This window comes from Microbulbifer sp. ABM4_008, assembly GCF_056311705.1.
The window spans coordinates 4,020,904-4,078,574 of sequence record NZ_CM149970.1 but is presented as its reverse complement, the minus strand read 5'-3'; the positions used below and the strand labels follow the sequence as shown (position 1 = coordinate 4,078,574).

General features: G+C 48.6%; 54 protein-coding genes and 1 tRNA gene (2 of these 55 only partly in view). 37 read left to right on the top strand and 18 right to left on the bottom strand.

From position 1 onward, the window contains the following. The 3 genes from ACYX4J_RS17715 to ACYX4J_RS17705 form a co-directional block, all read right to left on the bottom strand. Positions 1 to 406, bottom strand: partial view of a TonB-dependent receptor gene (locus tag ACYX4J_RS17715; protein WP_476177217.1) — the start only. Its footprint begins 2,510 nt before the window's first position; the window shows 406 of its 2,916 coding nt (coding positions 1–406); it begins with the start codon at positions 404 to 406; its stop codon lies off the left edge, out of view. Between the two features lie 107 nt (positions 407 to 513). Beyond that, positions 514 to 1,554 (bottom strand): FecR family protein, encoded by a 1,041-nt coding sequence (locus ACYX4J_RS17710; RefSeq protein WP_475708745.1) that lies wholly within the window; start codon positions 1,552 to 1,554, stop codon positions 514 to 516. A 342-nt stretch (positions 1,555 to 1,896) separates the two neighbouring features. Beyond that, positions 1,897 to 2,424, bottom strand: coding sequence for an RNA polymerase sigma factor (locus ACYX4J_RS17705; protein ID WP_476177216.1), 528 nt, complete (start codon positions 2,422 to 2,424; stop codon positions 1,897 to 1,899). 235 nt (positions 2,425 to 2,659) lie between these two features. On the opposite strand from ACYX4J_RS17705, the gene dnaX reads away from it, so the two are divergent. From dnaX to ACYX4J_RS17655, 10 genes are all read left to right on the top strand, one after another. Further along, a complete protein-coding gene (gene dnaX / locus ACYX4J_RS17700) occupies positions 2,660 to 4,636 on the top strand; it encodes a DNA polymerase III subunit gamma/tau (protein WP_476177215.1) in 1,977 nt (658 codons plus the stop codon). A gap of 55 nt (positions 4,637 to 4,691) precedes the next feature. Continuing rightward, complete coding sequence (locus ACYX4J_RS17695) at positions 4,692 to 5,036, top strand: YbaB/EbfC family nucleoid-associated protein (RefSeq protein ID WP_444895118.1); 345 nt, start codon at positions 4,692 to 4,694, stop codon at positions 5,034 to 5,036. Positions 5,037 to 5,066: 30 nt separating this feature from the next. Then, positions 5,067 to 5,672 carry a recombination mediator RecR gene (gene recR, locus ACYX4J_RS17690; protein ID WP_282934172.1) on the top strand — a complete coding sequence of 202 codons (606 nt, stop codon included), beginning with the start codon at positions 5,067 to 5,069 and terminating at the stop codon, positions 5,670 to 5,672. A gap of 9 nt (positions 5,673 to 5,681) precedes the next feature. After that, a complete protein-coding gene (gene rnd / locus ACYX4J_RS17685) occupies positions 5,682 to 6,812 on the top strand; it encodes a ribonuclease D (RefSeq protein ID WP_476177214.1) in 1,131 nt (376 codons plus the stop codon). Then, positions 6,809 to 7,096, top strand: a complete 288-nt coding sequence (locus ACYX4J_RS17680; RefSeq protein WP_444892840.1) for a YcgL domain-containing protein — start codon at positions 6,809 to 6,811, stop codon at positions 7,094 to 7,096. Before rnd ends, ACYX4J_RS17680 begins: the two co-directional genes overlap by 4 nt. Positions 7,097 to 7,106: 10 nt before the next feature. Then, positions 7,107 to 7,556: a YcgN family cysteine cluster protein gene (locus ACYX4J_RS17675; protein ID WP_444926742.1), complete on the top strand. Its 450-nt coding sequence runs from the start codon at positions 7,107 to 7,109 to the stop codon at positions 7,554 to 7,556. A 463-nt stretch (positions 7,557 to 8,019) separates the two neighbouring features. Further along, positions 8,020 to 8,400 (top strand): hypothetical protein, encoded by a 381-nt coding sequence (locus ACYX4J_RS17670; RefSeq protein ID WP_282934168.1) that lies wholly within the window; start codon positions 8,020 to 8,022, stop codon positions 8,398 to 8,400. Positions 8,401 to 8,815: 415 nt separating this feature from the next. Next, positions 8,816 to 9,496, top strand: a complete 681-nt coding sequence (locus tag ACYX4J_RS17665) for a YEATS-associated helix-containing protein (RefSeq protein ID WP_108731891.1) — start codon at positions 8,816 to 8,818, stop codon at positions 9,494 to 9,496. Positions 9,497 to 9,668: 172 nt separating this feature from the next. Further along, complete coding sequence (locus ACYX4J_RS17660) at positions 9,669 to 10,514, top strand: AAA family ATPase (protein ID WP_444895115.1); 846 nt, start codon at positions 9,669 to 9,671, stop codon at positions 10,512 to 10,514. Between the two features lie 100 nt (positions 10,515 to 10,614). After that, positions 10,615 to 11,796, top strand: a complete 1,182-nt coding sequence (locus tag ACYX4J_RS17655; RefSeq protein ID WP_108731893.1) for a vWA domain-containing protein — start codon at positions 10,615 to 10,617, stop codon at positions 11,794 to 11,796. A 28-nt stretch (positions 11,797 to 11,824) separates the two neighbouring features. On the opposite strand, the gene ACYX4J_RS17650 is transcribed toward ACYX4J_RS17655, so the two are convergent. Both ACYX4J_RS17650 and ACYX4J_RS17645 read right to left on the bottom strand, forming a co-directional pair. Beyond that, positions 11,825 to 13,060 (bottom strand): amidase family protein, encoded by a 1,236-nt coding sequence (locus ACYX4J_RS17650; protein ID WP_476178667.1) that lies wholly within the window; start codon positions 13,058 to 13,060, stop codon positions 11,825 to 11,827. A 12-nt stretch (positions 13,061 to 13,072) separates the two neighbouring features. Next, a complete protein-coding gene (locus ACYX4J_RS17645; RefSeq protein WP_476177213.1) occupies positions 13,073 to 14,566 on the bottom strand; it encodes a peptide MFS transporter in 1,494 nt (497 codons plus the stop codon). Positions 14,567 to 14,732: 166 nt separating this feature from the next. Between ACYX4J_RS17645 and hrpA the strand changes: the two genes are divergently transcribed. From hrpA to ACYX4J_RS17610, 7 genes are all read left to right on the top strand, one after another. Beyond that, positions 14,733 to 18,647, top strand: coding sequence for an ATP-dependent RNA helicase HrpA (gene hrpA / locus ACYX4J_RS17640; RefSeq protein WP_476177212.1), 3,915 nt, complete (start codon positions 14,733 to 14,735; stop codon positions 18,645 to 18,647). A 239-nt stretch (positions 18,648 to 18,886) separates the two neighbouring features. Next, positions 18,887 to 19,186 (top strand): HvfA family oxazolone/thioamide-modified RiPP metallophore, encoded by a 300-nt coding sequence (locus ACYX4J_RS17635; protein WP_108731896.1) that lies wholly within the window; start codon positions 18,887 to 18,889, stop codon positions 19,184 to 19,186. An 88-nt stretch (positions 19,187 to 19,274) separates the two neighbouring features. Then, complete coding sequence (locus ACYX4J_RS17630) at positions 19,275 to 20,120, top strand: HvfB family MNIO-type RiPP peptide maturase (RefSeq protein WP_444916226.1); 846 nt, start codon at positions 19,275 to 19,277, stop codon at positions 20,118 to 20,120. Then, positions 20,101 to 20,871: an HvfC family RiPP maturation protein gene (locus ACYX4J_RS17625; protein WP_476177211.1), complete on the top strand. Its 771-nt coding sequence runs from the start codon at positions 20,101 to 20,103 to the stop codon at positions 20,869 to 20,871. Before ACYX4J_RS17630 ends, ACYX4J_RS17625 begins: the two co-directional genes overlap by 20 nt. A gap of 127 nt (positions 20,872 to 20,998) precedes the next feature. Next, on the top strand, positions 20,999 to 21,901 hold the full coding sequence (locus tag ACYX4J_RS17620; protein WP_476177210.1) for an MlaA family lipoprotein: 903 nt from the start codon (positions 20,999 to 21,001) through the stop codon (positions 21,899 to 21,901). A 38-nt stretch (positions 21,902 to 21,939) separates the two neighbouring features. Continuing rightward, positions 21,940 to 23,118: a PP2C family protein-serine/threonine phosphatase gene (locus ACYX4J_RS17615; protein ID WP_445363291.1), complete on the top strand. Its 1,179-nt coding sequence runs from the start codon at positions 21,940 to 21,942 to the stop codon at positions 23,116 to 23,118. A 220-nt stretch (positions 23,119 to 23,338) separates the two neighbouring features. Further along, complete coding sequence (locus ACYX4J_RS17610) at positions 23,339 to 23,857, top strand: STAS domain-containing protein (RefSeq protein ID WP_282934161.1); 519 nt, start codon at positions 23,339 to 23,341, stop codon at positions 23,855 to 23,857. 44 nt (positions 23,858 to 23,901) lie between these two features. Here ACYX4J_RS17610 and ACYX4J_RS17605 read toward each other — a convergent pair whose 3' ends face one another. The 4 genes from ACYX4J_RS17605 to ACYX4J_RS17590 all read right to left on the bottom strand — a co-directional run bounded on the left by ACYX4J_RS17605 (position 23,902) and on the right by ACYX4J_RS17590 (position 27,346). Beyond that, complete coding sequence (locus ACYX4J_RS17605; RefSeq protein WP_282934160.1) at positions 23,902 to 24,360, bottom strand: tellurite resistance TerB family protein; 459 nt, start codon at positions 24,358 to 24,360, stop codon at positions 23,902 to 23,904. Continuing rightward, positions 24,341 to 25,336, bottom strand: coding sequence for a transaldolase (gene tal / locus ACYX4J_RS17600; RefSeq protein WP_476177209.1), 996 nt, complete (start codon positions 25,334 to 25,336; stop codon positions 24,341 to 24,343). Before tal ends, ACYX4J_RS17605 begins: the two co-directional genes overlap by 20 nt. A 44-nt stretch (positions 25,337 to 25,380) precedes the next feature. Next, positions 25,381 to 26,358 carry a tRNA dihydrouridine(20/20a) synthase DusA gene (gene dusA / locus ACYX4J_RS17595; protein WP_476177208.1) on the bottom strand — a complete coding sequence of 326 codons (978 nt, stop codon included), beginning with the start codon at positions 26,356 to 26,358 and terminating at the stop codon, positions 25,381 to 25,383. Between the two features lie 838 nt (positions 26,359 to 27,196). Further along, on the bottom strand, positions 27,197 to 27,346 hold the full coding sequence (locus ACYX4J_RS17590; protein ID WP_444908432.1) for a helix-turn-helix domain-containing protein: 150 nt from the start codon (positions 27,344 to 27,346) through the stop codon (positions 27,197 to 27,199). Between the two features lie 132 nt (positions 27,347 to 27,478). On the opposite strand from ACYX4J_RS17590, the gene ACYX4J_RS17585 reads away from it, so the two are divergent. Further along, positions 27,479 to 28,171, top strand: a complete 693-nt coding sequence (locus ACYX4J_RS17585; RefSeq protein ID WP_476177207.1) for a pirin family protein — start codon at positions 27,479 to 27,481, stop codon at positions 28,169 to 28,171. A 16-nt stretch (positions 28,172 to 28,187) separates the two neighbouring features. Further along, positions 28,188 to 28,811: an isochorismatase family protein gene (locus ACYX4J_RS17580; RefSeq protein ID WP_413664490.1), complete on the top strand. Its 624-nt coding sequence runs from the start codon at positions 28,188 to 28,190 to the stop codon at positions 28,809 to 28,811. Between the two features lie 345 nt (positions 28,812 to 29,156). Here ACYX4J_RS17580 and ACYX4J_RS17575 read toward each other — a convergent pair whose 3' ends face one another. Both ACYX4J_RS17575 and ACYX4J_RS17570 read right to left on the bottom strand, forming a co-directional pair. Continuing rightward, positions 29,157 to 30,365 (bottom strand): glycerol-3-phosphate dehydrogenase/oxidase, encoded by a 1,209-nt coding sequence (locus ACYX4J_RS17575; RefSeq protein ID WP_476177206.1) that lies wholly within the window; start codon positions 30,363 to 30,365, stop codon positions 29,157 to 29,159. Further along, complete coding sequence (locus ACYX4J_RS17570) at positions 30,349 to 31,041, bottom strand: glycerophosphodiester phosphodiesterase family protein (RefSeq protein ID WP_444895102.1); 693 nt, start codon at positions 31,039 to 31,041, stop codon at positions 30,349 to 30,351. The genes ACYX4J_RS17575 and ACYX4J_RS17570 overlap by 17 nt, the downstream gene beginning before the upstream one ends. A 460-nt stretch (positions 31,042 to 31,501) precedes the next feature. Between ACYX4J_RS17570 and ACYX4J_RS17565 the strand changes: the two genes are divergently transcribed. After that, the gene (locus ACYX4J_RS17565) at positions 31,502 to 32,185 is read left to right on the top strand and encodes a fimbrial biogenesis chaperone (protein WP_476177205.1); all 684 of its coding nucleotides are present in this window, start codon (positions 31,502 to 31,504) and stop codon (positions 32,183 to 32,185) included. A 61-nt stretch (positions 32,186 to 32,246) separates the two neighbouring features. Here the strand turns inward: ACYX4J_RS17565 and ACYX4J_RS17560 are convergent, their stop codons facing one another. Genes ACYX4J_RS17560 through ACYX4J_RS17550 form a run of 3 tightly spaced genes read right to left on the bottom strand, consistent with a single transcriptional unit; the run spans position 32,247 to position 36,260 of the window. Then, positions 32,247 to 33,194 carry a hypothetical protein gene (locus ACYX4J_RS17560; RefSeq protein WP_444912169.1) on the bottom strand — a complete coding sequence of 316 codons (948 nt, stop codon included), beginning with the start codon at positions 33,192 to 33,194 and terminating at the stop codon, positions 32,247 to 32,249. Then, positions 33,181 to 35,694, bottom strand: coding sequence for a TcfC E-set like domain-containing protein (locus tag ACYX4J_RS17555; protein ID WP_476177204.1), 2,514 nt, complete (start codon positions 35,692 to 35,694; stop codon positions 33,181 to 33,183). The genes ACYX4J_RS17560 and ACYX4J_RS17555 overlap by 14 nt, the downstream gene beginning before the upstream one ends. Positions 35,695 to 35,732: 38 nt before the next feature. Then, positions 35,733 to 36,260, bottom strand: a complete 528-nt coding sequence (locus ACYX4J_RS17550; RefSeq protein ID WP_413664496.1) for a hypothetical protein — start codon at positions 36,258 to 36,260, stop codon at positions 35,733 to 35,735. A 276-nt stretch (positions 36,261 to 36,536) separates the two neighbouring features. Here ACYX4J_RS17550 and gltX point away from each other — a divergent pair, with 276 nt between their 5' ends. From gltX to ACYX4J_RS17535, 3 genes are all read left to right on the top strand, one after another. Further along, on the top strand, positions 36,537 to 38,012 hold the full coding sequence (gltX, locus tag ACYX4J_RS17545; protein WP_476177203.1) for a glutamate--tRNA ligase: 1,476 nt from the start codon (positions 36,537 to 36,539) through the stop codon (positions 38,010 to 38,012). A gap of 161 nt (positions 38,013 to 38,173) precedes the next feature. Continuing rightward, positions 38,174 to 38,249: transfer RNA gene (locus ACYX4J_RS17540), tRNA-Ala, on the top strand. 438 nt (positions 38,250 to 38,687) lie between these two features. Beyond that, entirely contained in the window at positions 38,688 to 39,929 is a 1,242-nt protein-coding gene (locus tag ACYX4J_RS17535; RefSeq protein WP_476177202.1) for a hypothetical protein, read from the top strand. Between the two features lie 101 nt (positions 39,930 to 40,030). Here ACYX4J_RS17535 and ACYX4J_RS17530 read toward each other — a convergent pair whose 3' ends face one another. The 3 genes from ACYX4J_RS17530 to ACYX4J_RS17520 are packed head-to-tail and all read right to left on the bottom strand — an operon-like array spanning position 40,031 to position 42,050. Then, positions 40,031 to 41,233, bottom strand: coding sequence for a tyrosine-type recombinase/integrase (locus ACYX4J_RS17530; protein ID WP_476177201.1), 1,203 nt, complete (start codon positions 41,231 to 41,233; stop codon positions 40,031 to 40,033). Positions 41,234 to 41,263: 30 nt separating this feature from the next. Continuing rightward, positions 41,264 to 41,509 carry a hypothetical protein gene (locus ACYX4J_RS17525; protein WP_476177200.1) on the bottom strand — a complete coding sequence of 82 codons (246 nt, stop codon included), beginning with the start codon at positions 41,507 to 41,509 and terminating at the stop codon, positions 41,264 to 41,266. Continuing rightward, positions 41,502 to 42,050 carry a hypothetical protein gene (locus ACYX4J_RS17520; RefSeq protein WP_476177199.1) on the bottom strand — a complete coding sequence of 183 codons (549 nt, stop codon included), beginning with the start codon at positions 42,048 to 42,050 and terminating at the stop codon, positions 41,502 to 41,504. Before ACYX4J_RS17520 ends, ACYX4J_RS17525 begins: the two co-directional genes overlap by 8 nt. 323 nt (positions 42,051 to 42,373) lie before the next feature. Here ACYX4J_RS17520 and ACYX4J_RS17515 point away from each other — a divergent pair, with 323 nt between their 5' ends. From ACYX4J_RS17515 to ACYX4J_RS17505, 3 genes are all read left to right on the top strand, one after another. Next, entirely contained in the window at positions 42,374 to 42,982 is a 609-nt protein-coding gene (locus ACYX4J_RS17515; RefSeq protein ID WP_413664502.1) for a hypothetical protein, read from the top strand. A 377-nt stretch (positions 42,983 to 43,359) separates the two neighbouring features. Further along, positions 43,360 to 44,498 (top strand): IS3 family transposase gene (locus ACYX4J_RS17510; RefSeq protein ID WP_476177198.1). Its coding sequence is split into 2 segments (ribosomal slippage): positions 43,360 to 43,609 and positions 43,609 to 44,498, totalling 1,140 coding nucleotides; the frame shifts between segments, so codons are not numbered across the junction. A gap of 445 nt (positions 44,499 to 44,943) precedes the next feature. Continuing rightward, positions 44,944 to 45,564: a Type 1 glutamine amidotransferase-like domain-containing protein gene (locus ACYX4J_RS17505; protein WP_476177197.1), complete on the top strand. Its 621-nt coding sequence runs from the start codon at positions 44,944 to 44,946 to the stop codon at positions 45,562 to 45,564. A 240-nt stretch (positions 45,565 to 45,804) separates the two neighbouring features. Here ACYX4J_RS17505 and ACYX4J_RS17500 read toward each other — a convergent pair whose 3' ends face one another. After that, on the bottom strand, positions 45,805 to 46,173 hold the full coding sequence (locus tag ACYX4J_RS17500) for a hypothetical protein (protein WP_413664504.1): 369 nt from the start codon (positions 46,171 to 46,173) through the stop codon (positions 45,805 to 45,807). Positions 46,174 to 46,838: 665 nt separating this feature from the next. Here ACYX4J_RS17500 and ACYX4J_RS17495 point away from each other — a divergent pair. From ACYX4J_RS17495 to rfbB, 11 genes are all read left to right on the top strand, one after another. Beyond that, positions 46,839 to 47,117 (top strand): hypothetical protein, encoded by a 279-nt coding sequence (locus ACYX4J_RS17495; RefSeq protein WP_476177196.1) that lies wholly within the window; start codon positions 46,839 to 46,841, stop codon positions 47,115 to 47,117. A 152-nt stretch (positions 47,118 to 47,269) separates the two neighbouring features. After that, a complete protein-coding gene (locus ACYX4J_RS17490; protein WP_476177195.1) occupies positions 47,270 to 47,692 on the top strand; it encodes a hypothetical protein in 423 nt (140 codons plus the stop codon). A 247-nt stretch (positions 47,693 to 47,939) separates the two neighbouring features. After that, the gene (locus tag ACYX4J_RS17485; protein WP_476177194.1) at positions 47,940 to 48,230 is read left to right on the top strand and encodes a YciI family protein; all 291 of its coding nucleotides are present in this window, start codon (positions 47,940 to 47,942) and stop codon (positions 48,228 to 48,230) included. 1,070 nt (positions 48,231 to 49,300) lie between these two features. Further along, on the top strand, positions 49,301 to 50,092 hold the full coding sequence (locus ACYX4J_RS17480; protein WP_444914617.1) for an ABC transporter permease: 792 nt from the start codon (positions 49,301 to 49,303) through the stop codon (positions 50,090 to 50,092). Then, positions 50,089 to 50,793, top strand: coding sequence for an ABC transporter ATP-binding protein (locus ACYX4J_RS17475; protein WP_476177193.1), 705 nt, complete (start codon positions 50,089 to 50,091; stop codon positions 50,791 to 50,793). The genes ACYX4J_RS17480 and ACYX4J_RS17475 overlap by 4 nt, the downstream gene beginning before the upstream one ends. A 2-nt stretch (positions 50,794 to 50,795) precedes the next feature. Then, the gene (locus tag ACYX4J_RS17470) at positions 50,796 to 51,980 is read left to right on the top strand and encodes a KpsE/RkpR family capsule polysaccharide export protein (RefSeq protein WP_476177192.1); all 1,185 of its coding nucleotides are present in this window, start codon (positions 50,796 to 50,798) and stop codon (positions 51,978 to 51,980) included. Positions 51,981 to 52,069: 89 nt separating this feature from the next. Beyond that, complete coding sequence (locus ACYX4J_RS17465) at positions 52,070 to 53,704, top strand: polysaccharide biosynthesis/export family protein (RefSeq protein ID WP_476177191.1); 1,635 nt, start codon at positions 52,070 to 52,072, stop codon at positions 53,702 to 53,704. Between the two features lie 276 nt (positions 53,705 to 53,980). After that, on the top strand, positions 53,981 to 54,913 hold the full coding sequence (rfbA, locus tag ACYX4J_RS17460) for a glucose-1-phosphate thymidylyltransferase RfbA (RefSeq protein ID WP_476177190.1): 933 nt from the start codon (positions 53,981 to 53,983) through the stop codon (positions 54,911 to 54,913). A gap of 143 nt (positions 54,914 to 55,056) precedes the next feature. Next, positions 55,057 to 55,605, top strand: a complete 549-nt coding sequence (gene rfbC / locus ACYX4J_RS17455) for a dTDP-4-dehydrorhamnose 3,5-epimerase (protein WP_444916225.1) — start codon at positions 55,057 to 55,059, stop codon at positions 55,603 to 55,605. Positions 55,606 to 55,694: 89 nt separating this feature from the next. Then, positions 55,695 to 56,612 carry a dTDP-4-dehydrorhamnose reductase gene (rfbD, locus tag ACYX4J_RS17450; RefSeq protein WP_476177189.1) on the top strand — a complete coding sequence of 306 codons (918 nt, stop codon included), beginning with the start codon at positions 55,695 to 55,697 and terminating at the stop codon, positions 56,610 to 56,612. A 65-nt stretch (positions 56,613 to 56,677) separates the two neighbouring features. Next, a protein-coding gene (gene rfbB / locus ACYX4J_RS17445; protein WP_476177188.1) for a dTDP-glucose 4,6-dehydratase crosses the window boundary here: on the top strand, positions 56,678 to 57,671 show its 5' portion. The gene runs 77 nt beyond the window's last position; 994 of the gene's 1,071 nt are visible here — the first part of the coding sequence; its start codon is at positions 56,678 to 56,680; the stop codon falls past the right edge of the window.

The following is a 57,671-nucleotide window of genomic DNA, read 5'->3' as shown; positions in this document are numbered from 1 at the left end:
CGGTTAAGCTTTGCCCGGTGACGGTTACCTCTTCCGTTTGTGTAGGGGTGGGAAGGGGCGTGGATGTTGGGTCTGCTGTTGATGACTCGATAATTGCGACAGAGGAGGGGCCGACTTTTTTAAAGGAAAGGGGGGCTTCTTTGAGTAGTTCGGTCAGGGCGGGTTCAAACCGGCCTTGTGGACTCTGTAGTAATTGCTTATTTACTCGATAGTTTGCAGCAAAAGAAGTTCTAACAAGTAGTGATATTTTGCATTGTTTTCCCAGTGATATAAGGGCCTGTGATAGGCTTCCTGAGGATATCTGGATCCCAGACTCTGGGCACTGGGCGAGGGCAGCACTGGGAAGGATGAGTGCTGTCGCAAGGGATATTTTTATCCAGTGCCTAAAAGTCAAAAGGATGCCCATTATTTAGGTGCCAGCCATTGTAGGCGGCAACGGTGTCGCTATTTTGGTTTTATGGGCGGACTAACCTAATTGGACAAGAAACAACCGCCCTGAGGGACGGTTATAACTTAGTTATTCGCGGGAGACAAGATAGTCAGGTTGGTGTTGCTGCGGTCTTGCTGTAAATCCAGTGCAGTTGCGATGGCTTTTAGGGTGCTGTCCGGATCAGAAACCTCAAAAGTTCCAGATACAAGTCGGTTTTCCACTTGGGGCGAAGCAGCAACGGGTACATTGAGGTAGCGGTTTAGCTCTGTGAGAGCATCCTTAAGCGGGGTCTTTTCAAAGACTAGTAAGCCTTTTGTCCAGTCCGTGGCCTCTTCCGGGGAGGTCCGACCGATTGGGCTGAGTCCGCGGTCAGATACGCTGACTTTTTGGTTCTTAACCAACTGCACTGACTCAGGTTTCAAGCCAGGAGCGCTTTCAGCCTCGGTGACTGAAACTGTACCTTCGGTTACAGATACCCGTGTGTTTTCAGGGTTTAGCTCTACATTGAACTCGGTTCCCAAAACCCGGATATTGGCGCTACCCGCAGAGACGGTGAATGGACGTGATGTTTGCCTGGCTACTTCAAAGAATGCCTCGCCGCGAACTAGCTCGGTTCGGCGCTCGTTCCGGTTATAGATTACTCTCAGCTTACTGTTGGAGTTCAGTTTTACTTCGGAGCCATCAGGTAGGCTGATGGTTTGTATTTGGCCGAGTTCTGTTGCATACATCTGAGCCTGGGTTTCGCCCCCCATACCTTGGAAACTTACCCACAGGGTTACAATCGCTCCGCAGGTTGCAAGCCCCCCGCCAATGAGCCACTGGGGTAGGGTCCAACTCTTGGGTTTGGTAGCTTTGGTGGATTCTGTTCTATTGAGGTTTCTTTTCTTTTGGGATGGAATGCTTTCAGGGAAAAGAGTTTCCAAAGGCATTTTGGATAGAGCTCCCAGGTCGCCCCACAGCTCAGTGATTTCTGCAAAGGCCCGCTGGTTTTCCTCGACGGAGCACCACTCTTTAAATTGAGAGCGATCGGCTAGAGTAATCGAATCAGAGCGCAGGCGAGCCACCCAAGCGCAAGCCTGATCCAGGCTGTCTTCGCTTACTGCTTGCTTCGGGTTGGTTCTCATGGCTGCTCAAATACCTTGTATCTTTAAACTTTAATTAGCACTGTGATGCTAAAAAGAGCATCTTACTCAAAATTCTCCGATTTGTGTGGCCTTTACCTTGTGGTGCGTAGGTCAATACAAAACAATTCCGGAAATTTCTCTTAGTTAGCAGTGAAAGATGCTGCTAATAGCAGGGATCTTAGTGCGGCTCAATTTCTTAATTGGTCCTTGCAAGCTGAGACGGCTGAACAGGTTTCCCCCTCAACTAATTTTTTGACTTGGCGAATCAGCAGTTTATGACTGCATTTTTAGTTATCGTTAATATTAACGTCGCGCTTGGAGTATGCCTGGCCGGAAGACTGCTTACCCATCAGGGTTCACCTTTTTGCGGCAGGCTCTCAAGGCTTGCAAAATATACTTTTCTACACTGCTCACCGAGATATTCATTTCCTGGGCAATCTCGCTATAGGAGAGGCCCCGGGTCCTATGCAATAGAAAGGCCTGGCGACACTTTAGGGGTAGCTTGTCCATGGTTTCGTATATCGACTGTAACTGCTGGCGGGCTGCCAGCAATCTTTCTGGTGACTGATGGTCCGCATGGTCGTCGGTGTAGGGCTCACCTTCCATGGGGATCTGCTGGCTTACGTACTCTACATGCAGCTTGCCCCGGCGCAGCTGGTCCACAGCAAGGTTGTTGGCAATCTGGTAGAGGTAGGCCCGTGGATTCTCAAGTTCCTTTTCATCGCTGAGTTTTTGCAAGCGTAGATAGGCGTGTTGGGCGATATCCTCGGCATCGTCAGGGCTTTTTACAATGCGAGAGACAAAGCGTACCAAGGCCTGTCCGTGCTCGGTAAACAGCCTTTCAAGAAGCGTCTTCCTGGCCTTATTCATTACTGATCGTGATCCCCGTACCCTACTCGCTGTAGTTATGGACTGATTGTTCTTAGTGCGAGCTGGCGCACAGTTATATCACAAGCATTGGTTTCGCTACGAGAGGTACGATCGAACTTGAATGGTCACACTCTCCGATTCTCTATGCCTGACGGTGGATGCCGGTATAATGGCGGCCGCGCCACAGGCGCAGACAATAAGACCTTGCAGAGGTGTGTCGAGCACCGGAGATTGAATGAGTTATCAAGTACTGGCACGGAAGTGGCGGCCGAAGCTGTTTCGCGAGATGGTGGGACAGGAGCATGTTCTCCAGGCGTTGATCAACGCCCTGGATAATGGTCGCTTGCACCACGCCTACCTCTTTGCCGGTACCCGTGGTGTGGGTAAAACCACGATCGCACGAATCCTGGCCAAGTGCCTGAATTGTGAAGAGGGAGTCAGTTCTGAACCCTGTGGCCAGTGCCACACTTGCAATGAGATTGCCGATGGCCGTTTTGTCGACCTGATCGAAGTGGATGCAGCCTCGCGTACCAAGGTCGAAGATACTCGTGAACTGCTTGAGAACGTGCAGTACGCACCGACCCGGGGTCGCTTCAAGGTTTACCTGATCGATGAAGTCCATATGTTGTCGAACAGCTCGTTTAACGCGCTGTTAAAAACCCTCGAAGAACCGCCCCCCCATGTGAAGTTTCTGCTGGCAACGACTGATCCGCAGAAGTTGCCGGTGACTGTGTTGTCCCGCTGTCTCCAGTTCAAGCTGAAGAATATGAGCCCCGAGCGGGTTGTGGGGCACTTGAAGTTTGTGTTGGAGCAGGAGCAGGTCCCGTTTGAAGAAGGGGCCCTGTGGCATCTCGGTCGCGCCGCAGATGGCAGTATGCGAGATGGGATGAGTCTTACCGACCAGGCCATCGCATTTGGTGGGGGGCAAATTACCGAGGCAGAAGTGCGCGGTATGCTGGGCAGTATCGATACCGGCTTGGTGTGGAAGCTGCTGCAAGCCTTGTCTGAAGAGGACGCACAGGCTTTATTTGCCACAGTTGCTGAGTTGTCCCAGCAGGCCCCTGATTACAGTGCTGCGCTGGCAGAACTCGCCGACAACCTGCACCGCATTGCAGTGGCCCAGGTGTTGCCTCAATCTATCGATAATTCCCTGGGTGATGGTGAGCGACTGAGAAATTTAGCTGGGCGTATCGCCCCGGAAAATGTGCAGTTGTATTACCAGATGGCCCTGCTGGCCCGGCGTGACCTGCCTTTGGCCCCGGATCAGCGCAGTGGCTTTGAAATGGCTCTACTGCGGATGCTGGCCTTCCGTCCTCAGGGAGTTGCGGATATTCCCCGTTCTCCACTGCCATCGGCTTCCGAATCCGTTTCATCAGCACCTGCTCTAGAAGCGCTACAGCCACAGGCCCCTGTAGCGCCAGAAGTACCGGAGGTCAGTCCGGCAAAAAAGCCTGAAGCGGCACAGCCGCAGGCTGTTACAAAGGTTGATGTGGCTCCCCCGCAGGCAGTGCAGGGCCTGCAGCCGTTGCAGAATCAGGCAGAGCAAAAGGAGGTAGAGCCTGCAGCCCCAGCTGAAATGATCAGTGAGCCAGCGACGGAGGCTCAGCCGGAGCAAATTACAAGCCCGCCTCCTGTCCAGGGAGTGGCAGAAGAGCGTCCCCAGCGTAAAGATGTCCTGGCCGAGCTTCGCCAGCGAGTTGCGGAAGTAGAGTCGGCGCCGGCATCACAGCAACCAGTACCACAAAATACGGTGAATACCTCGCGGGAGGCTCCGGTAGAAAGCCGCAGTCAGGAAGTGCCAAAAGGGCGTTTGGAAGCATTAACGCCTGGCAGTTGGCCGGTAATGTATGGACAGCTGGGTATTACCGGTATTTTGCACTCTATTGCCCAGCACTTGGAGATGGTGGGCAGGCAGGACAATATACTCTCGTTCACCCTGGATGAATCTTACAGCAGCCTCTACGACGAAGTTCACCAGCGGCGTCTGGGGGACTCTCTGGCTGACTTCTTCCAACAGCCTGTGGTAGCGCAGATACAAGTAGGGCAGGTACATGGGAGTACCCCCGCCCGATTAGTCGCAGCTACCCGCCAAGCGCGGCTAGAAGCTGCCCAGGATGCACTGGTCGCTGACCCACTGGTTCAAGAATTACAGGCAGAATTGAGTGCGGAACTGGTGCCGGGCTCCGTAGAATCACTAGTAGTAGAAGATTAATGACAATTAGGGCCCGGTTTATTCCGGGGCCACATGCACAAGATAGAGGTTACCTATGAAAGGTTTGGGCGATTTGATGCAGCAGGCCCAGAAAATGCAGGCCGATATGCAGGAAAAAATGCAGAAGATGCAGCAGGACCTGACTGAGCTTCGCATCTGCGGTGAGTCTGGGGCGGGTATGGTCAAGGTGACGATGAATGGTCGCCACGATGTGGTATCTGTGGAAATTGATCCCTCCCTGATGACCGAAGAGAAGGAAATGCTGGAAGACCTGCTGGCCGCTGCGGTCAACGACGCTGTGCGCCGTGTAGAGGAAAAAACACAGGAACTGCAAAAGCAGGGGATGGGAGACCTGACTTCAGGTATCAATTTGCCTGAAGGCTTTAAGTTCCCCTTTTAAGAAGTGGCCATCCACTGGTTTTGAGTTTGTATGTTTAGTCCCCTGATTGAAGAGCTGATCCGCGCGCTCCGCTGTCTGCCCAGTGTGGGCCCCAAGTCCGCGCAGCGCATGGCGATGTACCTGTTGGAAAAAGACCGGGAAGCTGCCTCACTGCTGGCCCAGAGTTTGGCGCGAGCGGTGGAACAAGTGGGGCGCTGTGGGCAGTGTCGCACCCTGACAGAGGAGCCCGTTTGCTCATTGTGTAGCAATAGCCGGCGCGAGCAGGACTCACTGTGCGTGGTTGAGACGCCCGCTGATGTTCTGGCTATTGAGCAGGCCGGTAATTACCACGGTCGCTACTTTGTCCTGCATGGGCATCTCTCGCCCATTGATGGCATTGGCCCGGGGGACCTGGGGATCGACTTGCTGGAGCAGAGACTCGCTACTGAGCAGTTGCGCGAACTTATTGTCGCCACTAACCCTACGGTAGAAGGTGAAGCTACCGCGCAGTACATCGCGGAGAGAGCTCGTGCCCAGGGGGTGACGGTGAGCCGGATTGCCCACGGTGTGCCCATCGGCGGAGAATTGGAATATATCGATGGCGGCACTCTCGCCCACGCCTTTAATAGTCGAACCGCATTTTTTTCCGGCAGTTGAGTGATATCGATGACAGAAATAGATACCACTCCACGCTGGGTCGACAGTTACGAGCAGCTGGTAGAGTTGTGTGCAGAATGGCGCAAGCTGAGTGCGGTAGCCCTGGATACCGAATTTATGCGCAGCCGTACTTTTTATCCCCAACCGGCCCTGGTCCAGGTAGGTGATGGAAAACACTGTTACCTGATCGACAATTTGGCGATTGAGGAGTTACAGCCGCTTCGCGACCTTTTGCTAGATACCGCTGTCACTAAAATCATGCACAGTTGTAGTGAGGACCTGGAAACCCTTGAGCGCTTGCTAGGCGTGATTCCCGAGCCCATTTTTGATACCCAAATTGCCGCTGCAATCTGTGGTATGGGAGCAGGCTTAGGTTATGCGGCGACAGTTAACCAGCTACTGCATATAGAGTTGCCCAAGAGTGAAACCCGCTCGGACTGGCTGCAGAGACCTCTCAGTGATGCACAGAAAACCTATGCCGCCCTCGATGTCGCTTGGTTGCCGGTACTCTACGGCGTACTGGTAAAGGACCTCAATGCGAAGGGGCGCCTGGAGTGGTTGCAGGAAGACTGTGCATCATTGGTGGTCACGGCTCGAAACCCGAGCCCACCTGAGATTTACTACCAAAAAGTGAAAGGTGCCTGGCGCCTGCGCAGTAAACAACTGGCAGTGCTACAGGATGTGTGTGCCTGGCGCGAAAAGCAGGCCAGGGCGCTGAATATGCCGCGCAATCACTTGTTGAAAGAGAATATCTGTCTCGGCTTGGCCCAACAGTTGCCGCGGCATAGAGGTGCCTTGAGCCAACTGGGTATGGAAGGGCGAGCTCTGCGTGAGCACGGCGACGCCCTGTTAAAAATCGTTGCCCAAGCCTGCGGGAGAAGCGATCCACCTGCGCGAATGCAGCAGCCCCTCAACCGGCAGCAGGGAGAAATCCTCAAGCAACTGCGGCTTGAGATGGTGTCTATTGCCGAGCGGGCCGGGTTGCCTGCCGAAATATTAATTCGCAAAAAAGAGCTGGAAGCCTTGGTCCAGGCCCGTCGACCCGAGTTAGAGGGGCGGCTCAGAGGGTGGCGGGCCGATGTGATTGGCCATCCTTTGCTCGAAGCTCTGAAACAATTGCGTAAAGAGGAATTGAAGTGAAAGTTTTATGCGATATTTATCGCAGTCCAAATAAAGACGAAATGTATCTGTACGTGGATAAGCGCGAGGGCACTGCGAGGGTTCCCAAAAATCTACTGGAGCTTTTCGGCAAGCCGCAGCACGTCACTACGATGTTGGTGACGCCGGACAAAAAGCTGGCCCGTGCAGAGGCGGACAAGTTGCTCAAAGAGGTGCGTACTCGCGGCTATTACTTACAGATGCCGCCAATAGCCGATTCCGAAATGAGTGAAATCGCGTTGAAGAACAGCAAGTTGCAACGCTGAGTCGAGCTAAATGGCACAGGAGCCTTTTTGGCGGCGGAAAACGCTGGAGCAAATGAGTCGATCCGAGTGGGAGCAGCTTTGTGACGGTTGTGGTCGCTGCTGTCTGCACAGCTTGGAGGATGAGGATACGGGTGAGGTCTACCTCACTAATGTGGCCTGCCGCCTGTTGGATACCCATTCCTGCCAGTGCAGCAAGTATAGCCAGCGCAAAGCCCATGTTCCCGGATGCATTCAGTTGCGTATAGAGGATATTGCCGAATTCGATTGGTTGCCGCTCACCTGCGCATACCGCAGCCTTGCGGAAGGGCGCCCTCTTGCGGACTGGCACCCATTGGTATCGGGAGACCCGGAATCCGTACATCGGGCGGGGATATCGGTGCGTGGGCGCGTTGTCAGTGAAGAGTCGGTTCATGCAGACGATATGGAGGATCATATTGTCTCTTGGGTTGAACAAGGTTGATCGCAAACGGGAACTGCGACCTGTGAACGCCTTTGGATATTGCGCATAATTAAGGAGCCTCTGAATAACTCCGTAATGCCTCTGCGGGTCTTGAAGGCTGCAGATGTTAGGCGCAGCTCGCCGCGAATGGCCGTAGCCCTTTGCAAGAGCTGCAACACAGCAGATGCGGCCTTCAAGGCCCGCCCTTCGGGGCATTCGGAGCGATTCACACTCCGCGTTGCGACTTCTTGAAAGGTCTAGACATTCCTGCGAAGCCGCGCCTTGATTGTGAACCGCTCTGCATGCCAGAGGCATCACAGAGTTACTCAGAGGCTCCTCAAATCATTCTTCGGATCGATTTATGGCAGGCAGTGCTTGTCTGCGAAGCGGCGTAAATATGCCGGTTCCGAGCGAGTGACGGTGTAAAGGACCCTGGCATATTTGCCCGATATTGGATCGGTGTGCCAGAAAGTAGAGTGAGAGAATGACAGAAGATTTCCAATTTGCCTGGATGGTATACGCTGCTTCAACACTGGTTATGCTGTTGGCAGGCTGGTGGTTTATGCGCAATTGGCGCTGGAGTTGGGTGCGCCAGACTCTACTGTTAGTGGCTGCGGCGGTGTTGCTGGCGCCGGCAAAGACCTCTGTAGCGGAGTCAGTTGCTGTGCCGGTGTTGCCGCTATTTGTTTATCAAACGCTGTTTGAAGAAAATGGAGCGGCGCCAGAGGTCACTACCAATTTGATATTCGCTTCGGGTGGAGCCCTGGCGATCATGGTTGTTTGGGGGATTGTCAGCTTGCTGATGAGGTTTCGCCGGGACAGGCGTCGTCGCTTTGATGAAGATCCCTACTTTAACGAACAATAACCCAAGATATGGCTGTCATGCCTGAGGGCAGGGTAGCCATTCACCCAGTATTTTTTGTTGCACTTTAATTCACTTGCGCAGCCATCGTCCCTCCTCGACGCCTATATCCAGGCCTTCACTCGGTTGCTCGTATCAAAGGCGCTAAAACCCTTTAGACCGACAACCCCAGTCAATGACAGCTGCTATATCTATTAAGCTGGTTCCCGCTGTGGCGCAATGCAAAACAATGTAAAAGCAGTGTCACTTTTCTGCCAGGTATCCAGTAACAACAAGAGGCGGCTGTATCCAGCATGTGGGAAATACCTCGCACCTAATAGGGGAAGAGGGCAAGGGCAGTCGTGAATAGAGTGAAATATTCAGTTCAATACCCACTTGCCCGGATTGGCAGTGAGAGCCGAATGGCTGAGGAATACTGATGCTCGATCACCTGCTTATATTGACTGCAGTAATGCTGGTTTCGGGCATTTTGGGTGGGCTGGTCAATTACTATCAAATGCTGTTCACCGAAGAAGATCCAGCGGGGCTCGCACGTTGCCTGATTATGGGGCTGTGTGGCGCCTTGATGGTGCCGATATTCCTTAAATTCACCCAGAGTGACTTGTTGATAGAAATCCAGGGTGACCCCTCGCGTTTATTGATTTTTACCGGTTACTGCCTGCTCGCTGCAATTGCATCACGTATGTTCGTGTTTAACGCCGCGCGGCGCCAGTTGCGCGACGCCAGTATTGCCCGTGCCCGAGTAGAGAATATGGAGCAGGAACTGCGCACCATGCAGTTGGAAATGATGCCCCTATTGGAGCATGAAATTGAGGGCGATCCCGAGCAGGGGCCGACCATCGATTTCAATCAGATCCGTAAATTGGATGACAATGCCCTACAGGTACTGCATTTGTTAAATACGGGGGAGTGTGTATTTCGGTCTCTTTCCGGCATGGTGCAGGACAGCGGTATGGAAACCAATTCTATAGCCCGCGCCTTGAATAGCTTGCTGGTGCTGGAGATGGTCGGGAAAATTCACAGTCACCTGGGCATCCGCTGGTATATCACCGGCAAAGGTCGCCAGGTTGTACACCGCCGCAGTACCCAGATGGCCTAGGCTGCTTCGGTAAGCCTACGCGTACTTTCAAGGCTCGCCCTGCGGGACTGGCAAATTTCCCCAGCGCAAGCTGGTCATCCAAATTGAGCGTTACCGCCTCGCCCCCAACCTGTTGTTCAATTATCATTCGCTAAAAGAGATAGTTAGCCTCGACGACAGGATTGGAGCAGTTATGAAGTTTACCGGTACCGAAAGCTATGTAGCGACCGACGACTTGCAGATGGCGGTGAATGCGGCCGTTACCCTGCAGCGCCCACTATTGATCAAGGGTGAGCCCGGCACCGGCAAAACACTGCTCGCCGAGCAGGTAGCAGAGAGCCTCGGACTAAAGCTGATCCAGTGGCATATTAAATCCACCACCAAAGCCCAGCAGGGCCTGTACGAGTACGACGCGGTATCCCGCCTGCGGGACTCCCAACTGGGGGTGGATAAGGTTCACGATATTGGCAACTACATTAAGCGCGGTAAGCTTTGGGAGGCCTTTGCGGCAGAAGAGCGCGTGGTGCTGCTGATCGATGAAATCGATAAAGCGGATATCGAATTCCCCAACGACCTGCTGGTTGAGCTTGATCGTATGGAGTTCTTTGTCTATGAGACTGGCGAAACCATCAAGGCCAAGCAGCGCCCCATCGTAATTATCACTTCCAATAACGAAAAAGAACTGCCGGACGCCTTTTTACGCCGCTGCTTTTTCCATTACATCAGCTTCCCCGATCGTGACACCATGCGCAAAATTGTCGATGTGCACTATCCAGGGATCAAAGGGCAGTTGGTGGCCGAGGCAATGGATATTTTCTTCCAGCTGCGCGAGGTTCCAGGCCTAAAGAAAAAGCCTTCTACCTCCGAGCTGATCGATTGGCTCAAGCTGTTGATGGCTGATGATATTCCCGGGGAGATTTTGAAAAACAGCGATAGCAGCAATGCCATTCCGCCGCTCTACGGTGCCCTGCTGAAAAACGAGCAGGATGTCCATATGCTGGAGCGCCTGGCGTTTATGGCCCGTCGCGATAATCGCTAAACTGTGTTGGTTAATGTCACCGAGGGCTTAGGTTGTCCTCGGTGATTTCGGCCCGGTTTAACCGGGTGTTATTTTTTCCCTGTGCTGACTGCGAATTATTATGCTGATTGGCTTTTTCCAGAATTTACGCCGCTATAAATTACCGGTAACCATCACCGAACTGCTGGCCCTGCTTGAGGCATTACAGCAGCGCCTGGTATTTGCCGACCTTGAGGAATTTTACTTCCTTGCCCGCGTTTGCCTCGTCAAGGACGAGAAGCACTTCGATAAATTTGATCGCGCTTTCGACGCCTATTTTAAGGACCTTGAGACCCTCGACGACATTGTCGAGCAAATGATTCCCGAGGACTGGCTGCGTGCAGAATTTATGAAGCAGCTGACCGAAGAGGAAAAGGCCCAGGTGCAAAGCCTCGGTGGCTTGGAAAAACTACTGGAGGAATTTAAAAAGCGTCTAGAGGAGCAGAAGAAGCGTCACAGTGGTGGTAATCGCTGGATTGGCACTGGCGGCACTAGCCCGTTTGGCAATAGCGGTTATCATCCCGGCGGTATCCGTGTGGGCGGTAAGGGGCGCAATCGCTCGGCGTCAAAGGTATGGGAGAAGCGCCAGTTTAAAAATCTGGATGACAGTATCAGTCTGGGTACCCGCAATATCCAGGTGGCTCTGCGCAAGCTGCGCAAATTTGCCCGCACCGGTGCCGCAGAGGAACTGGATCTGGATAACACCATTTCCTCTACTGCACGCAACGCCGGGTTACTGGATATTCAAATGGTGCCGGAGCGACATAATGCGATTAAGGTGCTGATCTTCTTCGATGTAGGGGGCTCTATGGACCCCTATGTGCGCGTCTGTGAAGAACTGTTCTCCGCCTGTCGTTCCGAGTTCAAGCATCTCGAATATTTTTATTTCCACAATTTTGTTTACGAACATGTGTGGAAAGACAACCAGCGGCGCTATAGCGAAAATACCTCGCTGCTGGAAATACTGCGCACCTATGGCAAGGACTACAAAGTAATTTTTGTCGGCGATGCTTCTATGGCGCCCTACGAAATTACCAGTCGTTTCGGCAGTGTCGAACATATGAATGAAGAGCCCGGTGCGGCCTGGATGGAGCGTGTTACCGATACCTACAGTAACCTGATCTGGTTGAATCCTGTAGGAGAGGAGTACTGGCAATATACTCCCAGTATCGGTATGACCCAGAGACTGGTGGACGGGCATATGTATCCGATGACCCTGGAGGGATTGGATCGAGCCATCGCTTATTTGGTTAAAGGGCGTTAAAAGGCTGATCGCTTTTTCAGGTAGCACCTTAGGTGCTACCTGCTATTCCTTCGAGGGGTTTGGTTAGTTGCTCAACTAGAGAGAGAAGCGAAAAATCACTTCGTGGAGTCATTATCAATGAGAAACCACTGGGTTTCTCTATCTCCTTTCCCCCAGTATTAATCCCATTTTCTACGATAGAAAACAACGGCAGATGACACTGGGGGGCGCCCCAAAGCCCTGCAATAGCGGTTAAACCCAATAGTCGCTGGCGATCTTTTTGTACTTTGCAGAATTCACTATCGGTCCCTTTCTTAATTGCGGTTGTGGGGGTGGTTGGTACTAGTAAAACGCTACTGTTGTCCGGTAGTAATGTCTCCATCAACTTGCACCACTGTTGTCGTTTTTCGTTGGCCCAGGATATCTCATCGTCGGTAATTGATAGGGCCATAGTAATTCTTGTGGCTATGTCCTCTGAAAATACCGGCCGGTATTTTCGCAACCAGTCTCCGTGAGTATTGGCGATGGCGCGGCCCTGCAAAATTCGGAATACATTAGCCAGTTCGCCCAGTAATTCTATGTCAGGCAGGTGTTTAATCTCGCAGATAGGAAATTGATTATTTAATGTGGGAATAAATTCCTGGATTGCTGATTGAATGGGCGTATCTGCCAGTTGACTTATTTCGGGGCAAGTAACCAGGCGGGTTACTTGATTTGTGGATAAGTGCTGTGACGGGATTAGAATTTTGCCGACGTCTACAAGTAATGAAGGAGTTTGACTAAACCAACCGACAGTATCAAAGCAGGGTGCTAAACCGATAACGCCGTCGGTTGGAATAAGTGAGTGACTGGTTCGAATGCCGAATAAACCACAATAGCTTGCAGGTACCCTCACCGATCCGCCGGTGTCGGTGCCTAAGCCAATATCGGCTGTTCCTGAGGCCACGGCGGCGGCCGATCCCATAGAGGAACCCCCACAAAAATAGCCGGGCAGTTTAGGGTTGTCGGCAGAACCGTAATGTAAATTACTCCCCTGCATGCTGTAGGCGAGTTCATCAAGGTGAGTAAACCCAATAAAGGTTGAGCCGGCCTCCAGTAATTGCTGCAAGCTAAGTGCGGTTTTATTGGCAGGAGGGTGAGTATTGAACCACTCGGGGCTGCCTGCCGTATTTTTCTCCCCTTTCAATTGAAAGAGATCTTTGACCGCTAAACGTACGCCTGTTAGCGGTCCGGAATCTGATAACGTTAAAGAGCGAGGTCCGTGCTCGCAAAATACGCTTTCTATGGGTTGGCTCCCTTATTTGTCATTACCGCTAAAATGCTTCGGCGGTACACCGTCGTGATCGGCGGTGATGCTCAGTTCCTCCTTGGTGGTTTCGCCCACCTTTACATGAACCTCTTCTGCACCGTGCATCCAGTCCACCAGTTTCTCGCGAATAAAGTACAGGATAATTCCGGCAATAATTGCGGCCAGGGCTACTCCGCCAAAGGTTGCGAGTGGACCGGATACACCGACGAGTTTACCGATCTCTGCGGCTCCTTTGTTGGCAACACCAATAAAGGCAAACCAAAGCCCCATCATCAGGGATAAATAGCGCAGCGGAGATAATTTAGTTACGACAGAGAGCCCAATTGGCGATAGGCAAAGTTCGCCAATGGTGTGGAAAATATAGGCAAATACCAACCACCAAATACTCGCCTTAATGGTCTCTGAATCGCCAATTTGCAGGGCGGCACCGCACATGGATAAGAATCCCACGCCGAGAAAAACCAGTCCCAAACTGAATTTGGCCGGTGAGCTGGGTTCCCGGTCTCCCATGCCTACCCAGATACTGGCCATAATCGGCGCAAGGATAATAATAAACAGAGGGTTTACCATCTGCAGCCAACTGGCGGGAATTTCCCACCCCAGCACATTCAGGTCGGTTCGATATTTGGCGAATAAGTTCATTGAGCCGGCAGCCTGCTCAAAGCCAGCCCAAAAAATCACGATAAACACACCCAGCACCAAAATAACTTTGATGCGGTCGCGCTCCTCTTGAGTCAGTGGGCGGCGCTTATCGACGTCCTCATCTTTCTTGTCTTTCAGTTCCAGGTGCGCAGAAGGTTCTACACCGATTTCTCCCAGGTAGCGTTTGGCTTGGGTCAACTGCAGGATTAGGCCGGCTAACATGCCAAGGCCAGCGACGATAAAGGCCAGCTGGTAATCCACCTTTTCCCCAATCCAGCCCACAAGCAGGTAACCGAGGATAGAGCCCAGGTTGATGCCCATATAAAAAATGGTAAAAGCGGTATCCCGTCGGTGGTCACCTTCCTCGTAAAGGTCCCCGACCATGGTAGAGATATTTGGTTTGAAGAAACCGTTGCCGATAATCAGCAAGGCCAACCCGATCCACAGCATATAAATTTGGCTGCCATTTGGCAGCCAACCGTGGGGGAATCCCAGGGCGAACTGCCCTAGCATCATCAAGGTGCCGCCGAACATAATACAGCGGCGCTGGCCCCAGCGATTATCTGCCATCCAGCCGCCGATAATGGGGGTTAGGTAGACCAGCATTGCATACCAGCCCAGGTAGCTGAGGGCTTTGGATTGCAATTCGGTATCGGTCAGTTGTTCCCAGCCGAAGACTGCGGCAGTCGCTGTAGAGGTCAGGTAGAAGACAAAAATACCACGCATGCCGTAGTAGCTGAGACGTTCCCACATCTCAGTACCAAACAACAGGAAGAGTCCTTTGGGGTGGCCAAACAGCTGGCCTGCGCTGGCGGGGGGCTTGGGCTTGATCTCTTGCATAGTACTGCTCGCAAGGTATGACCCTGAGGAATTGCACCAGCAGTATAGGCCGTGCCCCTCAGAAGAAGTGCTATTCGCACCAGTATAGATGAGCGCCACAATAAGGTTTGATAGCCCTGCGGTGCTCAGGGGGTATAATCCCGCGTTTGCCATTGCTGTACGAATTATGAGTCACACCGAAGCAGAAAAAGTACTGGGGGCGCTGCAGGCCCGAATCTCCGCGACCATGGGGCGTGACCGCTATGGGTTGCGCAGGACTGTCAAAAATGTGCGCCGGCGCCAGAAAGAGGGCAAGCCGGTAGATCGCATGTTGGCCCAATTGGAGCAACAGCTCCAAGCGTCTGAGACCCTGGTGGAGGAGCGCCGGCGCAAGTTGCCGGAAGTGCAGTGGCCGGAGTCTTTGCCAGTGGTAGCGCGGCGGGAGGAAATCGCCGAGCAGATCGAGAGAAATCAGGTTGTAGTGATTGCCGGTGAAACCGGTTCTGGTAAAACCACTCAGTTGCCAAAAATTTGCCTGTCACTGGGCCGGGGAATTTTCGGCCAGATCGGCCACACTCAGCCGCGCAGGATTGCCGCGCGCACTGTAGCCAATCGAATTGCTGAGGAACTGGGGCAGCCCCTGGGAGAGTCCGTCGGTTACCAGGTGCGCTTTACCGACCACAGCACCGAGCATACCCACGTCAAACTGATGACAGACGGTATCCTGCTGGCTGAAATTCAGCGCGATCCCCTGTTAAATAAATACGATACGTTGATCATCGATGAGGCCCATGAGCGCAGCCTTAATATTGATTTTCTGTTGGGCTATTTGAAAACCATACTGCCCAAGCGCCCTGACCTGAAACTGATAATTACCTCGGCCACCATCGACCTGGAAAAATTTTCCCGGCACTTTGGCGATGCGCCGATTATCGAGGTTTCCGGTCGTACCTACCCGGTGGAAGTTCACTATCGCCCCGCAGCGGATACGGATGCAGATCTCAACGAGCAGGTGGTCACTGCTGTGGAGGAGTTGCTGCACGAGGAAAAGTCCAGCAGTCGGCGCGGTGAGGATATCCTGGTATTTATGAGCGGCGAGCGGGAAATCCGCGAGTGCGCCAAGGCTTTGCGCGATGCACAGATAGCGCAATTGGAAGTGCTGCCCTTGTATGCCCGCTTGAGCCTTGCGGAGCAAGCCAAAGTTTTCCACGGCCATAAAGGCCGTCGCATTGTACTCGCTACCAATGTGGCAGAGACCTCTATTACCGTGCCCGGTATCCGTTATGTGATCGACCCGGGTACTGCACGAGTGAGCCGCTACAGCTACCGCAGTAAAATTCAGCGGCTGCCTATAGAGCCGGTTTCCCAGGCCAGCGCCAACCAGCGTGCCGGTCGCTGTGGCCGTGTCAGCGCCGGTGTTTGTGTGCGCTTGTATGAAGAGCGGGATTTTGAGCAGCGCCCGGAATTTACCGATGCGGAAATCCTGCGCACGAATCTGGCCGCAGTCATTCTGCAAATGTTGCAGTTGCGTATCGGTGATATCCGCGAGTTTCCATTTGTCGATCCGCCGGACCCACGACTGATTAATGACGGCTATAAATTGCTGCAGGAATTACAGGCGGTAGATGAGCAGGGCCGGGTCACTAAATTGGGGCGATCCCTATCAAGGTTGCCTTTGGACCCGCGCCTGAGCCGCATGTTGTTGGCGGGGGCAGAGAATGGCAGTGCGCGGGAGCTCTTGATTATTGTCGCCGCTCTGGCCGTGCAGGACCCGCGCGAGCGCCCGGCAGAAAAACGCCAGGCTGCGGATGAAAAACATCGCCAGTGGCAGCATGAACAATCGGATTTTTTATCCTTCGTTCAGCTATGGGATGCCTTTGAAGTCCAGCGTCAGGAACTGAGTCAAAATCAGTTGCGCAAGTGGTGCCAGAAAAACTTCCTTTCCTGGCTGCGTATGCGTGAGTGGAGAGATATCCACCATCAGTTGCGCGTAGCTTGTCGCGATCTCGAAGTTAAAGAAAACAAAGAGCCGGCGGAATACGAAGCGATACACCGAGCCATCGTGGTGGGATTGCTGGGCAATATTGGCGCGCGGGATGAAAACAAGGAGTTTAACGGCTGTCGCAATCGTCGTTTCCATATTTTCCCTGGCTCTGGCCAATTTAAAAAACCTCCCCGCTGGGTGGTGTCTGCCCAGTTACTGGAAACCAGCCGCCTGTTCGCCCATACCGTAGCCAAGGTCGAGCCCGAGTGGATATTGGCCGCCGCGCAGCACCTGGTTAAGCGCAATTATTTTGAACCCCATTTTGACGCTCGCTCCGGGCAGGTAATGGCCTTTGAGAAGGTCTCCCTTTACGGTTTGGTGCTGGTGGAAAAACGCCGAATTCCCTACGGCAAACTGGACCCGCAAACTTCTCGGGAAGTGTTTATTCGCCAGGCGCTGGTGGAGCAACGCTATCGCGGTAAGGGGCGATTTTATAAGCACTACCTCGACCTGTTGAAGTCCCTGGAAGAGCTGGAAGCCAAATCCCGCCGCCGGGATATTTTGGTGGATGATGAAGTGGTGTACCGCTTCTTTGATGAGCGTATCCCGGCGGATATTGTCAACCTGGCTGGATTTGAGCACTGGCGCAAGAAAGCGGAATCCAGCGATACACAGCTGCTGTTTATTCCCCGCGACTTATTGATGCAGCAGAGTGCCGATCATGTGGGAGAGGCCCAATTCCCCAATGAGTTGCAGGCGGGCGGTATTGTCTATCCGCTCAGCTATCACTTTGAGCCTGGCAGTGTGGATGATGGCGTCAGTATCCAGGTGCCGGTTGCAGCGCTGCACCAGGTGCCGGCAGCTCGCCTCTCCTGGTTGGTGCCGGGCATCTTGCGGGACAAGTGCATCGCTCTGGTAAAAGCCCTGCCCAAGCAGTGGCGCAAGTATTTTGTGCCAGTGCCGGCTGCGATAGATAAGGCTTTGCCCCGACTGCGTGCAGACAATACCCCGTTGTGGCAGTCGTTGGCTCTGGAGCTGAAACGCCAGACAGCACAGCAGTTGCCAGATGAGGTATGGGAGTCTGCGGAACAGGCCTTGGAAGATTATTACCGTTTCAATATCCAGGTGATGGATGAAGCCGGCAAATTGCTGGATCAAGATCGGGATTTGGCCCTATTGCAGGCGCGCTACCGGGATCGGGTACAGCAGGGGTTGGCAACGGCTGGCGACAGTTTTGAGCGGGAGGGTATTTCCCGCTGGGACTTCGGTGATCTTCCAGAGACTCATACCCTCAACCAGGGCGGGCTCAAGGTGCGGGCTTACCCCGCGCTGGTTGAAGGAAAAGACAGTGTCTCCCTGAAGCTACTGGATAACCCCAGTGAGGCTCGCAGGCTTACTCGCGCGGGTATTTGCCGTTTGGCTCTGTTGCACTTGCCGGAGAAGGTGAAGTATCTGCGCAAAGAGCTGTTGCGAGGCAAGGAGCTGGGGCTTTCTGCAGCGGATCTGGGGCGTCGTGAGGAGGTAGCTGACGACATCCTGATGGCAGCCGTGCGCGAAGTTTTCTGGCCTAAAGAGGAGTTGCCGCGCACCGAAGCTGAATTCCTGGCCGCTTTGGAAAATGACGGTGACTTGGTGGGGGTGGCCCAGGAGATTGGTGATCTGTTGGTCAAGGCCCTGGCTCAGCTGGTGCCACTGCGCAAACAAATCAAACAGCAAAAAAACCTGGCGGTCGCAATGGCGGTGGGGGATATCCAGCAGCAACTGGGTGGACTCTTCTACCGAGGCTGCTTGTTTGATACTCCGCTGTCATGGCTGCGCCAGTACGGCCGCTATCTGAAGGCGATCGCAATGCGCTTGGAAAAGGCCGCTCTCGACCCTAACCGTGACCGAAAACTGCAAGTTGAATACCAGAAGGCGGCGGAGCCTTACTTGGCGCAAGTGGAGAAATATTCACCCAGAGAACTCTCTGCAGAGGCAGAATTGCGTGAGTTTCGCTGGATGTTGGAGGAATTTCGTGTTTCCTTATTCGCGCAGACTCTAAAAACCCTGATGCCGGTGTCATCCAAGCGCTTAAGCAAGTCATGGGCAGAAATTGATGGGAAAGGTTTGCTTGGTTGATTTTCTCTATGGAAAAGAGATCACAAAAAAAATTTTGATCAAGTGTAAGAATTTGATGGAGAGCCCGACAGAAGTACTGAAAGCAGGCCTGGAGCCCAGAATGACCCCTTGATACCGGTTATTTTGTGGCGGGTTCTATTCAATGACTGATTTTTGTTTCGCAGCATTATACTTCTGCGGAGTGGAAAAAAGTCTCTTGTACTTTTTATTGCTAAGGACACCTAGTTAGGAGATTCACTATGAACAAGAAGCACCTTTCCCCTGTAGCCGCCGCAGTTGGCGCAGCGTTTATCGCCACTGCCGCTATGAATGTATCTGCTGCCAACAGCAATGCTAACCCCTTTGCCGCAGCAGACCTGAGCTCAGGCTACAACGTGGCGCTGGCTGATCACGATGGTGATGATAAAAAGAAAGAGGGTAAGTGCGGCGAAGGCAAGTGCGGCGAAGGTAAGAAAAAAGAAGGCAAGTGCGGCGAAGGTAAGTGCGGCGAAGGTAAGAAAAAAGAAGGTAAGTGCGGCGAAGGTAAGTGTGGCGGGTAATTTTTCGCTGTACTTAAAGAGGGTGGATACGCTTTAGCGATCCACCCTGTTTTTTATTGATCGCTGAAAAAAGTGAGACCTGAAAGTGTTGCGCGAGTTTTCCGTAGAAGGCGCTGGGTTTGGATTGCGCCGCTCAATGATGGGTGAAAACCTTGATACAGATGCCGTAGATTTTCTGGAGGTAGCACCTGAGAATTGGATTGGTGTTGGCGGTCGCTATGGGCGCTGGTTCAAGGAATATACAGAGCGTTTTCCCTTTTTACTTCACGGTTTATCTCTCTCGATTGGTGCACCAGAACCATTGGATATGGAATTGGTTGCAGCCATTAAAAAATTTATCAAGCAACACAATATTCGCGGTTACAGTGAGCACTTGAGTTATTGCTCAGATCACGGCCATCTGTACGATTTATTGCCCATTCCCTTTACGCAAGAAGCGGTGATGTATGTTGCCGAGCGAATCCGTATGGTTCAGGACGCACTGGAAGAACGGATTGCAATGGAGAATGTCTCCTACTATGCGGCGCCGGGCCAGGAGATGACTGAACTGGCTTTTTTAAATGCGGTGCTGGAAGAGGCCGATTGTGATTTGCTTCTGGACGTGAACAATATTTATGTAAACTCGATTAACCACCGCTACGATGCGCTGGACTTTCTATCTGCACTACCTACTGAAAGAATTCGCTACGTACATATTGCCGGGCACTATGATGAGGCAGAGGATTTAAAGGTGGACACCCATGGTGCACCGGTTATTGATCCTGTGTGGGAGCTACTCGATCGCGCCTACGATATTCACGGTGTGATGCCGACGCTACTTGAGCGGGATTTTAATATTCCGCCGATTCCCAAATTACTCGAAGAAGTAGGACATATTAAAACCATTCAGGCCAGTCACCAGGTGGAAGAGAATTATGTCCTCAGTCGTCGATAAGCCCGAGACATTCAAAAGTGTGCAGCGGGACTTTGCTGCCCATTTGCGCGCACCGGATCAAGTTGCGCCGCCGGCAGAAATTGAGGACCGACGTGTCGCTATTTATCGAGATTTGATTTACAACAATATTGAGTCCTTTGTTGCCAGTGGATTTCCGGTATTGCGCAGTCTTTATAGCGACGAAAACTGGCATCAAATGGTGCGTGATTTTGTCCACAAACATACATCCGTTAGCCCGTATTTTTTGCAGATCAGTGAAGAGTTTCTCTCATATTTACAGAACGAACGGGGAGAGCAACCACAAGATCCTCCGTTCCTGTTGGAGCTTGCCCACTACGAGTGGGTGGAGTTGGCTTTAGATGTCAGTGATGTGGAATTACCGGAAGGGCTGGCGATAGAGGGGGATGTTTTACAGCAAGTTTCTGTAGTTTCCCCCCTGGTCTGGAGCCTCAGCTATTGCTACCCAGTGCATCGGTTGGGGCCGGATTTTCAGCCCCAAGAGCCGCCGGAGGTACCGACGTTCCTTTTCGTTTACCGGGATCGTTCCGACAAAGTGAATTTTATGGAGATCAATGCCGTCACCGCCAGATTGCTGCAGTTGGTCTCTGCGGGCGATTACACCGGCTTACAAATATTGGAACAGATGGCTCAGGAATTACCCAATATTAGTCGTGACTCCTTATTTGATTTTGGTGCCGATTTATTAGAAAAACTACTGAATAAAGGGGTTATTGCCGGTTTAAAGGCTTAGCCTGTGATTGCCTGAAACTCCTTTATCTTTGGCAAATCCCAGCTGCTATGCTGCCGAGGGTAGCTTACGAATTACTAGGGCGTTAGAATCCTTGGTCTCACTAGTTTGATATAAGAGGAGCAGGGTTGTGCTTGGAAGCAAAACTTTATCGCCCTGGTTAATGGCAACTCTGATAGCTGTTACTCCAGTAGGGGCACTAGCGCAACAAGATCCGTTTGGTGGTGCAGCTCAAAACCCGGCTGCGGTAGATACCAGCGGAGCAGAGGATACCAGCGCCGATGACGGGGGCCTGTCTCTCGAGGATGAGTACGGCTTTGATCCTGCCGATGAATTTGGTGGTGCCGAGGGCGAAGATTTATCACTTCGCGACCCCTGGGAAGGTTTTAATCGGGCCATATTCTCCTTCAACGATGGTGCAGATCGCTATGTGTTGAAGCCCGCCGCTGTCAGCTATCGCCAAATTACCCCGATTTTCGTGCAGCACGGTGTCAGCAACTTTTTCGACAATCTGCGCGAAGTTACCAATACTTTTAATGATGTTCTGCAGGGTAAATGGGGCCAAGCGGGCAATGACGCGGGTCGTTTCCTGGTGAATTCCACGGTAGGTATTGTCGGTATTCTGGATGTTGCCCAGCACATGGGTCTCGAGCAGGGTGATGGCGAGGACTTTGGCCAGACTTTGGCTGTTTGGGGTGTGCCTTCTGGCCCCTACCTGGTTTTGCCGCTACTGGGTCCATCCACTGTACGGGATACCCCTGCCAGGGTCGTGGATTACTACACCAACCCCTTGACCTATGTAAATGACGACGCGACCAAATATGCATTGAAGGGTACAGATATCATTCAGAGCCGTGCCAGCCTGCTGCAAGCGGAGTCCCTGTTGCATGGTGATCGCTATGTACTCTTGCGGGATGCTTACCTGCAGCGCCGCGACTATTTGATTGTCGATGGTGAAATGGATGTTCAAACTGAAGAAGAGGCCGCAGAGGCAATTGATCAGGGTGAAGTGGAAGAGGCTTCCGACTACTGATTTGTTACCTAGGGCAGATAACTTTTTAGAGCCTTTATATGGCCGGCCCCAGTAGCCTGGTGCTTACCGACGATGAGCGCTCCCGCAATTTTTTGCGAGGGGCGCTTTCGCGTTTTGGCTTCCAGGTAAGTGTTGCCAACAACGGGGAAGATGGCATCGGCCAGTTCAGCCCCGGTGCTTTCCATATCGTATTGATTGATCGCTATTTGCCGGATATGAGTGGGCTGGAAGTGTTGCGGCGGATAAAGCGTATAGCCCCAGAAGTGGCTGCGGTAATTATTGCCTCAGACAGTGCTGCCGATGATGTACTCCAAGCGATGCGCCTTGGAGCCAAAGACTACCTGGTTAAACCCCTGGAAGAAGCAGCGGCTATTGATCGCATGATCTGCCGTATCAGCGGTGAAGAAAACCTGGCGAAGCAGAATCGCGAATATAAAGTGACCTTGGAGCGTCGCAACAGTGAGCTGCGGGATCATGTGGAGCTGCTGCGCAGGGACCAGGAAGCTGGCCGTTTACTGCAACAGCATTTACTTCCCCGTACCCCCTATCACTACCCCAGCGGTGTGGAAGCATCCTACCGGCTGGTTCCCTCCCTGTACCTGAGCGGTGATTTTGTTGATTACGGCTTGTTCGGTGAGCGCTTTGTAGCCTTTTACCTGGTCGATGTGTCGGGCCATGGTGTCTCTTCTGCGCTGGTTACTGCCCTGATTAAGCACAGCATTATGCATCGCTTGCGGGAGCGCCCCTTATTTGCCCAGCTGGACTCCCTCAGTGATGACTTGTTGGATGTCCTTAATTTGGTCAATGGCGAGTTGTTATCCACAAAATTGGGCAAGCACGCCAGTATGTTTGTCGGGGTTGTGGATAGTAGTGCTCAGCAGTTGCACTATGCCGTCGCCGGGCAAATACCTATGCCGGCTCTGGTTAGTGAGGCGGGTGCAGACTGGTTGCCGGGAAAAGGGCGTCCCCTGGGTATTTTTGAACGGGGTGATTGGCAAGTGATGCGTGCTGAGCTGCCGCCCGCTTGGCGCCTGGTCGCTTGTTCAGACGGTGTACTTGAATTATTACAGGGCGATCTGCTCGATAAAGAGGCCCAGCTTTTGCAGGCTATTTCAGAGAGTGGGGGAGAACTCGATAGGCTCTGTCAGTCTCTAAAAATGGATACTTTTGGTGCCCTTCCGGACGATATTACGATTCTCACTTTAGGCCGCCAGTAATGCCTAAAACTTCTATCGATAGTCTTCGACTATGAAGTCGAATTTTGTGCTTTATCGCACTTGTCAGTCTGCATAGTCAGGAGTAAGCTCCGCCCACTTTATGCACAAAATTGCACTAGGCGCCAAAAACGTCAAATGCTATTGTGTTCTCTACCAGTGAACTTTTGCCATCCGCCTGCACTTCTATCAAAAGGTGTATTCGGGTGAGCCAGGGGTTGTTATGCAGTCCGGGCAAATTATGGTTGGGGCCCACCAGGGCATCTACGTCATCAAGTTAGTAGGTGATGTTCGTCTCAACCTTTGTACCTCATTTGATAGCTTTATCGACAACATGTTTGCACGGGGTGATTTTGCCGGAGTGGCATTTGATCTCGGTGGTGCAGAAGGTGTCGATAGTACGACTCTCGGCCTGATGGCGAAGATTGCTATTCGCGCTCTGGAGCGGGGCTGTGACAAGCCGCTGGTATTCTCTGCGGGTAAAGGTATCCGCCATCTATTGGACGCTATGGGCTTTGATTCGTTGGTTGAAATCAGCGACACGGTCCACGATATGAGCGTACCCACCACGCCGTTGGTATGTAATAGTCCTGACGAATGTGCTGCGCGGGAAAAGGTGCTGGAAGCTCACCGGGTATTGATGAGCATGAACGAGCAAAACGCCGAGACTTTTCGCGACTTGGTACATACCCTCGAGCGAGAATGCTCCCCGGTTGCCAAATCTTCGGCGCATTATCACTAGCGCTTATTCTCTCCTAATCCCCCAGTCCTGGAAATCTCCCTTTCTTAGCAACGCTTCATATCCCTCGCTTCAGCGCGTGCCTTGGTGAAGAGTCCGTGTGGCAGATAAATTAGCTCTGCCACCCTGCGAATCAGGTGCTCCTCGAAAGCCTCGATAACATCATCTGAAAAAGCTACCTGCCACATCTGCAAAATCAGCAGGTATTTATCTCTCTCGCTGAACTGTTCATTCACCGCCTGGGTGAACTCGAACAGGGATGTGGCTCTGTCCCGTTGGCCAATAGCTTCACTGACTATTTCTGTGGCACTAGTCTGGTCGAGAGAGTAGTGCTGGCATAGGAGTTGTGTGAGCGTTTCACGCTCACACTCATCGAGCTTTTGATCGACAGTGGCGACCTCGACTAACAGCGCAGCGCTGATCATCCGCACGTCTTTTTCGTCACGTGCTTCAACATCAACGCTATTTCCTATCTGCTCAAACAGTTTACGGATTTGTTGCAGCATGAATTTCCTGCTGTCCCTTTACTCGGTTCTGTAACAATAGCTCTAAACGTTCCTGATCCTTCACGAAGTTTCGGATGCCATCGGCAAGCTTTTCAGTGGCCATGGCATCGCTATTCAATTGAAAGCGGAATTCGGCTTCAGCCAGATCCTGTGTCGGCCGGGACTTGGATGCGGGTACCGGTGGCAGGCCAGCAGCGAGAGGTGCCTCACTGTCCTCCAGGGCCTGTAATAGCTGAGGGCTGATTGTCAGTCGGTCACAACCTGCCAGGGCCTCGATCTCCCCGGTATTGCGGAAGCTGGCGCCCATCACAATGGTTTTGTAATCCCGGGACTTATAGTACTCATAGATATTGCGCACCGAGATTACGCCCGGGTCCTCTTCCGCAGGGAATGACTCGCGGCCGCTGTTGGCGATATGCCAATCGAGGATTCGACCGACGAAGGGGGAGATCAGAGTTACCCCGGCTTCGGCACAGGCAATCGCCTGGGATTGACTGAACAACAAGGTCAGGTTGCAGTGGATTCCCTCGCGCTCCAGTACTGATGCGGCAGCAATGCCTTCCCATGTCGACGCGATCTTGATCAATACCCGCTCTTTGGCAATACCTGCGCGTTCATAGAGGGCGATCAGGTGGCGTGCGTAATCAATAGTAGCGCGGGTATCAAAGGAGAGGCGAGCATCGACCTCGGTGGATACCACCCCGGGCACCAACTGCAAGATTTCCGTGCCGATGCTGACAGCCAGCTTGATGGCGGCCAGGCGTGCAATATTTTCCGCGTTCGAGCCACCCTGGTGGCTTTCGGCCCACTGAAGTGCCTCGGCGATATGGTTGTCGTACTGAGGGAGCTGGGCGGCCTTAAACAGTAGGGAGGGATTGGTTGTTGCATCTTGAGGACAATATCGGCGAATCGCTTCAATGTCTCCCGTATCTGCTACAACCTGGCTGCGCTGTTTGAGTTGCTCCAACTTGTTCATAGTTCCTCCCTTAATTATTCACTGGTCTACATATTGAAAGTGGTCTAAGCGGCTTGGGTGACCTGGGCCAGTGCCTGTTCAAGCACCTCGGGACCCGCCCCCGGCTTGTGGGCATTTTCGCTCAAGTGGCGGCGGAAGCGCCGAGCACCAGGAAGCCCCTGGAATAACCCGAGCATATGCCGGGTGATATGATTCAAGCGCTGTCCGCGCTGCATTTCCTGCTCGATATAGGGCAGCATCTGCTCTACCACCTGGATGGCATCCGGGCCAGTCTCACCGCCAAATAATTGGCTGTCCACCTGGGCCAGAATTGTCGGGGTTTGGTAAGCCGCGCGCCCCAGCATAACACCATCCACGTGGCTTAAATGTTGCTGGCATTCCTCAATTGAATTGATCCCCCCATTAATAACAATTTGTAGCTGGGGGTAATCCTTCTTCAACTGGTAAACCATGTCGTAATTGAGCGGAGGAATTTCACGGTTTTCCTTGGGGCTTAGCCCCTTTAGCCACGCTTTGCGCGCATGGACGATAAAGGTATCCACACCGGCATTGGCCTGGGCCTCCACGAAGCGGGTCAGGCCTGGATAGTCTTCCATATCGTCGATGCCGATACGGTGCTTGACGGTAACCGGAATAGATACCGCTTCCCGCATGGCAGTGAGTCCTGCGGCTACCACATCCGGTTCCGCCATAAGGCAGGCACCAAAACGCCCGGACTGGACTCGGTCACTCGGGCAGCCACAGTTAAGGTTGATTTCGCTATAGCCCCATTCCTCAGCGATATGGGCGCATTCAGCCAGTTCTTGAGGGTCACTGCCCCCCAACTGCAGGGCGACAGGTTGTTCAGCTGCATCAAATTGCAAATGTCGCTGTTGGTCACCATGCAGTATTGCCCCGGTGGTCACCATTTCCGAATACAGGCGTGAATGCTTGCTCAATAGGCGCCACATATAGCGGCAATGGCGGTCGCTCCAATCGAGAAGCGGAGCGGTACAAAAGCGATGGGGGCTAAAATCGGACATAAACTACGGTGTAACAGACTAATAAAAACAGAGTAGCCCGCCATTATATGGGATGTAAAACGTAGACCCCATGTGGAAATGTATGTGAGTGAGGGTAATTTGACCTCTTGAGCATTTATTGTGCTCAACAGTCGTGCCGGTTGCATGGGGCTGACAGCTGCCCCGCTGGGCAACGTATGCTTGCTGGGCTGGTAGTGAAGCTCCAGAACCGGGGCCTCTTTTGGTGAATACTTAGCGCTACTAGGCTCGCCTAAGTGGTGAGTAACTGGGGTAAGGTCAGAGTATTATCTTGCCAGCAGTTCATTGAGAGCATGGACTCTGTATGGCGTTATTAAATAGCAGCTTCTTTTTTAACTTAGCTTTCCGTAGTGGAAAGACAGAAGTTTAATTGCTTAGAAATAACATTTTTTCGTCCGCTATTCTTGCGGTCAGATATTACATAGTTTTCTTTGTTTAAATATCTCAGCTAGAGCCCCAATAAACGCACAGATTTAAGTAATCTTGATCATATTTTATGGATGTGGTGCATAAATGACCTTTCTTTCCATGCTCTAACTTTGCAATAGATTAGCAACAGTGCCTCGATTAATAATTTAGAAGTCATCCGAAAAACTTAGACTTATATTTTCTCGAGCACTTATTTCATACTGCGAAATTATGGGGAGGATCTTACCAGGACGCTAATTAAATAACTTTCGATGACTCTCCTAACCTTTAATTTTCGTAGGAGTTTCATATTTTAAGGTGAGCTGGGTCGGTAATGAATCTGCAGGATTTCAGACACTTCCCCTTCGGCCAGTATCATCTCTTCTTCAATACGCAGACAGTGATTTAAATACTACCTACCTCCTTTAAGATTTGAGAGCCTGACTGATAGCTGACCCTCCAGGTGGGCGACTTTCTTACTTATGTTGGCTTTTGGTATAGCCAGGCGATTTGCGGCTTGGATAAAGCTAGCTGTTTCCACTACGGCTAAAAGCACCTTCATATCTTTGAGGTCTTGGCTCATAGAAATCTATTGTTGTTGAAAGTGGGATAGTCATATTCTGATTTTGGTATATATCAAACAATAAGTTGTGCCTAAGATACCTCCATCGCTTACATATTTTGGAGGCACATCATGAAAATCCTCAAACGTGACTCACTACCACTTGGCGGTTTTGCTGGACTTACCGAGCACAGGTTGGTCACGGATAGCCAGGTGTTCGGTCCGCACAAACATCCACATACCTCTGAAGGGCTCGATAATTTTGTTTATTTGGCCGATGCCCGCTTCAATCCGAAAGGCGAAACAGGCATGCATCCTCACCGTGAGATAGATGTGATCTCGGTCATGGTGGATGGACGAATACAACATGAGGGCTCTTTAGAGCATGGCAAAGGTTTAGATAAAGGAGGGGTGCAAGTCCAGCGAGCTGGAGGCCAGGGGTTTACACACAACGAGGTGAACCCGGATAGCAAAAAAAATCGAATGATCCAGTTATGGGTCTTACCAACTGTCTCTGGTCAAGCCGCAGGCTACAAGTATTACATGCCCAGCCAAAATAAGGTCACCCGGGTTTATGGGGGCCGCGATGATCAAACAGTGACCTTTGATAACAGTACGATTATCGAGATCGCCAATTTAAATGCAGCTGAGCAAATTTCATTTAATGGCGAAATTCTGGTTTACCTAACTAAAGGCTGGGGAGTCTTTTCTGAAGCTGGGCAAAAAGAAAACGTGAAGGATGGAGATTTAATTAGGAGTTATAGCGGTAAGTTAATTGCAGATGTTAATACAAGTGCAATTGTTACTAGAAAGTTAAAGCATTAAATAGGTAGGTAGCACCGTGAATAAGTTTTCAGAGACCTTAACTAAAGACAATTCTGTGTTGGCATTAATTGATCATCAAACGGGACTATTGGTGAGTTGTCGGGATCTGGATCCGCATCTGATGACGGAGAACATAAAGGGATTGGCAAATCTTGCGAAAGCAGTAGGTTTACCCACTGTTGTTACCGCGAGTATGCCTGAAGGCCCTAATGGTCCTATTATGCCAGAGATAACAAACATCTTGGGCAGTGAAATAATTGAGCGTGAAGGTGAGATAAACGCGTGGAAAAGTCCGGAGTTTAAGCGAGCTATTGAGTCAACCGGGCGTAAAAAAATAATTATGGCTGGCATTGTTACGGATGTCTGCTTGATGTTTCCCGCTATCTCTGCTGTAGCCGAAGGGTATGATGTATATGCCGTAGTGGATGCTTCTGGTACTTGGAATAGTACAGTGACACAAGCTGCTATGCATCGTATGACGCAGGCGGGCGTTAAAGTTGCTACCTGGTCATCCGTGTTGGCTGAGATGATGGATGATTGGCGAAGTGATCACGGCACGGAGCTTGGGGGCATATTAGCTCAACATACGACATATCGATGGGTATATAACAGCTACCTTACTGCAGCAAACCAAAAGTAATTCAAAGCCCCTCTCATTTTTACGGGAGGGCGGGAGTATATCTATGGTTCATCACAATAAGCATTTTGCTACATTAATTACATTTTCATCCTTGATTCCTTTGGTTTATTTTATTCCCGACAGCTTAGCCCTAATTTTGCCAGATCATAAATTGTTACAAGTAATTGCTGCTGTGGCGATTATAGTACCGATTATTAGCTATTTGATTATACCGTTCGCTTTCTATTTGGTTGGGCATATTTACGGTAAAAAGGTGAAGAGATAATTTATTTGTCAGATGACTATTTTGGGTTGATATTAAAGTGACTTGAGATTGGAAAATTAAACTGCACATTCAAAATGTATTTAAATATTTCGCTCTCTTTCGGAGGAACTATCTTCTGTTTTGGTCGGGGTATTTTTTGTGGCAATCGATCGACCAGCCTGGAGGGTGGGCTCCAGTTTTTTCAGTATCTTGCGGGCAGTAGCGCGGTAGCTGGTCAATTTGCCGCCTGCTACGGCCAACATCCGTGGCTTCTTATTGTCATCGCAGCAAATAATGGATTCCCGGGATCGCGCGAAGGGGCTCTTCTCCATTTCAGGAAGTACTCGCAGCCCCGCGTAGCTCTCGCAAATGTCCTCTCCATTCAACCCTCGGGCTTGCGCAAAATATTTCTGTACGGCCTGTAAGAGATAGCTCTCTTCCTCGAGAGTCGGTGTTACGTCGCGAGGATCGCCGAAATAGGGCCTCTCTGTGGTCCCTACCAGGGTTTTGTCTTGCCAGGGCATTACAAAAATTGCGCGTCCGTCATCAGCTTCGACGTAGTAGATTTTGTCGCCTAGTGATAGAGGCAACAAGATATGGGTGCCTGCAACCAAGTCGATAGGTGGAATATCTACTGGGGGCGTACAGCGCGCATTGGTATTGGCTACCCAGGGGCCACTGCAATTGACCAATGCACGGGTGCGCAGGGTGTTGAGCTTGCCGTTAGCTACATAATCAATCCGGACATGGTCGCGGGTGACTTCTGCGCCTACCAAACTGCCAGGGCAAATTATTTGAGCCCCTTGAGCGACTGCCGAAGCTACAACGTCACGGGTTAAAGCGGCATCGTCGGTTTGTGCATCGTAGTAGCGAAATACAGCCTTCAGGCCTTCCCGATTCAGGCCCGGCAAGCTGTCCCATTGGGATTTAGGGACTTTTCGAAAGCGGGAATCGCTGTTGTTTATTCCCGACAACAGGCTGTAGAGGCTCAACCCCAAGCGGACCAGCCAGGCCGGTCTTTTGCTGTGCTGGTAGATAGGGATATAAAAAGGGACCATTCTCACGAGTTCAGGCTTGTTGTCCAGTAGCCACTTTCTCTCCCGCAGGCACTCGTAGACCAAACGGAACTGGCCGCTCTCCAGGTAACGCAAGCCGCCGTGAATGAGTTTGGAGGAGCGAGAGGAAGTGGCGGCGGCGATACCCAGCTGTTCAAGTATCACTACGGAATAGTGATTTGTGGCCAGGACCTCAGCGGCTCCCGCTCCCTGTATACCTGCGCCGACTACCAGGACATCAAAATCCGTAGACATCACTCGCTTCCCGGGAGCGCATCAGCAGCGGCAAGTTGCCGGTGAGAATATGGTGAGCACCGCGCTTGCGCCAGAGTACTGCCTCTTCTGTCGAGTTGATTTCATAAACAACCCATTGCCAGGGGCCTGGGGGCAATTCGTCACATTCAACCTGGCTGTCGCGAATTAGTAGATATTCTGGCGCCAAAGTAACAATGTCGGCAGATAGGCACCGGGAGACACTATTGATCTCAAGGGCAACCCGATGCCAGCCCATATTGCGGGCGGCTCTGAGGCTGCGGCAGTCTGCGGTGAGTAGAGCGAATGACTCATTCTCACTGCGCATCAGCTCCATTAACTTTTTAACGGCGGTGACAAATCCAGTGGCGGCGATATTGGCAGGTGAGATACCGATAAACCAATCCAGGTGGCGATGGCAGCTGGCCCAGTCTACCAGCTCGATAAAGCGATTGATCGACTGGTGGTGTAACTGTGAGTCCCTAAGGGAGTGGAAGACCTGGGACTGGTCATTGCCGGGGATGTGCAGGCTATCCTCGTGGAAGCACCAGGGGATGCCGTCGGCGCTGAAGCGGATATCGCACTGAATAGCGCAGGCCCCCAGATTATGGGCCGCCTCGAAAGCGGCAATCGTATTCTCTGGTTGGCGGGTCTTGTCGCCGCGATGAGCAATTAACATGTGAATCTGGTCCGAAAAGCGGGTGTTATTGTCGTCTGGAATTGGGCGTAATTTGGCCTTTGCCCAGAGATGAACCGGACCCTGGCTGGAGCCGGGTCATACAGGAAAAATAGACGGTGCCACCGCTGTTGCAAGGTTCACGGGGAGGAAATATGGGACCAGAGGGCTATCAATGGAGGGCTGGGGTTTTTACATAGTGATGATGCTGAATCGATTGCATATTGCCCATATGGATAGCGCGCCACTGAGTTAGCTAGCGGTATGTCCCGTCAGGATGATCTATTACGTTGGCAGTGTTTTCCTTTTCAGGCGGTGTAGGGCAAATCAGTATTGCCTCTTATTTACTAGCGGGGCTGGTGATGTTGATTTAAGGGAGGTTCATTAGGTTCCGATTTGACTTGTGGATAAAACAGCCCGATATTGCGCTTACTATAAGAAGTTCTAAGAGTACCCGCTCTTTATGAAAAAAGTACTGCTTTCACTGCTATTCTTTGTCGTCCAGCCAGTAATGGCAGCAATGTCTGTGGATAAAATTGTCCTTTACCTGGAAGATACTCCCAGCGCCCGGGATGATGTTCTCGTCAGTAATCCAGATAATGAAACGCTATATATCCAAACTGAAATATTCCGTGTGGATAACCCCGGCCATGATAATGAGAGTCGAGTCAGGGTGATAAATCCTGATGAATTTAAACTCCTTGTCAGCCCCGCAAGAGCTGTCCTGGCCCCCGGAGAGAGAAAGCGCTTTCGCTTAATGGCCTTAGATAGAGATCTTGAAGAGGAAAAAGTCTACCGGGTGACTTTTAAACCCGTTGTAGGTGATATTAAGAGTGACAGAACGGCACTAAAAATCCTTGTGGCTTATCAAGCGTTGGTATTTGTGCAGCCAAAAGGTGGAGCTTATAAAATTGATCTAGTGGCTGAAGGGGATAATTACCGACTCACGAATAGTGGCAATATTAATGTAGAAGTCGTGGAAGTACGTCATTGTGTGACTGAAGAGAAGTGTGAAAAACTTGAGGCCACCGGTCGGTTATACGCTGGCACCAGTATCGAAGTAACGGGTAAACCCGTTGGCGGTGAGCTGGAAGTTTTACTGCGAGGGCAGCAGAGTGAGCGGGTTCGTTTTCCTCTTAGTGGCTAATTAGAATTGGTTGCTTGCCTATAGCAAGCAGGGCGGATTAAAGAATTATTTTATATCTAACTCACTGGCTGCTCACCGTTACTGTGAGTACATCGGTGTAGAGAGGTTCGCCCGCGTTTTCCCAGTCTGAGGGCGCAATAGAAATATAAATTCGCGCATTATCAGAAAGGCAGTTTTCATCCGAAGTTCGGCTAAAGCTGCCGGAGATATCTCCCAGGCTATCTGGGGAAATGCCTGAAGTTGCAGCCAGGTTGTCTGAGAAGGCTACGCTGTAGGGGATTTGTTCACTGTTTCCCCCCAATTCATAGGCACTGCTGCCTGATCCCCCGGTGCTGCCATTGGCGCTGGACAGGTTTACTGTGTAACCGCTAAATCCTATACCGCCAACACAAAAGTCCTCACTGCCCTCAATGGCCTGTCCAAACAGGGTGCCACTGTTGCTGAGGTCAATATCACCCAGATTGCGAATGGCGATGTTTGGCTCTACGTCCAGCACAATGTCAAACTGAACTGTTTCGGTGCCGGCAGTCCAAATAATAAAATAATTATTCAGTGTCATCTCAAAGCTGGCGGAGTAGCGGCTGGAAGAGGGTATTTGGCTGCTGTCCAGCTCGATCACTAAATAAGTATCTGCATCGTCGCTGGTGCCGGCAAAAGTAGCGGACTGAGTTCCTGGACTGAGTGTTTCCGTGGTGCCGTTATTGGCTCGAAATGAAATATCAATATCCAGCTGTTCACCACTGTCCGCAAATAGTGCGAAAGTAGATCCACTGAGCGGGCTCACTTCTACATCGTAGCGTAGGGTCCAGCTTCCCAGCAGGCTTCGGGTAGTGAACTGAATTTCTTTAGGTTCTGATTCGTAATCAATAGTGTGTGAATCTTCCAAGCCACAAACTCGCAAATCGTTATTGCTGGAGCAATTTACCTGGGCTTGTACTGGTATATTAAATAGCGGAATCAACAGCGCAGAGACCAGGCCAAGTTTGTGCAGCTTCTTAGTTATGGACACGGCTTACCTCTGCTATTTGCCCAGTCTGGCAGTTGGCCTCTGACTCTTCTATGGTTCCCAGGTTGAGCCAGCTATCGCCCGATGAAGTGGCCTCGATTGAGGCTTTACAATTTCCCCAGCGAACTTCTGTATTTAGGATGGTGTTATGTTCACCGTGGAATTCCATTTGGAAAACGCCGTATTGGTCAGTTTTCGCTGAGTGTTCGCCAATGATTACTTCTGTATTTGCCAGCCCCTGGCCAAGGCTGGTTAATCGGCCCAGTACCAGGATTTGTGGCAGTATTTGGTAGCTGCTGGCGCCCACATTGCCCGGATACAGGGTAATGGTTTCGGAGGTTTCCCGGTAATCGAAAAAGCCCTCTTCCAGGGGCCGGAGGGAAAGGTCGTAACTGCGATAAGCCGGTAAATTAATCACTGACGTTGTGCCGCCTTTGGCGTATCCACGGCGGCTGCCATTAACCAAAACTTCAAAATCTTTATCTTCACTGCCTTCGATATTTACGATAACTGCGCTCTGGAGATTTTGCTCACCGCCCCAATTGAGGGAATTTTTTGTGGCAATCAGGTTGGTGCTGAACCCTCCGAGGTAGTTGATAGCACGGCCTTCATCATCATCGTAAAGCCCAACTGCAGTATTCAAATATCCGTGATGTCCCGCTAAATGCGTACGGGCCTCCAGGTAATTGGCTTCAGGGGATGCTTCCATAGAAAGCTGCTGTTCAAATTCAGCCGCCCATAAATCCCGGTCGTACCAGCGGCTTTGCAGTGCAAATCGCTCGCTGCTAGTGCTTTGTTCACTGTTGTCGCTATAGAGATTAGCGGTGTGTTGCCAGTGCTTGGAGCGCATTCGGAACTGGAACTCCAGACTGGTGTACTGCTCGCCGTCTGCATCACTGTGGGACAGAGTGGCGTTGCCGAGCCAATGGGTGCTCTTAAAAATGGGGTGGCGGAACTCCAGGGTTTTTAACTTCTGGGCACTGCTCAGTGAATCGCCGCTGTCGATGCTGCCGGGGAGTTGGTTTTGGTCCCGCTCGCTGAATCTTAGGGATAGCTGTCCGCCCAATACTGCTGTGCGCAGACTCATACTTGTTTGGGAATAGCTGCCCGGCAGTAATGTATATTTATCGTTGTTGAACGGTGTTGTATTGGCATCCAGCTCGGTTTTTACTGCACTAAAAGTCCCGTAGGGCATTTTAACTAATGCCTGCAATCGGTATCCGCTGCGTCCATCACCGGATGTCACCAAGCTTGGGGAGACTTCAACGCCTTCGCCAATCCAGCGACCGCCGACTTCCAACAATTGCTGCTCCTCGGCTGCGGCGCCAGAAACAAAAAGACCCAATCCGGTCGTTAAACGGCGTGCGACAGAGGTAGTAATAATTCCATCGTCGTAGTGGTCCGGCAGAGTGTCGTCCCAAAAACTGCGGGTGGGCAAACCTGCCTGCAAGCTCCAAAACCACTCGCCGGGGGCCGGCAGTAGCGAATCCTTGGCAAAGAATTCGATATGCCGGCTCAATACCCGCCCCGCTTCATCGTAGGTGCGCACCTCAATATCGTAGGCGCCGTGGGGTAGGGTAGAGGTATTTAACAGACGGTTGCCGGCCTCCAGTAGTTCGGTGTGGATAAGTCGTTCATCCCGATATACCTCGACTCTACCGCGCACCGGCATATTAATTTCAACCGGCGCTCCCTGTTGATAACTGATATCAGTTCGGGTGCGCTGGGAAGTGCGTAGCTCTACGCCATAGATCGCTTCCTGGGGCCGGAAATAGCCAAAGCCCCCTTGGGGTTGTAAAAGGCCGGCCGAATAGGCTTGCCCCTGAAAATCGCGACTCCAATATAGATTATGGATCCGGCTGTCCTGCTCTGAGGCCACTGACCATTGTGAATGCAGAGCGCTTTCACCAAAGCTCACTATGGTGTTGCCATTTAATGCAGCGCTATAGCTGTCCGGGCCCCAATCACTTTCAACCCCACTCCAGGAACCGATCAGGTTTTGTACGACAGAGAAGTCAGAACTCGCTTCCGGCAAATAGGGATCATTGATTGCCGCTTGTTGCGGCAACAGCTCTTGTGAGAAAAAAAGATCCAGCCGGTAGAGCTGCTCATCGTAAATAACGGCAAACTCCGATGGCATTAAGTAGCCACAGCCAATCTGCCGGTTTGAGCGGCATACATGGTGACTGTTTCTTATTTGCGGTCGTTCGAGGATGGAGAGAATCCGCTCGGTATCGCGAACTTCGGGCAACAGTTCGAGTACCTCAGACGGGGAGTCAAAGCGAACAAAGCGCGGATCTATTGTGACTTGCGCAGCACCAATTTCCCGGCCGCCGTAGTAGAGATCCACCACGAGTTGCTGGGGTTCGGTGAGATCATCAAACCCTTCAGGAGCAGAGGTTTCCAGTAGGAAAGTCGCTGCAGTCGCTGCAAGGGTATCGGGGCAGGAGGCTTGCACCAGACACAAAGCCAGTGCAAGGCGCCCCAGATGACGTCCTGCCATATTGAGCTATGGCTGGCAGGGCCAGCCACTCTTTACTGTTACTCGGAGGCGACAGTGATCAGCAGGGTATCGGTATAGGTGGTGCCATTTAGCACAGTTGCAGTTTCCCAAGCGCTGTTGGCCACAGTGATTTGGAAGCGCGCGTTATCGCTGGAGCCGCAGGAAGCGATATTCCGGGTTTGGCCTGTCAGCGCATCGCCCTCGATAACAGTAGTAAAAGTACCGGAGGTGCTGTTATCAAAACCAACACTGTAGGGCACGTTGTTGGTGCCGTCGGTCAGGGTAAATTCCGTGTCATTCTCACCGTCATTACTGTCGAAAGTAATGCTGTAGGTGGAGAACCCGAGGCCGCCCACACAGAAATCTTCGGTGCCTACGGCATCGGTACCCAAAGTGGGATCGGTAATCGTGAGGTTGTCTACACGAGTGATCTCAATAGTGGGTGTGAAAGAGAGGGTGATATCACTGCTTGCACTATCAGTAGCGGCCATTGAAGCGGCAGAAATGCTGAAAAGGGTACCTGCTGCAATAGCAGAAAACAGTGTGCGAACTACATTTTTTTGCATGGTATGCCATCCTGAGCGATTAATTTATCGTTCTTAGGGAGAAGCTGCTCGCGGAAACCCCTGCAAAATTTGGGGTAATACGTTAGTCAAGCCATTCCTTCTTTATGGCGGCAATAATACTTTTTTCGTGATGTATGTCACGTCATTAGCTCACAATAATGAAGTTATGGCGCGTAAATATTCTTATTGAGGAGAAAACCCCGCCTGTGCCAAGAGGCTGGCCAGCGCTATAATCCTGCGGTTTAACGAGTCCTCCATTTATCAATCAGGTTTATCATGACCGTAAGAACCCGAATTGCACCGTCTCCAACCGGTGATCCCCACGTTGGTACAGCCTATATTGCCCTCTTCAACCAGTGTTTTGCCCGCGCTCAAGGCGGCCAGTTTGTATTGCGTATTGAAGACACCGACCAGCAGCGCAGTACCCCGGAATCGGAGAAAGCCATTCTCGACAGCCTGCGTTGGCTCGGACTGGATTGGCAGGAAGGACCGGATGTCGGCGGCCCTCACGGCCCCTATCGCCAGAGTGAGCGCGGCGATATCTACAAAACCTACTGCGATGAGCTGGTACAAAAAGGGCACGCCTTCCACTGCTACCGAACTGCAGAAGAACTGGAACAACTCCGTGAAGGTTTGCGCGAAGCGGGCCGCACTTCACTGAAGCCCAGTGACCTGGCTCTGCCGGAAGAGGAAGTTGAAAAGCGTCGCGCTGCTGGAGCACCTTATGTAGTGCGTATGAATGTGCCTGAGAGCGGCACCTGTGTGGTGGAAGATCTGCTGCGCGGTACTATTGAAATCGACTGGGCCCAGGTAGACGCACAAATTCTGCTCAAGTCCGATGGTATGCCCACTTACCACTTGGCGAATGTGGTGGATGATCACCTGATGGAGATCACCCATGTTCTTCGCGGTGAGGAGTGGATCAACTCCGCACCTAAGCACAAACTGCTGTACGAATACTTCGGTTGGGAAATGCCGGTGCTCTGCCACCTGCCGCTGTTGCGCAACCCGGACAAGACCAAGCTTTCCAAGCGCAAGAACCCCACCTCTATCCTGTATTACCAGCGCGCCGGCTTTATGCCCGAGGCACTGCTTAACTACCTCGGCCGTATGGGTTGGTCCATGCCGGATGAGCGCGAGAAGTTCTCCCTCGATGAGATGCTGGAGCACTTCGATATTCAACGTGTCTCCCTGGGCGGCCCGGTATTCGATGTAGAGAAGCTGTCCTGGTTGAATGGCCTGTGGATTCGCGAACTGGAAAACGAGCAACTCGCCGATCGCCTGACCGAGTGGATGTTTAACCGCGACAACCTGCTTAAGGTTCTGCCCCAGGCGAAAGAGCGCATGGAAACCTTCGGTGACTTTGCTCCGCTGGTTAGCTTCCTCGCCTCTGGCAAACTGCCCCTGACCGAAGACAGCTTCAGCGGTAACAAACTGCCTCTGGATGACCAGAAGAAGCTGCTTCAATTTGCCCTGTGGCGCTTGGAAGCCCTGCGCGCTTGGGACAAGGACAGTATCTTCCAGGCGGTGAAAGCCCTGTCCACGGCCATGGAAATCAAGCTGAAAGACTTTAACGCCCCACTGTTTGTCGCCATCAGCGGCACCACTGCGTCCTTCTCCGTGATGGAAGCCATGGTGCTCCTGGGCCCCGACCTCAGCCGCGCCCGCCTGCGCCAGGCGATCGACGTATTGGGCGGTGCTGGGAAGAAGGTGCTGAAGCGCTGGGAAAAAGAGTACGCTGGACTCAAGTAAGGCTGATTCGCGTTGGTGAGCCCCTGGAAGCGGCAGCCTCCGGGGGCCTGTGGTGTCAGCAGCTAACTAATTGATTAAAAAGTTATTTTTTCTGTTGACAGGCGCCTAAACCTTGCTAAAATGCGCCCCGCTTTCGACGGAAACGTCAGGCAACAAAATTTGGGGCTATAGCTCAGCTGGGAGAGCGCAACACTGGCAGTGTTGAGGTCAGCGGTTCGATCCCGCTTAGCTCCACCAAATTTCCCTTGTCTATCAAGGGGTTGCGAGAAGAGGTTCATGTCCTCTTATCCAGTGAACAAAAACTGGACAAAAACGTGAACAAAAACTCGCAAGAAAGAAAAAGGGCCTTCAGGCCCTTTTTTTTCGTCTGAAATTTCACCTATTCACAATACCTTTTCAGAGCCTTCCTCCGGCAGCTTTTAATTTCGATTTAAACTGCGCTCCTTAAAACGACTCATTATTTTCTAATTCAAAATTATGGATATAGCATGCTGGGTATCTACTCCCTCTAATAGTGGTGGTTAAGGACGGTATTTGACCTTCAGCACTTTTCTGAGAATATAGGGATATGGCTATAAAGCGTACCTGTCGGTAAGCTGGATAGAGAGACTGCTATTTCCTAGTCTCTTCAGGCTGATGTTGTGTTTTCTAATAGTGTTGAAAAAAGGGATTTTAATGTCGGGAAATAGTTCTGTTTTGGTGCCTATAGAGTCATGGGCCTATGCCTCTCCAAGCTTGAGAAGCTCTGATAAAAGCATTGATATAGGCTTGTTTGCTGAAGCTCTAATATACTATGACACTGTAATAGTAAATCCATCCAATCAAAATCAGCTGGCTGAATTCATTAATTGGTTTATAAAGAATGGAACTCTAAATGATTTTTATATGCTTCTCAGCGAGGGAATATTAAAGTTCTATGAGTATTCATTTTTAAGTACTGCGATAATGAAGAATGGTGAGTATTCTATATGGAATATTCAAGATACATTACAGGAGGAACCGAATTCTTTTGAGAGTCGATATTTGTATCACAGTTCTATAGAAGAGTTATTTCCAAAAGCAAGACACAGAAGGCATCTTTATTCTGTGTTTAAGGATAATGTGTTCGAGGTAAAGTCCGAGGAGTTTGGTCCTGCTATAGAAAATGCTAGAGAAGACTATAAGAATCCAAGACGGAATGCATTGATCCTGCAGTCCTTTGTGGATGAAGTTTACAGGATGAATTCTCTGGGCAGACCTCCTGAAGTTGAAGCGTCTGTAGTTAAGTCACCAGATGGCTCCAAGCATAACCTTAAATTTAATGTTGATTTTTTAAAGTTGAAGCAGCTAGCAGGCTCGAAAGTAAACTTTCATCTTGGGACTCCACTTACAGCCTCTGCGATCTCAAATCGTTTGATTTGGTCAGCTGCAACTTTGGGTAGCGATCTTTTTCTTCCTCAGCCGATGAGTGCACTTGTTGGCGACAAACTTTATGAATCTAGAAAGCGTGTCATGAAGTCCGGAGATATCATTGAGGAATTAAAAGGCCAAGTTGAATTTCCGGATATTAGATTATTAGTTAACTCGAATCATCTCCCACTTAGAGAGATATTGAAAATAAGATCAAAAGCAAAAAAATTTCGGAATTGGCTGCAGCAAGAGAATGGTCGAGACAAAAATGCAATTATTGCCTATCACAATGAGGTGGCAAAGGAGAGTGGCTTGATTTCGGGAGGTCGTAAAGCTTTAAATATTTTTGGGTTGATAGGAGGTCCAGCTATAGGGGCCACAGTCCCGGGGCCTGTAGGGGGCATTATTGGTGGCGGTATAGGTTTCTTGGCTAACCTAGCTTCCAAAGTTGGAAAAGACTGGAAGCCCGTGGTTTTTGGTGGATGGCTAAAAGAGAGAATTGAAAAGGTAGTAGAGGAGACTGACTAAGTTTGAAAAATTATTAGATTTAAACTTTAACTATATTTCAAGTTAATCAGTTCTAAGTGGTGAAAGGCTAAGATAGCCTTTCTTGATCAAGCCTGCCGCTTTCAATACTCCCTTCCGATAGCCTGTTCATCCAAAAAGATATTGATCTCCTCATAATCGACGCCGTGTCCCGCTTGATAAGCCTGTGTGACACGTTCATCAGTATGCGCCATCAATTGCTGCACCGACTTTACATCATACCCCTTTCGCTTAAACCGATCTGAAGCTAGGCTACGAACTTCATGGAAGCTAGGTGCGGTTTGGTTTTTAGGTAAGCCGATATAGAGCCCGGTAGTGTTGCGAACCTCAGTAAACATATCGCTAAGTCGGTCTGGGCTGACTTGGCATACATGTTCTTTAGTTTTCCCCGTCCGGCGTTGTTTGGGTGTATGGCTCAGTACATAAGGGCAGCGGTAATTTCTTAGGCTGACTTCCCTTGCACGGCTAATAAGTTTGCCAAGTTGTTGGTGGGTTTTTAAATTAAAACTCAAATGGCTGGCGGCGAGGCTATCTCGTTGCGCTTCAGATTTATTGATTGTTTTGCGAAGGTGGTCGCCTTGCAGGTGTTTATCAAAGTTCAACTCACAAATATCGGCGCGACGCATAGTAGTGAGCATACTGATACCCATAGCCACCTGTAACGCTTCATAGCCTAATTCCCCGGCCTTTTCATAGATGGTCCAGTAAGCTTCCAGGGTTAAGCGTTGACGCTTTTTAATGGGCTTTCCCTTTTCCAGCAAGCGCGGACGATCGTCGGCGGTGGTAAACGGGTTGCTTTCTAATTTGCATAACCCTTCAGCCATTAGGTAATTAAAGAATTTATTAAACTCCGCGCGGCGTGCGTGCTGTTGATGATAGCTGAGGGATTCCCACCATTTGCGCAGGTCAGTCAATTTGGCTTTATGTATGGAGATCGCTTCGAAGTCTTCGCCAAAGCGTTTTAGGGCGTTACACCGATTTCGCCAGCTGGCCTTGCTGGGTAATTGTGAGTCATTCTCAACCCGCCATTCGATATAGCGTATAGCATGGAAGGCGAAGCTTGCTCTATCTGGAGCTTTTGTCGGTTTGCGCTGGACCTTCTCACCGCGCATGGCATTGGCTTCTTCTGCCATCCGTAGCGCATCTTCTAATGATGCAGAGAAAACCCGATAGCGCCCGTCGGGTAAGCAATATCGCCAGTAGTTTTCACGTTTGCGTGCGTCTGGGTAAAGGTTGTCGGGTAGCGGTGTATCGCCCCACATGCGTATCTTTTTAGGTCTGGCCATTTCCTTGCTCGCCTACTGCTTTATCTGTTCTCAGCCTGCCAACAGGTCTAGCCCGCTTCTGGGCTGGCCATCGTTGGCGGAGGTATTTTGTGCTGGGGTTTTGCCGGTGTGATCGCGTATAGCGAATCGGTCGGCATCCACATAGGGCTCCCCTGCGATGATCTGGCCGGGGATATGCTCGGCCTCTATCCACTCCAAGATTTTCTCTTTGCCAGGGCGGGAGCCTTTTTCAAATTGCTCTTTGGCCCAGCTGACCCCTTTAACCAGCTTACCCATTGGGCAGCCCTCCCTGGCTCGCGAGGAAGTATCCCCGGCCATTTTTATTGAGTGTGCCCGCCTGTTGCAGGGCGTCGAAAACGGGTTTAACGGTTCCGTGTCGAAGGCGCATATCGTTGATGATGTTGCGCATTACGGGCTTGTGGCCGAACTCTCCGGCGCGGATTCGCTGGGCCAGTTGCTGTTGTTCTTCGTTCAGGTGGGCGGTGTGTAACGGTTGTGTTTCCACCGTTTCAGGCTGTTGCAACGGGTTAGTGGCGCGTTTCGCAACTGTTGCAGCGGCGTTAAACGCGAGCAACGCGACCAATCCCACGATGTCTGTGATGATCGCTAGGGCGAGGAAGCCGATATGCTGAACCTTTGCCGGGTCTGCGTTGAGGGTGCCCGCTAAGCTGCTGAAGGCGCTGTGCGTGCTGGGTGTCTGTTCGATTGTGGATAGCTTTTCTATGAGCTGCGTGCGTTGAGCTTCCAATGTGGATAACTGTGCAGCGGTATCAATGGCGCGTTGGCGGTAGCCGTTGCTGGCATTGGTTTTGATCAAACCGATTAGGGGGTTGCCCCACTGTCCTAGGCTGGTTAGCTACTGCACAGTTGCTGTTCCATATCATCGGCAGCAGCGGTTGGAAGGTGGCCAACTACCCTGTGATTTTGCTGGTGATTAGTGGGAAAAATTCGACGGGGTGGTTGGGCAGATATTCGGGAACTTTAATGGGATTTACTGGAAGTCCCAAGTATGAACACCTTGTTCTTTATTAAAAATTGAGATAGGTCAGAGTAATATCGAAGATAGTGATATAATGAACTATCCCTTTGAATGCACTGAAGTGAATTTGAAGTAGTATTCCAATAAATTGAGATTAAATAATGCGCGTAGTATTTGTTGTGTTGGCTTTAATATTTGGGTTGGCCGGGTGTGTACAGCAATATGTCTTTAATCATGAGTCTTCCAGTCAGATAGTGGAAGAACCACAATCAGATAAAGCACAAATAATATTTCTTCGTCCTTCTGCTGGAGTGTTCGCAGGCTTCAATGCATTAGTATTTGATATTACAGATGATAATGATCAAATTGTGGGAGTTGCGTCGGCTAAGTCAAAATTCTTGATAAATGTTGATCCCGGTACTTATACATTTATGGCTACAGAGGGTATTAAAGGCCATGTCATGCAGGCCACGGTCGAGCCTGGGCAACGATATTACATTGTTGTAAGACCTATATATGGGCAAGGTTTCCAATTACGTCCTATGAAAAACAATATAGATGGAGAGTTTTCTCTAGAAAGTTCAGAACTACAGTTATGGCTATCAAAAACCTTGATTGTCGATAAATCTTCTGGTGCAGATGATTGGCATGCCTCATATGAAGAAAAAGTACAAAAGGTGAAAGAAAAAGCTTACGAAGTCTGGGCTGAAAAATCTGATGACCAACGTCAGCTTCTGACGATAGATGTTAAGGACCGAGTTCTTTACTAGCTATAAAAATCAGGGTAACCAGGCGTTTAAGACAAAGGTTGCTCAAGTGATATAAGAGAAGTCAGAGTATTTGAATAAGCGTAACATTTTGTACTTTTACATTTAGATGCACTTACTCTCCATACTTGTTGTGGCAGCCACACTAAGCGGCTGCCACAAAACCAGATCCCATGCCCAATAATGCCAGCTGTTACTCCCCTGCAGGTAGCGATTGCCAGAATTTTCGTCTAGAAGTGTTGACTCGCTTCTCTCTGGTTCCAATAACCTTTAGCAGTAAATTATTTATACTGTCGTATCAGGTTTATGGTTGCCCTTGTAGTGGTCTAATCCTTCCGGACACTTCGCTAAGATGGTAAAACTACCAAGCGAGGTGAAGTATGACAACAAAAAGTACACGTCGGTATTTCAAGCCGGAATTTAAGAAAGACGCCGTAGCGCTAGTCTCTGAGCAAGGGTATTCAATTTCTAAAGCAGCAGAGGCTGTAGGAACAACAGCCAATAACCTGCGACGCTGGATAAAGGAACTGATGCAGGAAGAAGACGGTGTGAGGTTGGATGTAGGCGAGCGCGCAGAATTAGAGCGATTACGACGTGAAAATAAGCAGTTGCGGATGGAGAAAGAAATCCTAAAAAAGGCCAGCGCCTTCTTTGCGAAAGAAATGAAATAAAGTACAGCTTTATTGAAAAACAGCAAGGCAGCTTTCCTATTAGGGTGCTCTGCCGGGTAATGCAGGTAAGTAAGACTAGTTATTACGATTGGTGTTGCCGTGGTAATAGCTCAATAGATGCTCAAACATGGCAACTATGCCATCGTTTGAAGTCCCTATTTGCAGAATCTAGACAGAGTCTCGGAAGTTGTCGGTTAATGAAGCTGTTACGTAAAGAAGGCTTTGAAGTCGGGCGCTATCGAGTCCGCAAGCTCATGAAAAAGCTAGGCTTGGCAGTAAAGCGCAAGAAGCGATTTACACTGACAACAGATAGTAAACATCACCTGCCGGTAGCAGAGAATCTTCTGAATAGGGAGTTCTCACCGAGTGCTAAAAATCAAGTTTGGACGACTGATATTACATATATTTGGACTTCGCAGGGCTGGCTGTACTTGGCAGTAGTGGTTGATCTCTATTCGCGCCGGATTGTTGGTTGGCATCTAGACCGCAAGATGGAAACGACCCTGGTAACTCGTGCGTTGATGATGGCTGTCAATTTGCGTACGCCCCCAAAAGGTCTCCTGCATCACACTGATCGTGGCAGTCAGTATGCCAGCCATACCTACCAAACGTTATTGAGTCAGCAGGGGATGGTGTGTTCAATGAGCCGTAAGGGAAATTGTTGGGACAACGCACCGACTGAACGTTTCTTCAGCAGCCTGAAGCGGGAGTGGTTAACGGGAAACCTCTATCCGACAAGGGAGGATGCGGTAGCAGATGTGAGAGCCTATATTGCTTATTACAACTCACGCAGAATACATACAACACTGGGAGACCTAGCCCCTATCGAATTTGAGGAATGTGCTTAAAGAAGTGTCCGGTTGGAGTTGACCACAACACCTTATACCGGCCAGATCTTAGACCAGGCTTCAGATTTAGGCGTAGAACATATAGTACTTCTTATAAGAGCGGTAGTACCAAATGGGTCCTAAACGGTGTGTATTAGGTAAAGATTCAGACAATCTTTGGTTGATGGGCTAGGGGCAAAAGTAAAGCCGGGAGGGTAAAGGCCTTGATGAGTGATTGCCGCATAGCCTGCCCGGGAACTCTATTTTCAGCAGGCTGAAGCAGTGGCGAATCAGTATGGGCTGTTGTATTTAATTAAAGTAAGTTGCCAAATCTTTTGGGAAAAATTACTTTACTTGGCTTGGAAGCGACTACTGTGATGTGTCTTTACTACCTGGTTGATATCTCGGGTAAACTATATCGATATCAAGTAATTGATTAATTAAATACTTTAAAGGATTAAAATATATGGCCAAGCTATTCTTGACTTCGTATTTTGCTGAGGTCGCTAGTGCGATCGCGAGTTTTGATAAGCGGCTTGAAGGTAAGAGGGTTACATTCATCCCTACTGCAAGCATTCCCGAAGAGATCACTTTTTATGTGGAAGATGCCAAGAAGGAACTGGAGCAGTTAGGTCTTATTGTAGATGAGTTGGAAGTCTCTAAAGCTTCAATGGATGAGATTAAAGATAAACTGCAAAACAATGAGTATATCTATGTAACTGGTGGTAACACCTATTTTCTACTTCAAGAACTTAGACGTAGCGGGGCTGATAAAATCTTGTTGGAGCAGATTAGTCTGGGTAAGTCCTATATAGGTGAGTCGGCAGGTACTGTAATCCTGTCGCCGAATATCGCATATATCCAGGAGATGGATAACCCCGATGCAGCGAAGAATCTAGAGTCTTATGACGGGTTAAATCTCGTGCACTTCTATCCCTTACCTCATTATGGAAACCAACCATTTGAAGATGCTGCTGAGCTTGTTATTTCCAAATATTCAGACGAGCTGGAATTAGCTCCGTTCAGTAACAATCAGTTGATCGCCGTAATCGATGGAGAAGCAGAGACCTGGATTGCGGTGTCTTAGTAAGTCGATAACCACTGTATGATAAGTCATACTATCTATATTTCATTAAGATTGCTGCAAGTGCCTAGTGGTTAGGAAAAAGATAAATTCTAGAAATTCTCTCTTCTTTAGAGCTTTTCTTTCAAGGAGTACTTAAAATTGGGGGAAGGTAAGAAGTTATAGCTTGAGTTGATCGGAACGTTAAAGAATACTGCCGGGGAGCAAGTGATAATGTGACTTACTCCCTGACGATGTTAGTGCTTATTCGCTTGCAGCATTACAGTTATAGATTTTCGCTGGGATATGCGTGCCTGTTACAGTCTTGCCTGCCGATACTCCATTAGGCATATAGATATCGCCAAATTGCGCCATTGAAGAAGCCTTAACCACATGGGTTCCACCTCTTCGCACAGCCCTTTTTTGTAACCAAGGAGTACAAACATCTCCCTGGTTAACCCTGATTGTTTTGCATGTTACATCTTCTACTAGTACGCATTCTTCTATAGCCTCAGCGTTAGAAAATACTATCTTCTGCATCGCTTCTTTTTCCTGGGCACTTGTACATCCCATCAAAGTAATTGCGGACGCTAGGATGGTAAGGCCAGTTTTAATGGATAACTTTTTACACATTACATCGTTTCCATAGGCTGAAAGTTAATCTGCTTAGATGAATATGATGCCACAACCAGGCTCTGCTTGCTGTTTGAAAAATGCTCAAGCACCATATATGACTGTATTTTTTTAATGGTAAAAATAGGAGATTTACAATAAGCTCTTAAGTGAGGCTCTTATTTAGCGTATCGCGACATCTGTAATTCGAGAATTTGAAAAAGGGCTAATTATGACAGTCCTCTATTAGCAACTTTTACAGTTCTCCCTGATTTTTTGATGAATACTTATAAGGGCATGTTTAATTGTGATTCGAGAATACCTGAAAGAAATATTATGCACTACTGTTTATTAGACCAAATTCCTGACAATACGCAAGAGTAGTCATAGGTATCTCGAATATTCTGAGAGGGTACTTTAGGTGTAGCCTTTGGTATATATGAATTATTTAGTAACTTTCTTTGGTCACTATTTCGATGGCTATTTATCGAGTCTTTAGAAAAATAAAAATTAGCTCTCAACATCTATGCTTCTCTTTAGAAACCTTTCGGCTGGTTAGATAGATGAAAAATAAATAAATCTTAAATAAAAGCAGGAGTATTTATTGACTTTTTAGTCGGCCATATGTTCCTATCGCAAAGGATGGATAAATAAGAAGTTTAAGAATTAGTTCTAAAAGGAAGTCAATGAAAAAGCATAGTATCTTACTCTCTGGGCTACTTGGATTGGTAGTTTCTCTTGGGGCTTTAAACGTTTTTGCTGAAGCTGATCCTGAAGAGAGTAAAGAGCAATCAGATGAACAGTTAAGTGAATGCTTTGCTGCTACTTTATGGCAAGTATCTGGAAGGTCATTAAACAATGGGGAAGTTCCAGAAAAAACTGTAAAAGTACCCGAGGGGTGGAAAGTTGTAGGGGGAGGTATTGGTGGAGCAAGAGGTGAAGCTCTTATGATTCTTTGCCGATAATACTCATTCGTATAATCCTAATTTTATTAATGGGTGAATGCTTCGGCTGATCTGTGTCAGCATGCACACGTATGCTGACGATTAACTGCCTCATAGAGCAGATGAGATAAAGTCCATATCTGTATCATGAAGTTACAATCATGCTGGTTTATATGGCTAATTTAACTATTAAGGATTATCAGATGTCAGAAGGATACCAGCGAGTAAAGTTATCTATCAAAAAATATATAGTGATTTTTTGTGCATTAGCTCTTGGTTTTGTTATTTCCAGTTTTTTAGATGCCAGAGCTCAATTACTGGAGGATATGAGTAAATATAATAGAGAAGCCATATTTATTGATAGGCTATTAAAAATTTACAGCAATACCTGCAATAAATTTGAGTATGGCCAGTATTATGCTTTTCAAGACCATGCCTTAACGAGATATGAATTTATTATAACTAACAATAGTGGTTTCCCATATTATTTGGGTTCGAATACTTTATCGCTCCACTATGATGCAAGTATTTACTATCGTGAAAGCTGGGTTTCAACCAAAAAGCAAATAGAAGGCTGTCAATCTATGCCCCATTAATTCTGGGGCTTATTGAATCCTTATTTAGAGTTTGTACTTGAGGTAATACTATCTGTGGAAGTCCTTACTTATTAGGCATCAATACCGAGCTCTTTGTCCCTATTTGCAGATTACCTGTAGGTATAATGCTCCTCTAATGAAGTAGAGAGTTGTAGATAGGCAATCTACGTTAATAAGAGATTGGATGGAAGATAAATCTACGATCTCTACTTTTGATATTTTGAATTGCAAATAGAGGTTGATCAGTATGTTCATAGTATCCCTTACCTATATAAAATCCCTTGAGGAGGTGGAAAAATTTATTCCAGAGCACATTGATTTTTTGAATAAGTACTACGAGCTAGGATATTTCCAGCTATCCGGCCGTAAGGAGCCTCGCACAGGTGGGGTAATCCTGGTGACCATAGATAGTCGGTCTGCGTTAGATCAGATACTAAAACAAGATCCATTCTATCGTGAGGAACTGGCTGCTTATGAAGTGGCACAAGTTGTACCGACAAAATCCTCACCAGAGTTAGAGTTTTTGATTGAAACTTAAACAAAAAATCAAGAAGGATGATAGTTTTTCGATTGCACAACTCTTTGTGTCATATTGGCCTACGTTGAGCATAAGGTTTTTCGAGCTAACCATGAACCCTATGGAGAATGGATGAATACTAGCCATATCCATAACATCACACATTTTGTTGATCTCTGTGAAAGTAGGGTTTGGGATACAAGCAGAGGGATACTTAAAAAGGTCTTACTCGCCCCTTGAGGTTAATCTTACTGTGCCAAAAGCAAAGTGATACTCAAGTACCAAAATGGTCTTGATACTGGGCGGTTAAACTTTCTGGCCACTCCCAATTACTTCTTCTCATTAACCTACAGCGAGTTAGATGGAGAGCAGTACGATCATGTTGTACAGATGTGCCAAATTTGACTATCAAATCTGGGGCAAAGTGTTGGGAGTTTCTACTTAGATAGAATAGCCTCTTCCTTAACACCTTAAGTTCCCTTTTAAAAGTTATCTTGGCGTGGATTTTGCTCAGAAATATTGGGTAAATCTTGAAAGGGTTATGTATCAGAGACTCGGAGCTGGTTATATCTTAATCAGTACAGGATCTCAGCAATTAGGCCGGATATGGCATTAAGTGCTCTATTGATGTCTGTTTGCGTCTGTTTCTCCCAGTTAATGCTTGTGTATTCACATTCGCAAAATGCGTGAGTGATAGCATTAATGTCCGCGACTAATATGCATTTTGGAGATGTCGCCTGCTTATTCATAGAGAAATTGATAATCATCATTGGCGATCAACTAGAAGGGCGTATCGTCCACTATAGATAGCTTTGAGCTAGACTGTTGGGACGAACGTAATGGCACGTAATTAATTAAAAAATGACGAAGAAGAGACGCTGCGATAGGATTCCGCGTCCATTTTGCGGTGCCTTGAGCTCGAACTAAGCTTGGCGGCCCAGAGTGGTGGCGTCGTGTCTCGATAGAGCCGACCCAACAAGCGAAGGCATTTTAGCTTCAAGAATGCCCCGATATTATTTGAATTAATTGTCTCAGTTCTAACCCAAGATTGGGTAACGACTGGTTCACAGATTGCCAAGAAAGTAATCGCTATGCATCCATCAGTTCAACGCTCCGTCTGGCAAATTCAGCGTGATGTAATTTACGCATTGCTAGTGCGGGAGATGAAAACTCGCTTTGGAAAGTGGCGACTGGGATATGCCTGGATGTTGCTGGAGCCCTCGCTCCATATCATGGTACTCGTGGCCGTTTTCAGCTTTCTAAAAGATGAGTTTTACCCTGGGGTGCCAACCCCACTATTCATGCTTGGAGGAATTGCACCTTTCCTTTTCTTTAATCATTGTGTGCAAAAGGGGTTAGCTGCAGTGGCTTCAAACCGAGGGTTGTTCAACTATCGACAACTGAGGCCGTTTGATGCAGTTCTAAGTCGTGTTTTGTTGGAGCTTGTTATTTATCTGGCAACTCTAGTAGTACTGATGGTGGTATTTGCATGGTTTGGAGTGTCCACATCTTTTAATAATTTCATACTTTTCACAGCAACTAACATTTTATTCTTCTTTTTTTGTCTAGGGCTTAGCTTGGTGCTTTGTGTTTTGGGAGAGAGGTTTCCAGAAGTGGCTAAAGTGATCCCTATGCTTATTCGGCCTCTGTATTTTTTGTCTGGGGTTTTCTTCTCGCTTGAACAGGTTCCAAAGGAATATCATGTTTATTTAGTATGGAACCCCTTGCTACATGTTATTGAATTAAATCGCGAAGCATTATTTAGCAACTTTAGTGGACACTTTGGAAGTCTGGCTTATCTAGGATTTGTTTCTGTTTCGATGCTGTTTTTTGGCTTGCTTTGTTATAGAGCAAATTGGCGTGATTTGGTAAAAAGTCGGTGATTAGATTAGAACGCTTAACTAAATCGTACCGTACACCTCACGGACGAAAAGTACTTTTTGAAAATGTAAATGCGTCTTTCCCTGAGGGTAAAAATATCGGCATTCTTGGTCGAAATGGAGCAGGAAAGTCAACTTTACTAAGAATAATGGGGGGGATTGATTATCCCGACTCTGGCAGAGTGGTAACTAATCAGAGAATCTCCTGGCCGATGGGTTTGGCAGGTGGTTTCCAGGGAAGTATGACTGGCCGTGAAAATGTCGCTTTTGTTTGTGGCATACATGGGATTCGGGGAAGTGCACGGCGCAAAGTAATGAATATGGTGCAGGGTTTTGCTGAAATAGGTAATTATTTCGATGTTCCTGTAAGTAGTTATTCATCGGGAATGCGTTCACGTCTTGGCTTTGGTTTAAGTATCGCTGTTGACTTCGATATTTACTTAGTTGATGAGGTGATGTCGGTGGGTGATGCGCACTTTAAAAGAAAGTGCGAAGAGGTCATAGCTGAGAAAAGGAAGAGTTCATCTTTTATTATTGTGGCGCACGCTATGCCTCTTCTACGGAAGAATTGTGATGTAGGGATATACCTGGACCAGGCTGGGTTAAGAGTTTTTGATACTGTTGATCAGGCTATTGATTTGTATCAGGGTGAGAAATCAAATGTTCAAACAAAAAAGACTGCCACTGAAATGCATAAGAGTTAATTATGGAAGTTAAAGATCAGCTAGTTGAACAACAAGCACGGAATCCATCAAAGATAAAAGCTCTAATTGGGGTAATGAGTAACGCTTCCAGGCATATTCCGAAGCTCAAAGGCTGGGCTTTGTTCGTTATCCTGCCTCTACTTGTTCTTGTGGCATATTATCTATTTTGGGTTTCTGAGCGCTATGTTAGTAGTGCGCAGTTGATCGTGAAAGATAGCACTTCCGCCCATGCAACCTCCCCTGCATTAGGTTTGTTAATTCCTGGTATGGGCGCTGATACTCAAGATGCTTTTCTGGTAGTGAATTACATCCATTCGCTAGATATGGCTTTGTACTTGGATGAAAAGTTAGAGTTGTCAGAATATTACAAGAGTGCCCGCTACGATTTCTTTTCGCGATTGTCTCCAGATGCAACTCAAGAAGATTACTTAGAATATTATCGAGACCATATAGGTATTGGTCATGATGAGGTCACGGGAATTGTCACGATCGAGATGCAGGCATTTGATCCGATTTTTGCTAAAAGATTGATTGAGACAGTTATCCAAAAGTCAGAAGATTTTGTTAACGAGATCAGCAATCAGCTCGCAGATAAGCAAGTGGCTTTTGTGAAGAATGAAGTTGATTTAGCGCAAGCTAAGTTGCGCAGTACTAAGCAAGAAATTCTAGACTTCCAGAATAGTCATAAAGTTGTAAGTCCAGAAGAACTTACAAAAGGTATCAGTACCATTATTCAAGGGTTAGAGGCGCGATTGGCTGAGCAACGAGCTAACCTGACTGCGGCAAAATCTTATCTGAATGCTGATTCATCACAAGTAATCTCCATGCAGGCTGACATCGATGCGTTAGAGAACCAAATTGAGATAGAAAAGGTACGCCTAGTGGGCATAGGGGAAGAGGAAGGAGAGCAGCGGCTTAATTTTCTTGGTGCTCATTTCCAGAATCTTGAACTAGATTTGCAATTTGCAACCGATGCCTATGCAGCTTCTTTAAAAGCATTGGAAACTGCTCGTATGGAAGCGTCAGGTAAACTTAAGCACTTGATGGTGGTAACCCAGCCATCGTTAGCAGAAGAAGCAGAGTATCCACACAAGCTTTATAACCTGGTCAGCTTGGGAATTATTCTGCTAATGCTTTATGGAATAGGAAAGATGCTAGTTGTGACTATTCGGGATCATAGGATGTAGCGCCAGACAAAAGGCTTCAAGACAGAATAGTGTCGGTGAATTTTTGATATCGCTGACAGAGTAAATATCAATTTACAAAGAACAAGCAAATGATTACTGAGAAAATAAAGCGCTTTAGTTTTGGTGTAGGGTTGTTGGTATCACTATCCAGTATTCAGGCTGGAGCATTGGAAACTCAATTAATTGATGAGGTTTCCTCAACAGAGATCCCTAAGACAGGTATACCCGTTTTTGGGGAGTCACTGTTTCAGGGCGCGTTTAAAGATCAACCATTTAGTGGATTTAATCCCGACTATAGAATATCGATTGGTGACCAGGTTAATCTACAGCTCTGGGGTGCCTATAGTTTCAGTGCGACATTACCGGTAGATCCGAAAGGTAATATTTTTGTCCCCGAGGTTGGCCCAGTCCATGTTGCTGGAGTAAAGAATGGCGCGTTGAATGACTTTGTACTGCGTCATGTAAAGCGAGTATTCAAGAATAATGTGCAAGCTTATGCGAACTTGGAGGCGAGCCAGCCAGTTAAAGTCTTTGTAACGGGTTTTGTGAAGAACCCTGGTCTGTATAACGGTTTTAGCTCAGACTCGATCCTTTACTATTTAGATAGTGCTGGAGGTATCGATGAGCAAAGTGGCAGCTTTGTTGATATCAGAGTAATGCGTCAGGGAGAGGAAATACAAAAGGTAAACCTGTATAGCTTCCTGGTAGATGGAATTATGCCTGCTTTACAACTTCGCAATGGCGATGTTGTAGTCGTTGCTGCCCGCAATGGTTCGGTGACAGTTGAAGGAGCGGTGCAGCAAGCCGCACAGATGGAATTTACTGGGCCCTACACCCAGCTGGGCGAGATGCTCCTCGTAACAAAACCTGACCCTCAGGCGAACTTTGCACGAATTACTCAGGTAATTGACGGTCTTCAGCAAGCTGACTATATGCCCCTTGCAAATGCCATGACCACACGCCTCTATCCGGGAGCGCATATAGAGTTGGTACGGGATAACGATATTGAGTCTATCTCAATCAGGGTATCCGGTGAGTTGGATGGGCCTGCAACTTATGTACTGCCCTATGGCGCTACTCTTGATGAGTTACTGAGTCAATTGAGTTTTCGCGATAATGCAGACAGAAACTCTATACAGCTGTACAGGAAGAGTGTCGCTGATCGGCAGCGGGCCGCTCTTGACCGTTCTTTAGATGCACTTCAGATGGAAGTTCTAACTCGCCAGCCCAATACTGACCTGGAAAAATCTGCGCAAAAAGATAACGCCATGATGATTCAGAACTTTATCGAACAAGCTCGGAAGGCTGAACCCAGAGGCCAGGTTGTTATTGCGAACAATCCAAACGCAGCAGAAATGCTGCTTGAAGATGGTGATGAGCTTATTGTGCCTTTGAAATCATCAACTGTGTCAATCGTGGGAGAAGTAATTTTCCCAACTTCTCTAGTCTTTAGTAAGAAGCGGACTCTGGAAGAATATATAGAGTTGGCCGGCGGATTTGCCAATAATGCAAACCGTAAGGAGTTGGTGATTCTACATCTCGACGGGACGATTAATCGTATAGAAGATGGTGATTTTGATAATCGTCTGGGGGATAGATTACGCCCCGGAGATGAAATTATGATTATGCCAAAAATCCATTCCAGTGAATTACAAGTAACCAAAGATGTAACAGAAATACTCTACCGTATAGCTGTTGGAACTGCTGCAGTTCTATCTTTCTAACTTGGTACTAAAAGGTTGTAAACTTTTTTAAGATTGGCTTCCATATTGCACGATATAAATCGGTATGGTTGGTTTCCTTACAGGCTGTTATAAGCTGTAAGTCTTATACCATACCGATTTTAAGTGTTGTATGTAATTATTCACTCCTAATTTGTCATTCTAAAGTTTGATAACTTTCCTGGATTGTAAAGTCTGTAAGTACTGTATTTTCACATCAGCTCTTATTGTTTGATGTGATCAATAAATGAATATTAATTCAATGTTGGGGGAAAAACTGTGAAGGGGTCTTCTGATCGGAAGGGAATTATCTTGGCTGGAGGTTCTGGTACACGCTTATACCCCTTAACAAAGGGTGTCGGAAAGCAGTTAATGGCTGTTTATGATAAGCCAATGATATATTATCCTTTGACAACTTTAATGTTGGCGGGTATTAGAGATATCCTTATTATTACGACACCAGAAGAGCAATCGTTATACCAGCGTTTGCTTGAAGATGGTGCACAGTGGGGGGTTAATATTTCTTATGCAGTGCAACCATCTCCCGATGGCTTAGCCCAAGCATTTTTGATTGGACGCGAGCATGTAGGTAATCACAATAGCGCCCTTGTGCTAGGTGATAATATTTTTTATGCGCACAACTTCAGTAAAATTTTGCAGCAAGCTGATGCGAGAGAGGCGGGAGCTACAGTATTTGGCTATCGAGTAGCAGACCCACGAGCATATGGAGTTGTTGAGTTCGATGATGGTGGTCGAGCTGTAAGCTTAGAGGAAAAACCTGAAAAGCCTAAATCTAATCATGCGGTCACTGGCCTTTATTTTTATGATAAGCAAGTGTGCGACATTGCCCGAGAAGTACAGCCAAGTGCACGCGGTGAGCTGGAAATCACAGATATCAATAAAGTGTATCTTGCCCAAAATCAGTTAGATGTAGAGCGCCTTGGACGTGGTAGCGCCTGGTTGGATACTGGAACGCATGATAATTTGCTGGATGCCGCTCACTTTGTTCAAACAATCGAGCGCCGACAAGGCCAAAAAATAGCCTGTCCCGAAGAAGTTGCATATCGCAAAGGGTTCATCAGTGCAGAAGAGCTAGAAGCGCAAGTTCAACCCTTAATGAAAAGTGGCTATGGGAAATATTTGATGCAAATTTTGGTTGAGAATGGTGAAACCTCATCTCTCAATTCGCGTCGCTATGCCTCTGGATTATAAAAGCCTATACGGAAAAAATTGAGCTTTTTCTAGAGCCTTTAATTAGAAGTCGTTCAGGGATGATCGGCTCAGCCTCTATCCTCTTCTTTAGAGCTGCAGTAGCTAGATTGATGACCTGCGCCTCGGCTAAATTCTTAATTAGTATGAATATTATTGAAACAAAAATTCCTGACGTAAAAATTGTAGAACCAAAAGTGTTTGGTGATGAGCGTGGCTTCTTCTATGAATCATTTCGTGATGATGTTTTTAATAGTAAGTGTGCACATCGTGCGTTTGTCCAAGATAATCACAGTAAGTCTTCTCGAGGAATTTTACGAGGATTGCATTATCAGACTGAGCGGACCCAAGGTAAGTTAGTCAGGGTAGTACGTGGCGAAGTTTATGATGTTGCAGTAGATTTACGAAGAAGTTCGCCAACTTTTGGACAATGGGTTGGTGTGTATCTGTCAGCTGAGAACAAGCGCCAGTTGTGGGTTCCTGAAGGGTTTGCACATGGCTTCTATGTAACAAGTGAAAGTGCTGAATTTGTATACAAATGTACAGACTACTATGCTCCGGAATATGAGAAGTCGCTCCTGTGGAATGATCCAGATCTGAATATTGACTGGCCCATTGTTGAAGGTATACAGCCTCAACTTTCGGAAAAAGATCGCAACGGTAGTTCTTTTAAGGATACGGTATATTTCGCATAGAGAGTATACGCTGGTTTCACTGACTCCGAGATTAGCTCCTCTTTAAAGATCAACTTTCCTATTTTGTTAAAAACCTGGCGGCACGTTAGATGCGTCGTCAAACTATTCCTGGTCTGTATAAAATGGCAACTTTTAAAATCTTAATAACGGGTAAAAACGGTCAACTTGGACGTGAGCTTCAAAAGCTATGTCCTGTCGATATTGAGATGGTGGCGATGGGGCGTGAAGAGCTGGATATTTCTAACAAACAAGTTGTCCAGACTGTGATCGGAGAAGTTAAGCCAGACGTTGTCATAAATGCTGCTGCCTATACCGCTGTTGATAAAGCGGAGCAGGAAGGAAATGTTGCTTTTGCAATTAATAAGCAAGGCACCGAAAATCTTGCAGAAGTATGTAAAAGCTTCAATATTCGCCTTGTTCACGTCTCAACAGACTTCGTGTTTGATGGTGAAAAATCAACTCCATACCTAACATCAGATAAAGTTAATCCTATCGGTGTATACGGCTCTAGTAAAGCTGAAGCAGAAACTGCCGTTTTGAAAATCCTTCCACAAGCGATTATTGTACGTACCGCCTGGGTTTACGCATCCCACGGGAATAATTTTATGAATACTATGCTTCGGTTAATGGCAGATAGAGATCAACTGAGTGTCGTTGCAGATCAAGTTGGCACACCAACCTGGACAGGAACCTTGGCGGAGATCTTAATAATACTTGCCCAAAAGCCTAGCGTGAGTGGTATATACCATTGTACCGACCTCGGGGTAGCTAGTTGGTATGACTTTGCGGTAGCTATTTATGAAGATGGTAAGGCTTTAGGTGTACTTCCGCAGGATAAACAATTAGACCTTAAAGCAATAGCTACACATGAATATCCCACTCCCGCAAAGAGACCACCTTATAGTATCTTAGATAAAACTCGATTGATTACCGAATTAGATATTGAACCTAGGCATTGGCGTGAGTCACTTAGATTGGCTCTTTCTGAAAAGAAACAACAACATTAATTGTCCAATTTGCCTATTAGGTATTAGGGCTTTATTTAAAAATTGTGACTGATAGCGATCTTGATATGAAAAAATTACTGGTTACCGGTGGCGCGGGATTTATTGGTGCTAATTTTGTCCACTATTGGATAAAAAATTACCCACAGGATACAGTGATAGTCTTAGATGCACTCACATACGCAGGAAATCTTGCAAATCTAGATCTAGTTAAGGATCACCCTAATTATAAGTTTTACCAAGGCGATATATGCGATACAGCGTTGGTAGAAACTCTACTCCGTGAACACAGAATTGATACCTTAGTGCACTTTGCGGCTGAAAGTCATGTGGATCGATCAATTAGTGGGCCGGATGCATTTATACAGACAAATATTCTCGGCACCTATAGCTTATTGAAAGCAGCTAAAAGAGTGTGGCTGGATAAAGGCATAAATAGAGATACTCATCGATTCCATCATGTTTCTACTGATGAAGTGTATGGTACGTTAGAAGCAGATGATCCAGCATTTAGTGAATCCACGCCGTATGCCCCAAATAGCCCTTACTCTGCAAGTAAAGCTGCTTCTGATCACTTAGTGAGAGCCTACCACCATACCTATGGTCTTGAGGTCACCACTAGTAATTGTTCTAATAATTACGGGCCTTTCCACTTTCCTGAGAAATTAATACCACTGGTAATTACCAATATACTTCGCGATCTTCCGCTTCCTATTTATGGCGATGGTCAGCAAATACGTGACTGGCTATATGTCGAAGATCATGCAAGAGGTATCGATAAAGTAATCCGCCAAGGAAATATAGGCGAATGTTACAACATCGGTGGCATTAATGAATGGGCAAACATTGATATCGTAAAACTAGTTTGTAAGTTGATGAATGAGCAGTTTGCGAAGCAGTCGAGTCTGGCAGCACAATACCCGCAAGCTAAAAACGCAATTGCTGGCAATTCTGAGAAATTAATTTCGTTCGTAGAAGACCGTGCAGGGCATGATCGACGTTACGCTATTGACCCTACCAAATCAAATAAAGAGCTAGGTTATCAGCCACATGAGAGCTTTG

Coding starts and splice junctions, on each gene's coding strand:
- ACYX4J_RS17710 (WP_475708745.1), bottom strand. CDS start 1,554: ATGAGAACCAACCCGAAGCAAGCAGTAAGCGAAGACAGCCTGGATCAG.
- ACYX4J_RS17705 (WP_476177216.1), bottom strand. CDS start 2,424: ATGAATAAGGCCAGGAAGACGCTTCTTGAAAGGCTGTTTACCGAGCAC.
- dnaX (WP_476177215.1), top strand. CDS start 2,660: ATGAGTTATCAAGTACTGGCACGGAAGTGGCGGCCGAAGCTGTTTCGC.
- ACYX4J_RS17695 (WP_444895118.1), top strand. CDS start 4,692: ATGAAAGGTTTGGGCGATTTGATGCAGCAGGCCCAGAAAATGCAGGCC.
- recR (WP_282934172.1), top strand. CDS start 5,067: ATGTTTAGTCCCCTGATTGAAGAGCTGATCCGCGCGCTCCGCTGTCTG.
- rnd (WP_476177214.1), top strand. CDS start 5,682: ATGACAGAAATAGATACCACTCCACGCTGGGTCGACAGTTACGAGCAG.
- ACYX4J_RS17675 (WP_444926742.1), top strand. CDS start 7,107: ATGGCACAGGAGCCTTTTTGGCGGCGGAAAACGCTGGAGCAAATGAGT.
- ACYX4J_RS17670 (WP_282934168.1), top strand. CDS start 8,020: ATGACAGAAGATTTCCAATTTGCCTGGATGGTATACGCTGCTTCAACA.
- ACYX4J_RS17665 (WP_108731891.1), top strand. CDS start 8,816: ATGCTCGATCACCTGCTTATATTGACTGCAGTAATGCTGGTTTCGGGC.
- ACYX4J_RS17660 (WP_444895115.1), top strand. CDS start 9,669: ATGAAGTTTACCGGTACCGAAAGCTATGTAGCGACCGACGACTTGCAG.
- ACYX4J_RS17655 (WP_108731893.1), top strand. CDS start 10,615: ATGCTGATTGGCTTTTTCCAGAATTTACGCCGCTATAAATTACCGGTA.
- ACYX4J_RS17645 (WP_476177213.1), bottom strand. CDS start 14,566: ATGCAAGAGATCAAGCCCAAGCCCCCCGCCAGCGCAGGCCAGCTGTTT.
- hrpA (WP_476177212.1), top strand. CDS start 14,733: ATGAGTCACACCGAAGCAGAAAAAGTACTGGGGGCGCTGCAGGCCCGA.
- ACYX4J_RS17635 (WP_108731896.1), top strand. CDS start 18,887: ATGAACAAGAAGCACCTTTCCCCTGTAGCCGCCGCAGTTGGCGCAGCG.
- ACYX4J_RS17625 (WP_476177211.1), top strand. CDS start 20,101: ATGTCCTCAGTCGTCGATAAGCCCGAGACATTCAAAAGTGTGCAGCGG.
- ACYX4J_RS17615 (WP_445363291.1), top strand. CDS start 21,940: ATGGCCGGCCCCAGTAGCCTGGTGCTTACCGACGATGAGCGCTCCCGC.
- ACYX4J_RS17610 (WP_282934161.1), top strand. CDS start 23,339: ATGCAGTCCGGGCAAATTATGGTTGGGGCCCACCAGGGCATCTACGTC.
- ACYX4J_RS17605 (WP_282934160.1), bottom strand. CDS start 24,360: ATGCTGCAACAAATCCGTAAACTGTTTGAGCAGATAGGAAATAGCGTT.
- tal (WP_476177209.1), bottom strand. CDS start 25,336: ATGAACAAGTTGGAGCAACTCAAACAGCGCAGCCAGGTTGTAGCAGAT.
- dusA (WP_476177208.1), bottom strand. CDS start 26,358: ATGTCCGATTTTAGCCCCCATCGCTTTTGTACCGCTCCGCTTCTCGAT.
- ACYX4J_RS17590 (WP_444908432.1), bottom strand. CDS start 27,346: ATGAAGGTGCTTTTAGCCGTAGTGGAAACAGCTAGCTTTATCCAAGCC.
- ACYX4J_RS17585 (WP_476177207.1), top strand. CDS start 27,479: ATGAAAATCCTCAAACGTGACTCACTACCACTTGGCGGTTTTGCTGGA.
- ACYX4J_RS17575 (WP_476177206.1), bottom strand. CDS start 30,365: ATGTCTACGGATTTTGATGTCCTGGTAGTCGGCGCAGGTATACAGGGA.
- ACYX4J_RS17570 (WP_444895102.1), bottom strand. CDS start 31,041: ATGTTAATTGCTCATCGCGGCGACAAGACCCGCCAACCAGAGAATACG.
- ACYX4J_RS17565 (WP_476177205.1), top strand. CDS start 31,502: ATGAAAAAAGTACTGCTTTCACTGCTATTCTTTGTCGTCCAGCCAGTA.
- ACYX4J_RS17555 (WP_476177204.1), bottom strand. CDS start 35,694: ATGGCAGGACGTCATCTGGGGCGCCTTGCACTGGCTTTGTGTCTGGTG.
- ACYX4J_RS17550 (WP_413664496.1), bottom strand. CDS start 36,260: ATGCAAAAAAATGTAGTTCGCACACTGTTTTCTGCTATTGCAGCAGGT.
- gltX (WP_476177203.1), top strand. CDS start 36,537: ATGACCGTAAGAACCCGAATTGCACCGTCTCCAACCGGTGATCCCCAC.
- ACYX4J_RS17535 (WP_476177202.1), top strand. CDS start 38,688: ATGTCGGGAAATAGTTCTGTTTTGGTGCCTATAGAGTCATGGGCCTAT.
- ACYX4J_RS17530 (WP_476177201.1), bottom strand. CDS start 41,233: ATGGCCAGACCTAAAAAGATACGCATGTGGGGCGATACACCGCTACCC.
- ACYX4J_RS17525 (WP_476177200.1), bottom strand. CDS start 41,509: ATGGGTAAGCTGGTTAAAGGGGTCAGCTGGGCCAAAGAGCAATTTGAA.
- ACYX4J_RS17515 (WP_413664502.1), top strand. CDS start 42,374: ATGCGCGTAGTATTTGTTGTGTTGGCTTTAATATTTGGGTTGGCCGGG.
- ACYX4J_RS17505 (WP_476177197.1), top strand. CDS start 44,944: ATGGCCAAGCTATTCTTGACTTCGTATTTTGCTGAGGTCGCTAGTGCG.
- ACYX4J_RS17500 (WP_413664504.1), bottom strand. CDS start 46,173: ATGTGTAAAAAGTTATCCATTAAAACTGGCCTTACCATCCTAGCGTCC.
- ACYX4J_RS17495 (WP_476177196.1), top strand. CDS start 46,839: ATGAAAAAGCATAGTATCTTACTCTCTGGGCTACTTGGATTGGTAGTT.
- ACYX4J_RS17490 (WP_476177195.1), top strand. CDS start 47,270: ATGGCTAATTTAACTATTAAGGATTATCAGATGTCAGAAGGATACCAG.
- ACYX4J_RS17485 (WP_476177194.1), top strand. CDS start 47,940: ATGTTCATAGTATCCCTTACCTATATAAAATCCCTTGAGGAGGTGGAA.
- ACYX4J_RS17480 (WP_444914617.1), top strand. CDS start 49,301: ATGCATCCATCAGTTCAACGCTCCGTCTGGCAAATTCAGCGTGATGTA.
- ACYX4J_RS17470 (WP_476177192.1), top strand. CDS start 50,796: ATGGAAGTTAAAGATCAGCTAGTTGAACAACAAGCACGGAATCCATCA.
- ACYX4J_RS17465 (WP_476177191.1), top strand. CDS start 52,070: ATGATTACTGAGAAAATAAAGCGCTTTAGTTTTGGTGTAGGGTTGTTG.
- rfbC (WP_444916225.1), top strand. CDS start 55,057: ATGAATATTATTGAAACAAAAATTCCTGACGTAAAAATTGTAGAACCA.
- rfbD (WP_476177189.1), top strand. CDS start 55,695: ATGCGTCGTCAAACTATTCCTGGTCTGTATAAAATGGCAACTTTTAAA.